Origin of the sequence: Pseudomonas oleovorans subsp. oleovorans, from assembly GCF_002197815.1 — a bacterium.
In the GTDB taxonomy this organism is placed as follows: domain Bacteria; phylum Pseudomonadota; class Gammaproteobacteria; order Pseudomonadales; family Pseudomonadaceae; genus Aquipseudomonas; species Aquipseudomonas oleovorans.
Window position 1 is genome coordinate 1 of the sequence record NZ_NIUB01000014.1, and the last position, 56187, is coordinate 56187.

Annotated in this window: 50 protein-coding genes, 3 tRNA genes and 3 pseudogenes (1 of these 56 only partly in view); 30 read left to right on the forward strand and 26 right to left on the reverse strand. The window is 62.8% G+C overall.

Annotation, left to right across the window (positions count from 1 at the left end; translation table 11 throughout):
* Positions 1-637: 637 nt before the first annotated feature.
* A complete protein-coding gene (locus PSOLE_RS10275) occupies positions 638-1096 on the reverse strand; it encodes a pilin (RefSeq protein ID WP_074856073.1) in 459 nt (152 codons plus the stop codon).
* A gap of 225 nt (positions 1097-1321) precedes the next feature.
* On the opposite strand from PSOLE_RS10275, the gene pilB reads away from it, so the two are divergent.
* From pilB to yacG, 5 genes are all read left to right on the forward strand, one after another.
* Complete coding sequence (gene pilB, locus PSOLE_RS10280; protein ID WP_074856075.1) at positions 1322-3025, forward strand: type IV-A pilus assembly ATPase PilB; 1704 nt, start codon at positions 1322-1324, stop codon at positions 3023-3025.
* A gap of 2 nt (positions 3026-3027) precedes the next feature.
* Complete coding sequence (locus PSOLE_RS10285; protein WP_074856077.1) at positions 3028-4245, forward strand: type II secretion system F family protein; 1218 nt, start codon at positions 3028-3030, stop codon at positions 4243-4245.
* A complete protein-coding gene (locus PSOLE_RS10290) occupies positions 4246-5115 on the forward strand; it encodes a prepilin peptidase (RefSeq protein ID WP_115288479.1) in 870 nt (289 codons plus the stop codon).
* A gap of 292 nt (positions 5116-5407) precedes the next feature.
* Positions 5408-6016, forward strand: coding sequence for a dephospho-CoA kinase (coaE, locus tag PSOLE_RS10295; RefSeq protein WP_074856079.1), 609 nt, complete (start codon positions 5408-5410; stop codon positions 6014-6016).
* Positions 6013-6207 carry a DNA gyrase inhibitor YacG gene (gene yacG / locus PSOLE_RS10300; protein ID WP_004425006.1) on the forward strand — a complete coding sequence of 65 codons (195 nt, stop codon included), beginning with the start codon at positions 6013-6015 and terminating at the stop codon, positions 6205-6207. The genes coaE and yacG overlap by 4 nt, the downstream gene beginning before the upstream one ends.
* Positions 6208-6370: 163 nt before the next feature.
* Here yacG and PSOLE_RS10305 read toward each other — a convergent pair whose 3' ends face one another.
* Entirely contained in the window at positions 6371-6586 is a 216-nt protein-coding gene (locus tag PSOLE_RS10305; RefSeq protein ID WP_074856081.1) for a hypothetical protein, read from the reverse strand.
* Between the two features lie 107 nt (positions 6587-6693).
* On the reverse strand, positions 6694-7383 hold the full coding sequence (locus PSOLE_RS10310) for an energy-coupling factor ABC transporter permease (protein ID WP_045734050.1): 690 nt from the start codon (positions 7381-7383) through the stop codon (positions 6694-6696).
* 198 nt (positions 7384-7581) lie between these two features.
* Between PSOLE_RS10310 and PSOLE_RS10315 the strand changes: the two genes are divergently transcribed.
* The 4 genes from PSOLE_RS10315 to PSOLE_RS10330 all read left to right on the forward strand — a co-directional run bounded on the left by PSOLE_RS10315 (position 7582) and on the right by PSOLE_RS10330 (position 10524).
* On the forward strand, positions 7582-8211 hold the full coding sequence (locus PSOLE_RS10315) for a DUF1780 domain-containing protein (protein ID WP_074856084.1): 630 nt from the start codon (positions 7582-7584) through the stop codon (positions 8209-8211).
* Positions 8208-8762 carry an MOSC domain-containing protein gene (locus PSOLE_RS10320; protein ID WP_074856086.1) on the forward strand — a complete coding sequence of 185 codons (555 nt, stop codon included), beginning with the start codon at positions 8208-8210 and terminating at the stop codon, positions 8760-8762. The genes PSOLE_RS10315 and PSOLE_RS10320 overlap by 4 nt, the downstream gene beginning before the upstream one ends.
* Before the next feature lie 223 nt (positions 8763-8985).
* On the forward strand, positions 8986-9159 hold the full coding sequence (locus PSOLE_RS10325; RefSeq protein ID WP_074856088.1) for a DUF3094 family protein: 174 nt from the start codon (positions 8986-8988) through the stop codon (positions 9157-9159).
* 63 nt (positions 9160-9222) lie between these two features.
* Positions 9223-10524 carry an NAD(P)/FAD-dependent oxidoreductase gene (locus PSOLE_RS10330; protein ID WP_055984101.1) on the forward strand — a complete coding sequence of 434 codons (1302 nt, stop codon included), beginning with the start codon at positions 9223-9225 and terminating at the stop codon, positions 10522-10524.
* A gap of 450 nt (positions 10525-10974) precedes the next feature.
* On the opposite strand, the gene PSOLE_RS10335 is transcribed toward PSOLE_RS10330, so the two are convergent.
* The 3 genes from PSOLE_RS10335 to PSOLE_RS10345 form a co-directional block, all read right to left on the reverse strand.
* Positions 10975-11050: transfer RNA gene (locus PSOLE_RS10335), tRNA-Lys, on the reverse strand.
* A 5-nt stretch (positions 11051-11055) separates the two neighbouring features.
* Positions 11056-11132: transfer RNA gene (locus PSOLE_RS10340), tRNA-Pro, on the reverse strand.
* A gap of 9 nt (positions 11133-11141) precedes the next feature.
* Positions 11142-11217: transfer RNA gene (locus tag PSOLE_RS10345), tRNA-Asn, on the reverse strand.
* A 206-nt stretch (positions 11218-11423) separates the two neighbouring features.
* Between PSOLE_RS10345 and PSOLE_RS10350 the strand changes: the two genes are divergently transcribed.
* Positions 11424-13745 (forward strand): DUF1631 domain-containing protein, encoded by a 2322-nt coding sequence (locus tag PSOLE_RS10350; RefSeq protein WP_074856090.1) that lies wholly within the window; start codon positions 11424-11426, stop codon positions 13743-13745.
* A gap of 9 nt (positions 13746-13754) precedes the next feature.
* Positions 13755-14087, forward strand: a complete 333-nt coding sequence (locus PSOLE_RS10355) for a PilZ domain-containing protein (protein WP_074856093.1) — start codon at positions 13755-13757, stop codon at positions 14085-14087.
* 566 nt (positions 14088-14653) lie between these two features.
* On the opposite strand, the gene ettA is transcribed toward PSOLE_RS10355, so the two are convergent.
* On the reverse strand, positions 14654-16318 hold the full coding sequence (gene ettA, locus PSOLE_RS10360) for an energy-dependent translational throttle protein EttA (RefSeq protein ID WP_074856095.1): 1665 nt from the start codon (positions 16316-16318) through the stop codon (positions 14654-14656).
* 451 nt (positions 16319-16769) lie between these two features.
* On the opposite strand from ettA, the gene PSOLE_RS10365 reads away from it, so the two are divergent.
* Both PSOLE_RS10365 and glyA read left to right on the forward strand, forming a co-directional pair.
* The gene (locus PSOLE_RS10365; RefSeq protein WP_373855169.1) at positions 16770-20975 is read left to right on the forward strand and encodes an EAL domain-containing protein; all 4206 of its coding nucleotides are present in this window, start codon (positions 16770-16772) and stop codon (positions 20973-20975) included.
* 135 nt (positions 20976-21110) lie between these two features.
* Entirely contained in the window at positions 21111-22364 is a 1254-nt protein-coding gene (glyA, locus tag PSOLE_RS10370) for a serine hydroxymethyltransferase (RefSeq protein WP_004425032.1), read from the forward strand.
* A gap of 62 nt (positions 22365-22426) precedes the next feature.
* On the opposite strand, the gene PSOLE_RS10375 is transcribed toward glyA, so the two are convergent.
* Positions 22427-22933 (reverse strand): DUF3015 domain-containing protein, encoded by a 507-nt coding sequence (locus PSOLE_RS10375; RefSeq protein ID WP_004425035.1) that lies wholly within the window; start codon positions 22931-22933, stop codon positions 22427-22429.
* A gap of 165 nt (positions 22934-23098) precedes the next feature.
* On the opposite strand from PSOLE_RS10375, the gene PSOLE_RS10380 reads away from it, so the two are divergent.
* A complete protein-coding gene (locus PSOLE_RS10380) occupies positions 23099-23470 on the forward strand; it encodes a PilZ domain-containing protein (protein WP_074856097.1) in 372 nt (123 codons plus the stop codon).
* A gap of 146 nt (positions 23471-23616) precedes the next feature.
* Here PSOLE_RS10380 and PSOLE_RS24250 read toward each other — a convergent pair whose 3' ends face one another.
* Together PSOLE_RS24250 and radA are read right to left on the reverse strand one after the other, a co-directional pair.
* Positions 23617-23763, reverse strand: a complete 147-nt coding sequence (locus tag PSOLE_RS24250) for a hypothetical protein (protein ID WP_017678812.1) — start codon at positions 23761-23763, stop codon at positions 23617-23619.
* A 247-nt stretch (positions 23764-24010) separates the two neighbouring features.
* Positions 24011-25369, reverse strand: coding sequence for a DNA repair protein RadA (radA, locus tag PSOLE_RS10385; RefSeq protein WP_004425041.1), 1359 nt, complete (start codon positions 25367-25369; stop codon positions 24011-24013).
* 92 nt (positions 25370-25461) lie between these two features.
* Here radA and PSOLE_RS10390 point away from each other — a divergent pair, with 92 nt between their 5' ends.
* A complete protein-coding gene (locus tag PSOLE_RS10390; protein ID WP_039965075.1) occupies positions 25462-25938 on the forward strand; it encodes a GNAT family N-acetyltransferase in 477 nt (158 codons plus the stop codon).
* Positions 25939-26199: 261 nt separating this feature from the next.
* Here PSOLE_RS10390 and PSOLE_RS10395 read toward each other — a convergent pair whose 3' ends face one another.
* Together PSOLE_RS10395 and PSOLE_RS10400 are read right to left on the reverse strand one after the other, a co-directional pair.
* Positions 26200-26478 carry a YdcH family protein gene (locus tag PSOLE_RS10395; RefSeq protein WP_004425044.1) on the reverse strand — a complete coding sequence of 93 codons (279 nt, stop codon included), beginning with the start codon at positions 26476-26478 and terminating at the stop codon, positions 26200-26202.
* Positions 26479-26546: 68 nt separating this feature from the next.
* Positions 26547-26795: a YdcH family protein gene (locus PSOLE_RS10400; protein WP_004425048.1), complete on the reverse strand. Its 249-nt coding sequence runs from the start codon at positions 26793-26795 to the stop codon at positions 26547-26549.
* 240 nt (positions 26796-27035) lie between these two features.
* On the opposite strand from PSOLE_RS10400, the gene PSOLE_RS10405 reads away from it, so the two are divergent.
* Complete coding sequence (locus tag PSOLE_RS10405; RefSeq protein ID WP_074856099.1) at positions 27036-28061, forward strand: CNNM domain-containing protein; 1026 nt, start codon at positions 27036-27038, stop codon at positions 28059-28061.
* Here PSOLE_RS10405 and PSOLE_RS10410 read toward each other — a convergent pair whose 3' ends face one another.
* The gene (locus PSOLE_RS10410) at positions 28062-28838 is read right to left on the reverse strand and encodes a ferredoxin--NADP reductase (protein WP_074856101.1); all 777 of its coding nucleotides are present in this window, start codon (positions 28836-28838) and stop codon (positions 28062-28064) included.
* A gap of 242 nt (positions 28839-29080) precedes the next feature.
* Here PSOLE_RS10410 and PSOLE_RS10415 point away from each other — a divergent pair, with 242 nt between their 5' ends.
* The 3 genes from PSOLE_RS10415 to PSOLE_RS10425 all read left to right on the forward strand — a co-directional run bounded on the left by PSOLE_RS10415 (position 29081) and on the right by PSOLE_RS10425 (position 30816).
* Positions 29081-30205 (forward strand): methyltransferase, encoded by a 1125-nt coding sequence (locus PSOLE_RS10415; RefSeq protein ID WP_074856103.1) that lies wholly within the window; start codon positions 29081-29083, stop codon positions 30203-30205.
* Positions 30206-30274: 69 nt separating this feature from the next.
* Complete coding sequence (locus PSOLE_RS10420; RefSeq protein ID WP_074856106.1) at positions 30275-30532, forward strand: type II toxin-antitoxin system Phd/YefM family antitoxin; 258 nt, start codon at positions 30275-30277, stop codon at positions 30530-30532.
* On the forward strand, positions 30520-30816 hold the full coding sequence (locus PSOLE_RS10425) for a type II toxin-antitoxin system RelE/ParE family toxin (RefSeq protein WP_074856108.1): 297 nt from the start codon (positions 30520-30522) through the stop codon (positions 30814-30816). Before PSOLE_RS10420 ends, PSOLE_RS10425 begins: the two co-directional genes overlap by 13 nt.
* A 3-nt stretch (positions 30817-30819) precedes the next feature.
* Here the strand turns inward: PSOLE_RS10425 and PSOLE_RS10430 are convergent.
* The 6 genes and pseudogenes from PSOLE_RS10430 to PSOLE_RS10450 form a co-directional block, all read right to left on the reverse strand.
* Positions 30820-32137, reverse strand: a pseudogene (locus PSOLE_RS10430) (TldD/PmbA family protein).
* Positions 32137-32505 (reverse strand): annotated as a pseudogene (locus PSOLE_RS24655) (metallopeptidase TldD-related protein); the annotation flags it as partial. The pseudogenes PSOLE_RS10430 and PSOLE_RS24655, both read right to left, overlap by 1 nt.
* The gene (locus PSOLE_RS24660) at positions 32460-32891 is read right to left on the reverse strand and encodes a hypothetical protein (RefSeq protein ID WP_244597248.1); all 432 of its coding nucleotides are present in this window, start codon (positions 32889-32891) and stop codon (positions 32460-32462) included. The pseudogene PSOLE_RS24655 and the gene PSOLE_RS24660, both read right to left, overlap by 46 nt.
* Before the next feature lie 70 nt (positions 32892-32961).
* A complete protein-coding gene (locus tag PSOLE_RS10440) occupies positions 32962-33108 on the reverse strand; it encodes a DUF2474 domain-containing protein (RefSeq protein ID WP_074856111.1) in 147 nt (48 codons plus the stop codon).
* A gap of 196 nt (positions 33109-33304) precedes the next feature.
* The gene (cydB, locus tag PSOLE_RS10445) at positions 33305-34312 is read right to left on the reverse strand and encodes a cytochrome d ubiquinol oxidase subunit II (protein WP_074856113.1); all 1008 of its coding nucleotides are present in this window, start codon (positions 34310-34312) and stop codon (positions 33305-33307) included.
* A 2-nt stretch (positions 34313-34314) separates the two neighbouring features.
* Complete coding sequence (locus PSOLE_RS10450) at positions 34315-35754, reverse strand: cytochrome ubiquinol oxidase subunit I (protein ID WP_074856115.1); 1440 nt, start codon at positions 35752-35754, stop codon at positions 34315-34317.
* Positions 35755-36221: 467 nt separating this feature from the next.
* Between PSOLE_RS10450 and PSOLE_RS10455 the strand changes: the two genes are divergently transcribed.
* The 8 genes and pseudogenes from PSOLE_RS10455 to PSOLE_RS10485 all read left to right on the forward strand — a co-directional run bounded on the left by PSOLE_RS10455 (position 36222) and on the right by PSOLE_RS10485 (position 40709).
* Positions 36222-36527, forward strand: coding sequence for a nucleotide pyrophosphohydrolase (locus PSOLE_RS10455; RefSeq protein WP_074856117.1), 306 nt, complete (start codon positions 36222-36224; stop codon positions 36525-36527).
* Positions 36524-37273, forward strand: coding sequence for a methyltransferase domain-containing protein (locus PSOLE_RS10460; protein WP_074856119.1), 750 nt, complete (start codon positions 36524-36526; stop codon positions 37271-37273). Before PSOLE_RS10455 ends, PSOLE_RS10460 begins: the two co-directional genes overlap by 4 nt.
* 87 nt (positions 37274-37360) lie before the next feature.
* Positions 37361-37942, forward strand: a complete 582-nt coding sequence (locus tag PSOLE_RS10465) for a DUF4136 domain-containing protein (protein ID WP_074856120.1) — start codon at positions 37361-37363, stop codon at positions 37940-37942.
* Positions 37943-37963: 21 nt separating this feature from the next.
* Positions 37964-38518, forward strand: coding sequence for a DUF4136 domain-containing protein (locus PSOLE_RS10470; protein ID WP_074856122.1), 555 nt, complete (start codon positions 37964-37966; stop codon positions 38516-38518).
* Between the two features lie 16 nt (positions 38519-38534).
* A pseudogene (locus PSOLE_RS25140) lies at positions 38535-38732 on the forward strand (GNAT family N-acetyltransferase); the annotation flags it as partial.
* 188 nt (positions 38733-38920) lie between these two features.
* Entirely contained in the window at positions 38921-39370 is a 450-nt protein-coding gene (locus PSOLE_RS10480) for a DMT family transporter (protein ID WP_004425087.1), read from the forward strand.
* 212 nt (positions 39371-39582) lie between these two features.
* Complete coding sequence (locus PSOLE_RS24665) at positions 39583-39882, forward strand: hypothetical protein (protein WP_244597247.1); 300 nt, start codon at positions 39583-39585, stop codon at positions 39880-39882.
* Entirely contained in the window at positions 39879-40709 is an 831-nt protein-coding gene (locus PSOLE_RS10485) for a GGDEF domain-containing protein (RefSeq protein WP_244597246.1), read from the forward strand. The genes PSOLE_RS24665 and PSOLE_RS10485 overlap by 4 nt, the downstream gene beginning before the upstream one ends.
* Positions 40710-40871: 162 nt before the next feature.
* Here PSOLE_RS10485 and pbpC read toward each other — a convergent pair whose 3' ends face one another.
* The 3 genes from pbpC to PSOLE_RS10500 all read right to left on the reverse strand — a co-directional run bounded on the left by pbpC (position 40872) and on the right by PSOLE_RS10500 (position 48705).
* Positions 40872-43193: a peptidoglycan glycosyltransferase PbpC gene (gene pbpC / locus PSOLE_RS10490; RefSeq protein WP_074856124.1), complete on the reverse strand. Its 2322-nt coding sequence runs from the start codon at positions 43191-43193 to the stop codon at positions 40872-40874.
* An 81-nt stretch (positions 43194-43274) separates the two neighbouring features.
* Positions 43275-43619, reverse strand: coding sequence for an endonuclease domain-containing protein (locus PSOLE_RS10495; RefSeq protein ID WP_004425093.1), 345 nt, complete (start codon positions 43617-43619; stop codon positions 43275-43277).
* A gap of 187 nt (positions 43620-43806) precedes the next feature.
* On the reverse strand, positions 43807-48705 hold the full coding sequence (locus PSOLE_RS10500) for an alpha-2-macroglobulin family protein (RefSeq protein WP_074856125.1): 4899 nt from the start codon (positions 48703-48705) through the stop codon (positions 43807-43809).
* A 140-nt stretch (positions 48706-48845) separates the two neighbouring features.
* On the opposite strand from PSOLE_RS10500, the gene PSOLE_RS10505 reads away from it, so the two are divergent.
* Both PSOLE_RS10505 and PSOLE_RS10510 read left to right on the forward strand, forming a co-directional pair.
* Positions 48846-50195: an MATE family efflux transporter gene (locus PSOLE_RS10505; protein ID WP_074856127.1), complete on the forward strand. Its 1350-nt coding sequence runs from the start codon at positions 48846-48848 to the stop codon at positions 50193-50195.
* 34 nt (positions 50196-50229) lie between these two features.
* Entirely contained in the window at positions 50230-50685 is a 456-nt protein-coding gene (locus PSOLE_RS10510) for a DUF2214 family protein (RefSeq protein ID WP_074856129.1), read from the forward strand.
* Positions 50686-50813: 128 nt separating this feature from the next.
* On the opposite strand, the gene speA is transcribed toward PSOLE_RS10510, so the two are convergent.
* The 4 genes from speA to PSOLE_RS10530 form a co-directional block, all read right to left on the reverse strand.
* Entirely contained in the window at positions 50814-52727 is a 1914-nt protein-coding gene (gene speA / locus PSOLE_RS10515) for an arginine decarboxylase (protein WP_074856131.1), read from the reverse strand.
* A gap of 121 nt (positions 52728-52848) precedes the next feature.
* Positions 52849-53220 carry a translation initiation factor Sui1 gene (locus PSOLE_RS10520; RefSeq protein WP_074856211.1) on the reverse strand — a complete coding sequence of 124 codons (372 nt, stop codon included), beginning with the start codon at positions 53218-53220 and terminating at the stop codon, positions 52849-52851.
* Positions 53221-53550: 330 nt separating this feature from the next.
* On the reverse strand, positions 53551-54099 hold the full coding sequence (locus tag PSOLE_RS10525; RefSeq protein ID WP_074856133.1) for an NUDIX hydrolase: 549 nt from the start codon (positions 54097-54099) through the stop codon (positions 53551-53553).
* Positions 54099-55160, reverse strand: a complete 1062-nt coding sequence (locus PSOLE_RS10530; RefSeq protein ID WP_074856135.1) for a DUF2333 family protein — start codon at positions 55158-55160, stop codon at positions 54099-54101. The genes PSOLE_RS10525 and PSOLE_RS10530 overlap by 1 nt, the downstream gene beginning before the upstream one ends.
* Before the next feature lie 257 nt (positions 55161-55417).
* Here PSOLE_RS10530 and PSOLE_RS10535 point away from each other — a divergent pair, with 257 nt between their 5' ends.
* Positions 55418-56187, forward strand: partial view of a response regulator gene (locus PSOLE_RS10535; protein ID WP_074856137.1) — the beginning only. The gene runs 835 nt beyond the window's last position; the window shows 770 of its 1605 coding nt (coding positions 1-770); the start codon lies at positions 55418-55420; its stop codon lies beyond the right edge, outside the window.

Below are 56187 nucleotides of genomic sequence, written 5' to 3' on the forward strand. Positions count from 1 at the left end.
CTCCAGAGAGCAAAACACCCCGCGCAAGGTAGGGCGTTCAGTGTTGCAATGGATATCGTGATTCGCGGTGAACGACGGATTACGCTTCGCTAATCCATCCTACGGAGTTGATCCGCCTTACCGGGTTAGACGGCCACGGAAATAGCTCAAGCCCCGGCAACATCAGGTAACCCGTAGGGCGCATTAGCCGCAGGCGTAATGCGCCGAACGAGAGCCGCACACCACAAACTCCAGAGAGCAAAACACCCCGCGCAAGGTAGGGCGTTCAGTGTTGCAATGGATATCGTGATTCGCGGTGAACGACGGATTACGCTTCGCTAATCCATCCTACGGAGTTGATCCGCCTTACCGGGTTACGGAGTTGATCCGCCTTACCGGGTTGGAGGATATGCGCGAAGCCGTAAGGCTCAGCGCCGGCTGCGCCAAACTCGAAGTCTAAGGCGGCATCAACGACAGCATCTTGCGCGTAATTGCGTAAAAAGGGAGTTGACATAAAAGCCCGATGCGGACGGTTACGCCACAAATCCCCCTTTGAAAATAAAAACACCCTACGAGAGCTAGGCTTTCGCAGGGTGTAAGGGCGGACGTTTTATATTGACAACCAATCAAAGACTGACCGCCCTCCAAGATCGCTAGGTTATGATTTGTCCGGAGCGGCGGAACTAGTGCAAGTCCCAGGCAACCAACTTGCCTTGGCTTTGGCACTAAGCAATGCAGTACAAGTCCACTCAGTTACAACACCTGAAGCTTTGAAGGCAGTGTCGGCAGGAACGACAGTTGGAGTCAATGTCAGTGTGATGCCTGCAACATCACCGGCACTCTCTACAGAAATTGCGCCTGCGGAGGATACGGAAAGAGAAGCTGCATACTTAGTTGCTTTGAAATCAGTACCGCAGCCAGCCGGACTAGTACCGAGCTGAGCATGCTCTGATACACAGGTACGTGCCGTACTGGCAGCCAGCATAACTTCACTTGTCTTAGCGCGAGCAGTGTAATCCTGATATGCCGGCAACGCGACAGCAGCAAGAATACCAATGATCGCAACCACGATCATCAATTCAATCAGGGTAAAACCCTTTTGCATTTGAGCTTTCATTCTCTAACTCTCCTAGAAATGGACAGGTCCAACGACCTGGTCACAGCAATGCATTCACCATGCCAAGTTTACACACCAGCCAAACCCGAATGCTCTGGCAGCCCCCTCACACAAAGCGACATCGCGCCTGATCACTAACTGACCTTTTTCGTCACTCCATAAAACGTGGTTTGGCACACGTCACCATCTAAGCTATAAGGCAGGCATTGAGTGTGGAGCCCCCCGATGAACGAAAGCGTATCCCTCTCCGGCCTGGCCAAGCAGATGGTGCTGGCCGAGCTGCTGGACGAAAAAGCCGCTCAACAGGCGCAACTGCAGGCCCAGCGCAACAAGCTGTCGCTGGTGACTTACCTGGTGCAGAACAAGCTGGTAAAAAGTCGTGCATTGGCAGAACTAGCCTCGGAGCAGTTCGGCGTTTCCTTTCTCGACCTCAACAGCCTCGACAAGGAAAGCCAGCCACGTGACCTGATCAGCGAGAAACTGGTACGCCAACATCGCGTGCTGCCGCTATGGCGTCGAGGTAACAAGCTGTTCGTTGCGCTTTCTGACCCGACCAATCACCAGGCCGTCACCGATGTGCAGTTCAGCACCGGCCTGACCACAGAAGCCATTTTGGTCGAGGACGACAAACTCGGCGATGCCATCGACAAGTTCTTCGACTCAGCCAACAGTGGTATGGAAGATCTGGCCGATGTCGACCTGGACGGCCTGGATGTTCAGGCAGTGGATGACGACAAGCAGATAAATGACGGCAACGCCGATGCTGACGATGCGCCCGTGGTGCGCTTCGTCAACAAGATGCTTTTGGATGCCATCAAGGGCGGCTCATCGGACCTGCACTTCGAGCCTTACGAAAAAGCCTATCGAGTGCGCTTTCGTACCGACGGTATCCTCCATGAGGTCGCTCGCCCGCCCATCCAGCTGGCGCCACGGATTTCCGCTCGCCTCAAGGTGATGGCCGCCTTGGATATTTCCGAGCGGCGCAAGCCGCAGGACGGCCGGATCAAGATGAAGATTTCCAAGACCAAGGCCATCGACTTTCGCGTCAACACCCTGCCCACCTTATGGGGCGAGAAGATCGTGATGCGGATTCTCGACCCTACTAGCGCGCAAATGGGCATCGATGCACTGGGTTATGAGGAAGAACAGAAAGAGCTGTATATGAACGCCCTGAAGCAGCCCCAGGGCATGATTCTGGTCACCGGCCCCACTGGCTCGGGAAAGACGGTATCGCTCTATACCGGCCTGAACATCCTCAACACACCAGATGTGAATATTTCCACCGCCGAAGACCCGGTGGAGATCAACCTGGAGGGCATCAACCAGGTCAACGTCAACCCCAAGCAGGGCATGGACTTTACCCAGGCGCTGCGCGCCTTTCTGCGCCAAGACCCGGACATCATCATGGTCGGGGAAATCCGCGATCTGGACACCGCCTCCATTGCCGTCAAGGCCGCACAGACCGGGCATATGGTGATGTCCACCCTGCACACCAACAGCGCTGCGGAAACCCTGACCCGCCTGCGTAATATGGGCGTACCCTCCTTCAACATCGCCACCTCGGTCAACCTGATCATCGCCCAGCGCCTGGCACGCAAGCTGTGCAATAGCTGCAAGAAGGAAGTGGACGTACCGCGCGAGACGCTACTGGCCGAAGGCTTCCCCGAGGACAAGATCGGCAGCTTCAAGATTTATGGCCCGGTGGGCTGTGAAAACTGCAAGGGCGGTTACAAAGGGCGTGTCGGTATTTATGAAGTGGTTAAAAACACGCCCAACCTGCAGCGGATTATCATGGAGGAAGGCAACTCCATCGATATTGCCGCGCAGATGCGTAAAGACGGCTTTAATGACCTACGCACCTCCGCTTTGCTCAAGGCCATGCAAGGGGTCACCAGCCTTGAGGAAGTCAACCGCGTAACCAAGGATTAACCATGGCGGAAAAAGCTCTAAAAACCAGTGTGTTCACCTGGGAAGGCAAGAACAAAAGCGGTGCCGTCGTCAAGGGGGAGCTCAGCGGGCAGAACCCGTCCTTGGTCAAGGCGCAACTGCGCAAACAGGGGATCAATCCGACCAAAGTACGCAAAAAGGGGGTGTCGCTCTTCAGCGCAGGCAAGAAGATCAAACCCATGGATATCGCCCTGTTTACCCGGCAGATGGCGACCATGATGAAAGCTGGCGTGCCACTGCTGCAGTCCTTCGACATCATCTCAGAGGGCTTCGACAACCCCAACATGCGCAAGCTGGTCGACGAGGTGAAGCAGGAGGTGGCTGCTGGTAACAGTTTTGCCGCCTCGCTGCGCAAGAAACCACAGTACTTCGATGAACTGTATTGCAACCTGGTTGAGTCTGGCGAACAGGCCGGTGCCCTGGAAAACCTGCTGGACCGAATTGCCACCTACAAAGAAAAGACCGAAGCGCTGAAGGCTAAGATCAAGAAGGCGATGAACTATCCAATCGCTGTTGTGGTGGTCGCCATCATCGTCTCAGCCATTTTGCTCATTAAAGTTGTACCGCAATTCGAGGAAGTTTTCGCCAACTTCGGCGCTGAACTACCTGCCTTTACGCTGATGGTAATAGGCATATCGCAATTTCTTCAGGAGTGGTGGTTCATTTTTCTGATTGCAATCATCGCCGCTGCCTTTGCATTCAAAGAAGCGATGAAGCGCTCGCAGAAACTGCGCGACTCGGTTGACCGTGGCGTACTGAAACTGCCAATCGTCGGCGACATTCTTTACAAATCTGCGGTAGCCCGCTTCGCACGCACACTATCAACGACTTTTGCCGCTGGCGTGCCACTGGTCGATGCGCTGGATTCGGTCTCCGGCGCCACCGGTAATGTGGTGTTTAAGAATGCGACCAACAAGATCAAAGCAGATGTATCTACCGGCATGCAGCTTAACTTCTCAATGCGCACCACCGGCACCTTCCCCTCCATGGCCGTGCAGATGACCGCTATTGGCGAAGAGTCTGGCTCGCTGGATGAGATGCTCGATAAGGTAGCGAGCTTCTATGAAGCAGAAGTGGACAACATGGTTGACGGCCTGACCAGCCTGATGGAACCCATCATCATGTCCGTACTGGGCGTACTGATCGGCGGCCTAATCATCGCCATGTACCTACCTATCTTCCAGCTGGGCGCCGTGGTTTAAATGCTTGCTATCGACTTTCTGGCCAGCCATGCGCTGGCCTTTGTTTTGTGTGCTCTGCTACTGGGCCTGCTGATTGGCAGCTTCCTCAATGTAGTGATCTATCGCCTACCGTTGATGCTGCAACGTGATTGGCAGAGTCAGGCGCGCGAGGTGCTGGAATTGCCGCCGGCACCAACCGCTCAGACCTTCAACCTGATCCTGCCCAATTCCTGCTGCCCACAATGCGGCCATGAGATCCGCCCCTGGGAGAACATCCCGGTCATTAGCTATCTGTTCCTGCGCGGCAAGTGTACGAACTGCAAAATCCCGATCAGCAAGCGTTACCCCATCGTTGAACTGGCCTGCGGGCTGCTTTCCGCTTACGTCGCCTGGCATTTCGGTTTCACCTGGCAGGCCGGAGCGATGCTGGTGCTGGCCTGGGGGCTGCTGGCGATGAGTCTGATCGATGCCGATCACCAGATTCTGCCGGATGTACTGGTGCTGCCGTTGCTGTGGCTGGGCTTGATCGTCAATTACTTCGGACTGTTCACCAGCCTTGAAGACGCCCTGTGGGGGGCGATTGCCGGTTATCTGAGCCTGTGGTCGGTGTACTGGCTGTTCAAGCTGATCACCGGCAAGGAAGGTATGGGTTACGGTGACTTCAAGCTGCTGGCGATGCTCGGGGCCTGGGGTGGCTGGCAGGTTCTGCCGCTGACCATTCTGCTGTCGTCGCTGGTCGGCGCGGTGCTAGGTGTGATTCTGCTGCGCATGCGTGGCAGCGATTCCGGCACGCCGATTCCCTTCGGCCCCTATCTGGCGATTGCCGGGTGGATCGCTCTGCTGTGGGGCGATGTGATTACCGGCAGTTATCTGAAGTTCGCTGGGTTTTGAGTCAAACAGCCATAGTTGCCCAAGTTGTAGGAGCCCCGCCCCGGGGCGAAGCTTTTGAATTTAGCGCTGCCCCTCAGCACCATTCGCCGCGGGGCGCGGCTCCTACAGGGTTTGAGCTAACCCAGCGACACTCGTCATTCCTGCGAAAGCGGGAGTCCAGGAGTTATCCTGACTCCACGAGCTGGGTCCCCGCCTTCGCGGGGATGACGGATCGCGGTACACGCGGTTCGCATCATCCAGCAATCCCCCCTACAATCGCGGCCTTGAGCAGTAACGAGACCGCATTGGCGTTATGAAACCCTGGATACTCGGCCTGACTGGTGGCATTGGCAGCGGCAAGAGCGCGGTGGCGCAAGGCTTTATCGAACGTGGCGTGCACGTGGTGGACGCCGATCATGCGGCGCGCTGGGTGGTCGAGCCAGGGCGTCCGGCGCTGGCCAGGATCGTCGAGCATTTCGGCGCGGGCGTACTGCAAGCCAATGGCGAGTTGGACCGCGCCGCACTGCGCAAGCTGATATTTGCCGACCCCGAGCAGCGCCGCTGGCTGGAAAGTCTGCTGCACCCGCTGATCGGTCAGGAGATCGTTCAGGTGCTGGCGCGCGCAGAATCGCCCTATGCCATTCTGGTGTCGCCACTACTGGTCGAGTCCGGCCAGCGGCAGATGACCCAACGCATATTGGTCGTCGACACGCCTGCCGAGTTGCAGGTGCAACGCACCATCGCGCGCGACCAGAGTTCGGAAGAACAGGTTCGCGCCATCATGCAGGCCCAGGCCAGCCGCGAAGAGCGCCTGCGCCATGCTCACGACGTGCTGGTCAATGATCGTGATATGGCCTGGCTGGACGCGGAGGTCGAGCGCCTGCACAACTTCTATCTGACCCTGCGTGGAGGCCAGCCATGACCATTACCGTTCAATGCCCAACCTGTAGCGCACCCGTCGAGTGGAAAGCCGAAAACACCTACCGCCCCTTCTGCTGCGAGCGCTGCAAGCTGATCGATCTGGGCGCCTGGGCCGCTGAAGAGCATGCGATTCCCGGCAATGACCTGGAAGACGAGATGTTCAGCGGCGACCTGCCGACACGGCCACATTGATTACAGGCCTGGAAAGAGCCGATTGGCTCGTCTCTCGCTACCACTCTTGGCGACGAGGAAAGCATCGTGACTAGCGCAGCTTGTCCGTAGGAGCCCGCTTGCGGGCGATCAAGTACAAGAGCATCGCCAGCAAGCCGGCTCCTACAGGTTGCTATGCAGCTTTCTATGGCCGCATAAAAGCGTAGTCGCGGTCATCGTCGAGGTTGTCGGCGAGAAACTGCAGTTCGTGCGCCAACTCCCGGGGATCACGCAGCGCCCTGCTCCGCTGTACGACCTCCGACAGCAGCGCACGCAGTGCCACAACAGGCTCATGACCCTGCACTTCGGCGTCATGCAAATCGTCCTGAACAGCGTTTCTTGCCCAGCTGTGAATACTCATGTTCAAGTCTCTCGGAGGCGTTTCTCACAGCATGGCGGCAGGCCCGTTTCAGATATTGACGGGGATCAATCCGCTCGCCGCCATTCAATCAGGCAATAAAGCGTCATTCACTCGCCGTGATCACCCTCCTTCCAGGGCGCCTGCAGATAGCGGCTGCGGTTGAAGGTTTCCAGCCAGTCCGGGTAGAACACCACCAACGCGGTGACGATGGTGCCGTTGATAAAGGCCTCGGGGAACGCCACCAGCCACAGGTAGCCGGCAAAGTCGTCCAGCCAGGGCGGCATGGGGAACAGCCCGTCCATCCACAACAGCGCGAGGCCACCGAGCAGCGTCATCAGCGTAGCCAGCGCTGCCGGGAAGAAACCGCAGAAGAAGATGTAGACGAACAGGTTACGCGGCTGCGCGCGCTCGACACGGATTGCGCACAGCTCGGTGACCAGCACCGGAATCAGCACCAGCAGCACGCCGTTGATGCCGAGCGAGGCCAGGTCCATGCGACCGATAGCCAGCAGACCAAGCTGCGCAGCCAGGCCCGCCAGCACGGCAAGTGGCCAGTCGAGCAGCAGGGTTACGGCGGTCATACCGATGAAGTGGTAGGAAAGCCCGGAGTCGAAATCGCGGCGCACCAGCCACAGCAGAAACAGCGCGAGCATGGTGCCGAACAGCAGATGCTGGCGGCGCAGGTCACTGAACAGTTCGACCCAGGGCGCCCGTGTTATCGCCCAGAGCAGCGCCAGCCCGTAGACCAGCCAGCCGCCCAGCAAGGTGGAGAACGCCAGCAGGTTGGAAGCGATCATGCGCGCACACCCTCTCCTTCATTTATTGCCATGCCCGGCAGTCTACACCGGTACTCGGATTTGATTTTGCCGGCAGAGCAGCTGCCCTGCCATTGATCGACAACAGCCAAAAAAACCCTGCTGGATTTCCGCGCTCACCGGAACGACCGAGGCTGCAGGCACTGGCATGCGGGTAAGCGCTGCGGCTAAGCTTCAGACATGGACGATTCCGATTATCTGCGCTTACTTACGCACCAGGCCGAACAGGCCAATGCCTTCCTCTCCAACGCGAAGAAATGGGAGCGTGAGCGTTGGGTCTGTCAACGCCTGCTGCAAGCGCTGAACGTGCGCCATCACAGCGATGACTTCACGCCCAGTGGCCAGGAGCCGCCGGACGTACTGTTTCGCGATGCCAATTTCGAAGTGTTCTTCGTTCTCGATGAGGGCCGGCGCCTCAATGACGAGTGGCGCGCCGAGCTGGAGCGTCGCCGCAGCGCCTTTTCCCTCAGCCAACTGGTCAGGCGCGAAGCGCGCCCCAAACGTATTCCAGCCAGCGAGATGCAGGCGCGTCTGGCGCCGACCTTGCGCAAGAAGGCGCATAACTATCACGAGCGTGGCATCGACCTCGGCGAACTCGATCTGGTCGCCTTCGTCAGCCTCAAGCGCGCTGTGCTCGACTGCAACAGCCACTTCCCGCCGCCCACCGAATATCTGCGCCAGGGCTGGCGCTCGCTGTCGCTGGTTGGCCCGCGCTTCGCCCGCGTGCTGTTCGCTCACCCGGATGCTCCGGATTTTCTGCGGCAGAACCTCGGGCGCAGCCTGCTGTTCGATATTGGTATCGGCCTGTGAGCCCATTGCAGGAATTGCTCGCCGACGTACCGCAAGTCGGTCAGGTGCGCTGGCTGGGTGTACGCCCCAGACCACGTGAGGCGATGCTCGAAGTCGAGGCCGTGGAAGCCCGCCGCGACGCCGGCCTGACCGGCGATCACAGCCGCCCCGGGCCACGCAATGCACGCCAGGTCACGCTGATTCAGTGGGAGCACCTGGCCGTGGTTGCCGCCTTGCTCGGCCGCGATGCGCCCATGCAGCCCAGCGAGCTGCGCCGCAATATCGCGGTCGCCGGCATCAATCTGTTCAGCCTCAAGGGCCGGCGCTTTCGCATCGGCCAGGCGCTGCTGGAAACCACCGGCTGGTGCCAACCCTGCGCCCGCCTGGAGGAACGTCTCGGTCGCGGCACCTTCCAGGCCATGCGCGGCCATGGCGGCATTACCGCTCGTGTGATCGAGGGCGGCATCATCCGCCTGGAGGACGCCGTAAGCGCGGAATCCCTCGAAACGATATCTGACCCGCTGGACAACGACGCTCGCCAAGGCTGGCGGGCACGCCTAGCAGGCCGTTGAAAAACGTAGGCGACGACTGCATGGATGCAGGAGGTAGAGCGAAGCAGGAAGCCCGAGCCGAGGCAGCCAATGCAAGGCAAAAAAAGGCGAAAAACGGTCGGAGTCGCGCTCGACTTTACGAGCTGTAAATGAGCATTTTGAGCCTGTTTTTAACGCAGCAGTGGCAACGCAGATAGTTTTTCAACAGCCTGCTAAGATAGCCGCATTCAAGCAGAGGCCCCCCATGACCAGTCGCCTGAGCCCCGAAGACCAACAGAAAGTCGACCAATACCTGAGCGCACCGCAGCATCAGGTTGAACGTCAGCCGTTTCGCGTTTGGCGTCTGCTGGCGCTGGTCGTGGTCGTGACCATTGGCCTGGGCCTGCTGAGCCGCTTGCTGAGTCGACTGGTGCTATGAGCTGCCTTGCGCTCGCCCTCTCGCACTCACACCGTCTTTTTCAAAGCCTTGTGAGCAATATCCATGTCCCATCGCATCGTGATTGTCGGCGGCGGCGCCGGCGGTTTGGAGCTGGCCACCCGCCTTGGTAGAAAACTGGGCAAGAGTGGCGCTGCCCGGATCATTCTGGTCGACGCCAACCTCACCCACATCTGGAAGCCCCTGCTGCACGAAGTGGCCGCCGGCTCGTTGAACTCCTCGGAAGACGAACTGAACTACGTGGCCCAGGCCAAGTGGAACCATTTCGAGTTCCAGCTCGGGCGCATGTCCGGCCTCGACCGTACCAGCAAGAGCATCACCCTGGCACCGACGCTGGATGACGATGGCCAGGTACTGATGCCTGAACGCCGCATCACCTACGACAGCCTGGTCATTGCCGTTGGCAGCACCACCAATGACTTCGGCACGCCTGGTGCCGCCGAGCACTGCATTTTCCTCGACACCCGCGCGCAGGCCGAGCGCTTCCATCGCCGCATGCTCAGCCACTACCTGCGTGCACATGCCAGCGAGAACGAATACGGTTCGAAGATCGATATCGCCATCGTCGGCGCCGGTGCCACCGGGGTCGAGCTGGCAGCAGAACTGCACCACGCGGCCAAGCAGTTGGTCGCCTATGGCCTAGACCGCATTCGCCCCGAAGACATGCGCATCACCCTGATCGAGGCCGGGCCGCGTGTGCTGCCTGCTCTGCCCGAGCGCATCGCACGGCCGGTGCATCAGACCCTGGAGAAGCTCGGCGTCACCGTGCTGACCGGTGCGGCTGTCAGCGAAGTGACTGCCGACGGCCTGAAAACCGCCGACGGCAACTTCATCCCGGCCAGCCTGAAAGTCTGGGCTGCCGGCATTCGCGCCCCCGGTTTTCTCAAGGATCTCGACGGCCTGGAGAGCAACCGCATCAACCAGCTGCAGGTTCGTCCGACCCTGCAAACGACGCTCGATGACGACGTATTCGCCTTCGGCGACTGCGCAGCCTGTCCGCAGCCAGGCACTGAGGGCCGCAACGTGCCGCCACGCGCCCAGGCAGCGCATCAGCAGGCATCGCTGCTGGCCAAGTCACTACGCTTGAAGATCAGCGCCCAGCCACTGCCGGAATACCGCTATCGCGATTACGGCTCGCTGATCTCGCTGTCGAGCTTCTCCGCGGTGGGTAACCTGATGGGCAACCTGACCGGCAGCGTCATGCTCGAAGGCTGGCTGGCACGGGTGTTCTACGTGTCGCTGTATCGCATGCACCAGATGGCCCTGTATGGCGTACCACGCACCTTGCTGCTGATGCTCAGCGACCGTATCGGGCGCAGCACCGAGCCACGCCTGAAGCTGCACTAGAAGCGACCCAATAGGTAACTGTAGGAGCGGCGACCCGCCGCGAACCTGGGCGGCGCGGCTGGAAAAGCTTCGCCCCGAGGCGGGGCTCCTACGAAAGGCTGTTCGCATCAGCCACCCAAGGCCTGCCGATCCCCCTCTCCCCCGGCCCCTCTCCCGCAAGCGGGAGAGGGGAGACAAGCACGCAGCGCAATTCCAGTCTTGTAGGGTGGGCCGGGCGGCGATCCGCTTCAGCCCACGTCGACCGCTGGTGGGCTAAAGCCCACCCTACGAGCTGAAGCGCCCGTAGGAAAAAATGTTGGCATTCCCCTTTGCGAGACAGCCGATCGCCCGTGGTGCGTATGACGCACCTGTGCGAACCGGCCAGCGTGGCCGGGACAATGCGAGACGGCCCAGACGCGCGTGAGGCGCAGAAACGAACAAGCCCGCACTAGGCGGGCTTGTTCGTTGTAGTGGTGGGTCGTGTAGGATTCGAACCTACGACCAATTGGTTAAAAGCCAACTGCTCTACCAACTGAGCTAACGACCCAAATATGGTCGGGGTAGGGGGATTCGAACTCCCGACATCTTGCTCCCAAAGCAAGCGCGCTACCGGACTGCGCTATACCCCGATTGGAAGTTGGCTCCGCGACCTGGACTCGAACCAGGGACCCAATGATTAACAGTCATTTGCTCTACCGACTGAGCTATCGCGGAACTTCGGTCTTCCAGCTCTGCTGCGCTTTGGCTTTCGCTTTACCGCTTCAGAGGCGCGCCATTTTACGTAGCAAAATTTCCCTGTCAACCCCTGCAAACTGCTTTTACGACAATGCTTTGCAGACAAGCCATGGACTACTATATGTTTCATCGAACTGTGGCACGACGCAGGACGCGCCAGCCGAAGACGCCAGCCAGGACAGTCCATGAGCAACCAGGACAAGCCCCCCATTCATCCCAAGGTGGTTAGCCTCGCCAGCCGCGGTATACAGCCGCGTTTCAGCGATCTGGTACAAGCCTGCCGTAAGCTGGTGATGAATCGCCTGGCGGAGCATTTGAGCGGTGTATTCGGCCAAGTCGATGACACCCTGTTCGAGTGCGCCGAGAAAGCCGAGAACAACAAGGTGCAGACGTTGTTCTTCGACAACATGCGCGAGATCCGCCGCCAGCGTCCACAGATCGAGCGCAGCTACCACCAGGCCATCGCCAACAATTTTTCCGATTTCCTCGACGGCAAGCTGCAGGATCAGACACCGGCCGAAATGGACCCCGAGCAATTGGCCCTGGTGCAGAACGAGGATTACGAAGAAACCCTACAAGTCACCAATATGGTCAGCCGGGTCAAGGCACGCTGCACCCAGCCGCTATTCGCTCTGGAGCAACGCCTGGCGCTGCTCAACAATGGTCAGAAGCTCGGCGAGGACAGCAACCCCTTCGGCCCACAGGCCATTGCCCAGGCGTTTCGCGATGCGCTGGCGCCCTGCCCCTTCCCACTGCAGATCAAGACCATCCTCTACATGCTCTTCGATCGCCATGTGATGCAGAGCCTCGATTCACTCTATGGCGCACTCAACCAGCGCCTGATCGATGCCGGCGTGCTGCCCAACCTCAAGTACAGCGCACAGATCAATCAAAGCGTCAGCCGCCCCGATGCGCCAGCGCCAGAAGCCCCGACGCCCCAACAAGCAGCGGGCAGACCGGGCACGACGCCAGCGCCCGTAGAACCGGCGCTGTTCGATCTGGATCTCAGCGCACCGCCGCCGAGCGATCCGGGCGCGCTGTTCAGCGGCCTGTCCAGCCTGCTCGGCGAGCACCGCCAGAGCCACCCGGACGCCCCGCTGCTGGGCGGTACACGGAGCATCGTCAGCTTCTCTCCGCGCGAGGCCAGCCGCACCTACAGCGCCAGCGAGTTACTCGCTGCGCTCAACCGCATGCAACAGCAGTCAGCCCACGAACTGACCCAGCGCCTGCATCAACCGCAGGCCGTTGAAGGCCTCAAGGCCGACCTGCAGCAGCAACTGGAATCGCACAGCAGCCTGCCGGGCGACAGCAAGGTGTCCGATCAGGAAGCCGACGTGATCGACCTGGTTGGCATGCTGTTCGACTTCATCCTCGATGACGAGAACCTGCCGGACGCCTGCAAGACAGCGCTGTCGCACCTGCATACGCCCTATCTGAAAATCGCGCTGCAGGACAAGGCGCTGTTCACCCAGCACCACCATCCGGCGCGGCGCCTGCTCAACACCATGGCCCAGGCCGGTGTGCTGTACGGCAACGAGGGCGACGAACGCGGCCTGCTGGCCAAGATGCAGTGGGTGGTCGAACGGGTGATTCACGGTTTCAGCGGTGATCTGGGGCTGTTCGACAGCCTGATCGAGGAGTTCAACGAATACGTCGAAACCCTGCGCCACAAGGTCGAGCTGCGCGAACGCCGCGCAGTCGAGGCAGCCAAGGGCCGTGATCGCCTACTGGGGGCTCGCGAGCAGGCACTCGAGGTGATTCAGCGATGCATCGGGCAGCGCAATCTACCGACAATCATCCGCAACTTCCTCGAGCTGACCTGGGCCGATGTACTGGTTTTCGTCCTGCTGCGCCATGGCGAGCAAAGCTCGGAATGGAAGCGCTCCTGCGAAGTGGCCGAGCAGCTGGCCTGGAGCGGCACGCCGCTGAACGAGGCCGAGGCGTTGCAATTGCAGGAGCAGCGCGTGCCGATGCTCAGCGACCTGCGCAAGGGCCTGGAATTGCTCGGCGGCTATCACGAAGACGGCATCCGTCGCCTGCTGCAGGACCTAGTGGCCTGCCAGCATGCGGTGCAAGCCAAACAACCACAGTTGGCCGCACAGCTCAAACCCACCCTGCCAGAAAGCCCCTTGGGCGCAATGCTCGGCGAGGATGCCGATCTGGCTCGCCAGGCACCTTCGCGCAGCAAGCTATCGGCACGCGCACAAGCCCTGGCCAAGGAGTTGGCCAGCGTCGAGTTCGGCACCTGGTTCGAGTTCGTCGAGGGCGGCAAGAGCCGCGCGCTCAAGCTTTCCTGGTTCAGCCCGACCACGCACAACTACATGTTCGTCGACCACAGTGGCCAGCGCGTGGCGATCAAGCCGCTGACCCTGCTGGCCAGCGAGATGGAAAAGGGCCTGGCCCGCATCGTGACACCCGAACGCGCGGCGCCCCTGGTGGATCGCGCGCTGACTGCCATTTACCGTGTGCTGCAGCGTTTCACCGGGCGCACGGCCGAACCCCGCTGAGGACTTTCCATGGAAGAGCGTCGCCTACACAGCCGCCATGGCACCGAAATGCAGCTGGAGGTCTTCGACCTCAACAGCGGCCAGCGCCTGGGCCGGATAGTCGACCTGTCTGCCGATGGCTTCATGCTGTTCAGCGACACCCCCCATACCGCCGACGCGGTGCTGGAATGCCGCCTGGTGTGCACCTCAGGTAGCGATGCGGTACAGGAAGTGCGTCTGGGCGCCGATTGCCTGTGGAGCCGCCCCGGCGCCGACGGCCAGCATTGTTGGGCCGGCTTTCACATCATCGATCTGGCCGAGGATCAGGCCAAAGCGCTGGAGAGCCTGCTGGCCAGGCTTTGAGGGCACCAAACCTACACCAACGAAAAAGCTGATGCCAATCAGATAAGCACTATAAGGCGGTCTTGCGTGGGAGCCCCGCCCCGGGGCGAAGCTTGTGGATTTGTGCTGAACGCATGATCGATTCGCCGCGAGGCGCGGCGCCTACAGATACGTAGTGCTCTTTCGAGCGACACACACGCCGAACGGATAGGCGTTCCGCCCCGGGGCGAAGCTTTTCGTGTCCCCCGGTTCGCGGCGGGGCGCCGCTCCTACAGAGAGCCTGTACCCGCAACGAAAAACGGAGCCCGCAGGCTAATGCTGATCAGATAAGTTCGTCACCATCCCCTCCTACTTGCAGTAGAGGGGGCGCTTTTCGTAGGAGCCAGCTTGCTGGCGATGCTTTTTATGGCGGATCGCCGGCAAGCCGGCTCCTACAAAAATCGAGTGCAACGGCTTAACTGACTGGCATTAGCCCGCAGGCTCCGTTTTTTCATCCCGGCGTAACACCGGGATATCGCATGGTGGGTTACGCGGCGCACTCTGCTCGTGCAACCAGCCAATTACGTGCCTGGCGCCGCTAACCCACCCTACGCCAGCTTCTTGTAACGCACGCGGTGCGGCTGCGCGGCGGCATCGCCCAGGCGTTTCTTGCGGTCGGCTTCGAACTCGGTGTAGTTGCCTTCGAAGAAGTTGACCTTGCCATCGTCCTCGTAGGAGAGAATGTGCGTGGCGATACGGTCGAGGAACCAGCGATCGTGGGAAATCACCACGGCGGCGCCCGGGAAATCCAGCAGCGCCTCTTCCAGCGCACGCAGGGTTTCCACGTCGAGGTCGTTGGACGGTTCGTCGAGCAGCAGCACGTTGCCGCCCTGCTTCAGGGTCAACGCCATGTGCAGACGCCCACGCTCACCGCCGGAGAGGTCCTTGACGAACTTCTGCTGGTCGGCGCCCTTGAAGTTGAAGCGCCCGACATAACCACGCGACGGCACCTCGTAGTTGCCGACCTTGATCATGTCGAAGCCATCGGAAATCTGCTCCCACACGGTCTTGTTGCCGTCGAGCATGTCGCGGCTTTGCTCGACGCTGGCGATCTGTACGGTTTCGCCGATCTCGATGGTGCCGGAATCCGGCTGCTCCTTGCCGGTGATCATGCGCAGCAGGGTCGATTTACCCGCACCGTTACCGCCGATCACGCCGACGATGGCGCCTTTGGGGATGCTGAAGGACAGGTCGTCGATCAGCACGCGGTCGCCGAAGGACTTCGACACGTTGTGGAAGTCGATGACCTTGTCGCCCAGGCGCGGGCCGGCCGGGATGTAGATCTCGTTGGTCTCGCTGCGCTTCTGGAATTCCTGCGACTGCATCTCCTCGAAGCGCTGCAGACGTGCCTTGGACTTGGACTGGCGTGCCTTGGCACCCTGGCGTACCCACTCCAGTTCGGCCTTCATCGCCTTGGCGTGCGATGCCTCGGCCTTGGCTTCCTGAGCCAGACGGTTGGCCTTCGACTCCAGCCAGCCGGAGTAGTTGCCCTCGTAGGGGATACCGTGGCCGCGGTCGAGTTCGAGAATCCAGCCGGCGACGTTATCGAGGAAGTAACGGTCGTGAGTAATCGCTACCACTGTGCCGGGGAAATCGTGCAGGAAGCGCTCCAGCCAGGCCACCGAGTCGGCGTCCAGGTGGTTGGTCGGTTCGTCCAGCAGCAGCATGTCGGGCGCCGACAGCAGCAGGCGGCACAGCGCCACGCGGCGCTTCTCGCCACCGGACAGGTGTTCGATCTTGGCATCCCATGGCGGCAGGCGCAGGGCGTCGGCGGCCACTTCCAGCTGGCGCTCGAGGTTGTGGCCGTCGGAGGCTTGCAGGATGGCTTCGAGCTTGGCCTGCTCGGCAGCCAGGGCGTCGAAGTCGGCATCCGGCTCGGCGTAAGCGGCGTAGACCTCGTCAAGACGGGCCTGGGCCTGCTTGATCTCGCCTACCGCCTCTTCGACGATGTCGCGCACCGTCTTGCTCGGGTCGAGCTGCGGCTCCTGCGGCAGGTAGCCGACCTTGATCCCCGGCATCGGACGGGCCTCGCCGTCGATCTCGGTGTCGACGCCGGCCATGATGCGCAGCAGCGTGGACTTACCGGCACCGTTGAGGCCCAACACGCCGATCTTGGCGCCTGGGAAGAATGACAGGGAGATGTCCTTGAGAATTTCACGCTTCGGCGGGACAACCTTGCTGACCCGATGCATGCTGTAGACGTACTGAGCCATGGAGAACCTGACTGGTGAGAATTGGGAGCTGGAAACGGCGCGCCATGCAGGTCGCGTGAAAACATGATGAATGCGTTGAGGGGCTATGTTCGCGTTAGCTGTTGTACACCCTGTAGGAGCGGATTTATCCGCGAAATTCGCGGCTGAAGCCGCTCCTACCGAAAAGCCAGGGTCGTTAACGTGCGCTAGCCATCAGTTTTCACACCACTTACGTGTACGCAATGTGCAGAGACCTTAGCCCCTGCGGTGGCGAACGCCAAGTACCGCGCGGACAGTTCACGCGCGCGGCGCAAAACTACCGGAATGTGCGTGACAGGGCAAACCTACGTTCGTCGGCGCAGCTGGCACTTGGCCACGTTTGCAGGCATTCTAGCCGGCTCGCGCGAGCGCAGGCATGCCCGCGCGTCTCAACGCTTAAAATAGCCCAGCACTGGCTGCAGGTTCACAGAACGTGTCGACTCCCTCATCCCTGCCTTCCTCCTCCCCGGGCGAGTCGCGCGCAGCATTGCGCCGTGCACTGGTGGTGCTGGTGCTGGCGATGCTGGGATTGCTGGCCTGGCAGCTGACCCAGGAATACCGCCAGTTGCTCGATAGTCAGAAGCAACTGAGCCAGGGTTACAGCGCCCAACTGGCCAAGCACCTGAGTCTGAACATGCGCCTCAAGGCGCAGGCGGGCCAGGCGATGCTGCAAAGCAGCCCTGCGCGCGCTGGCGACGGCAGCGAATTGGTCACGGCATTGCGCAGCATCTTCCCGACCGTCAACAGTGTGGCCTGGCTCGATGCCAACGGGCAGTTGCTGGCCGACAGCGCCAGCGAGTCGCGCGACCTCAGCTTCATTCGCAACCAGCAGCAACGCAGCGGCGCGGCGCCCTATCACTTCGCCTTCAGCGCACTGGACGGCGGCGCGCTCTACCTGCTGCTGCGTCAGCCTGACGACAGTCACCGAGTATTGCGCATGCGCACCAGTGCGTTGCGCGGCTGGCTGCGCGAGCAGCACCAGAGCGAGCACGACTGGTTGCTCGAAGATCTGCTCAGTCACCGCGTGATAGCACGTGCCGATGACCTGCAACAGGCTGGCGGTATCATCGCGCCGGTTACTGCGGCAGAACAGGCACAAAGCCTGGAACTGATCGCCCTGCCCGGCAGCGACTGGCAACTGCGCGCCCTGTTCGATGCAGAACGCGCCGGCAACGAGCTGATGCCGACCCTGGCCGGCAAGTTCCTGCTGTTCGCGCTGTGCAGCCTGCTTACCCTGCTGGCCCTGTACGGCCTGCAACGCGAGCAGCGCAGCCTGCAGCGCCTGAATAGCGAAACACGCCGCTCGCTGCGCCAGGCCGCCAGCGCGCTCGGTGCCGTCGAAGAACGCATTCTGGTGACCCAGGCCGATGGCAAGGTGCGCTACCTGAACCCGCAGGCCGAAGCGCTGTTCGGGGTTCCCAGCAACGTGGCCGGGGAACTCCATCTGCTTGATCTGCTGCCCGATCTCGACCCGCTGCTGCTCAACAGTCCACAACTGAGCAGCGATCTGGGACCGGAGCTGATCAGAGTCGAAAGCGAGGGGCGCGAGCGACTGTTCGCCGTGACCCGTAGCGATATCAGCGAGGTCGGGCGCCATGCCGGTTACGTCTGGGTGCTGCGCGATGTGACCGATGAACAGCAGGCCATGCGCGTACTGCAGGAAACCCGCAGGCGCTATCAGGATATCTTCGAGGGCACCGGCGTGGCCCTGTGCGTCCTCGATCTCTCCGGCATGCGCAGCCTGCTGCTGCAGCACAAGCTGCGTGACGAAGCCGGCCTGCAGCGCTGGCTGCGTGCCGATAGCGCACACCAGGAGCAGCTGATCGAGCACCTGCACCTCACCGAAGCCAATCAGGTGGCGCTCAACCTGCTCGGGGTGAAGAGTACCGAGCAGGCCTGGCAGCAACTGATCGACAACGGCCCGGTGCAGCTCGACGATCTGCGTTACCGCCTGGCCGTGGCCGTGCTCGAAGGCCCCAACCTGATGGAGCTGGAAACCCAGCTGGTCACCGCACAAGGCTTGCAGCGCCACGTCTGGCTGGTGCTACGCCTGCCGGAAATGCTCCAGGACTATCAGGCCGTCACCCTGAGCATCAGCGACATCACCAGCCGCAAGCGCATCGAGCTGTCGCTGATCGAGCGTGAGCGCTTCTGGTCCGAGGTGGTTCGCTCGGTCCCCGACCTGCTCTACGTGCATGACATGCAGAACCGGCAGGTGCTGTTCAGCAACCACAGCCTCGGATTGCAGCTGGGCTATAGCGTCAGCGAGCTCAAGGCGATGGCCGGCGACTTCTGGGAGCAGGTACTGCACCCGGACGACAGCGAATACTACTGGCGCATTCGCAACCTGCAGAAAGTGGTCGGCAACGGCCTGCTGCTGGAATCGGTGCTGCGCTGGCGTCACCGCGACGGTCAGTGGCGCTGGTTCAGCATCCGTGAGCAGGCGCTGGCGCGCGATGATCGCGGGCGCGTCAGCCGCCTGATCGGCTTGGCCAAGGACATTACCGAGCAAATCGAGCGCAACCAATCGCTGCGTGACAGCGAGCAACGCTACCGTCTGCTGGCGGAAAGCATCAGCGACGTGATCGTCTCCACCGATGACAGCCTGAACCTGAACTACGTCAGCCCGTCGGTGGAAGCCATGCTCGGTTACGACGCCGAATGGGTGACAACCAACGGCCTGCAAGGCCTCGCGGCCAACCCGCAGCAGCTCGCCAGCCTCTACCAGCTGCTCGAGCGGATTCGCGATTCGCTCGGCGAGCGTGACCGCCTCGAGCGTCTGCGCGAGGAGCTGCCAGATCAGCTGTTCGTCTTCGACTGCCTGCGCGCCGACGGCCACAAGATCCCGGTGGAGCTGCGCCTGGTGCTGATGTGGGACGAGAACGGTCGCTTCGGAGGCATCCTCGGCGTTGGCCGCGACATCAGCCAGCAACGCCGCGCGGAAAAAGACCTGCGCATGGCCGCCACGGTATTCGAGCACTCCACCGCAGCGATTCTGGTGACCGACCCGGCCGGTTACATCGTTCAGGTCAACAAGGCCTTCAGCCGCGTCAGTGGTTATTCCGCCGGCCAGGTGCTCGACCAGCTTCCCGGCATGCTCACCGCCGACCGCCAGCAGGCGGCGCACCTGCAGTACATCCTCGGCCAGCTCAATCAGCGCGGCAGCTGGGAGGGCGAGGTGTGGCTCAAACGCAAGGGTGGCGAAAACTTCCCGGCCTGGGTCGGCATCACCGCGGTGCATGACGAGGAAGGCGACCTGGTCAGCTACGTGTGCTTCTTCAGCGACATCAGCGAACGCAAGGCCAGCGAACAGCGCATCCATCGCCTGGCTTACTACGACGCCCTGACCCATCTGCCCAACCGCACCCTGTTCCAGGATCGTCTGCACAGCGCCCTGCAGCATGCCGAACGGCATGACGAATGGGTGGTGCTGATGTTCCTCGACCTCGACCGCTTCAAGCCGATCAACGACTCCCTCGGTCACGCCGCCGGCGACCGCATGCTCAAGGACGTGGCCGTGCGCCTGTCGGCCTGCGTCGACGGCGACGACACCGTGGCACGCATGGGCGGCGACGAGTTCACCCTGCTGTTGCAGCCGCGTGCCACCCGTGAGGGCGCGTTGAATCGCGCCATTCATGTCGCCGAGCAGATTCTCTCCAGCCTGGCGCGCCCTTTTGTCCTCGAAGGACGCGAATTCTTCGTCACCGCCAGTATCGGTATCGCCCTCGCCCCGCAGGACGGTAACGAGCTGAGCCAACTGATGAAGAACGCCGACACTGCGATGTATCACGCCAAGGAACGCGGCAAGAACAACTTCCAGTTCTACCAGGCCGACATGAACGCCAGCGCCCTGGAACGCCTGGAACTGGAAAGCGACCTGCGCCACGCCCAGGAGCAGGGCCAGTTCGTGCTGTACTACCAGCCGCAATTTTCCGGCGACGGCTGCCGCCTGACCGGCGTCGAGGCACTGCTGCGCTGGAGTCACCCGATACGCGGCCTGGTACCGCCGGATGAATTCATCCCGGTGCTGGAGGAGCTCGGTCTGGTGGTGCAGGTCGGTGAGTGGGTACTGGAGGAAGCATGCCGGCAGCTCAAGGCCTGGCATGAGGAAAAGATCCGCATCCCCAAGATCTCGGTCAACCTGTCGGCCCGGCAGTTCGCCGAAGGCGATCTGACGACGCGCATCGCCGCCATTCTGACCAGAACCGAGGTGCCTCCGGCCTGCCTGGAAGTGGAGCTGACCGAAAGCATCCTGATGCGCGACGTGGACAGCGCAATGCAGACCCTCAGCGAACTCAAGCACCTGGGCCTGTGCATCGCCGTGGATGATTTCGGCACCGGTTACTCGTCGCTGAACTACCTCAAGCAGTTCCCTATCGACGTCTTGAAGATCGACCGCAGCTTCGTCGACGGTCTGCCGGACGGCGAACAGGATGCGCAGATCGCCCGCGCCATCATCGCCATGGCACACAGCCTGAACATGATGGTGATCGCCGAAGGCGTGGAAAGCCATGCGCAGCTGGACTTCCTGCGCGAACACGGCTGTGACGAGGTACAGGGCTACCTACTGGGCAGGCCCATGCCTGCACGTCAGCTCACGGCCCAGTTCAGCGGCGCAGCGCTGTTCATCCTCAGTTGACGGGCGAGCCCTGGGCCCAACTCAGCATGAAGGCCATTTGTCAGGCCCATGACCGACCTTCATATGCCTGAATGCGACCTTTGCGGTAGAATCCGCCCCCTCTTTCTACCGCCCAGCTGATTTCAGGGGACCGCCATGTTCAGCCGTGATTTGACCCTCGCTCGTTATGACGCCGAACTCTTTGCCGCGATGGAGCAGGAAGCCCAGCGCCAGGAAGAGCACATCGAGCTGATCGCCTCGGAAAACTACACCAGCCCGGCGGTGATGGAAGCCCAGGGTAGCGTGCTGACCAACAAGTACGCCGAAGGCTATCCGGGCAAGCGTTACTACGGTGGTTGCGAGTACGTCGACGTGGTCGAGCAACTCGCCATCGACCGCGCCAAGGAGCTGTTCGGCGCCGACTACGCCAACGTCCAGCCGCATTCCGGCAGCCAGGCCAACAGCGCCGTGTACATGGCCCTGCTCAACGCCGGCGACACCGTGCTGGGCATGAGCCTGGCCCACGGCGGCCACCTGACCCACGGTGCCAGCGTCAGCTTCTCCGGCAAGATCTACAACGCCGTGCAGTACGGCATCAACGACCAGGGCCTGATCGACTACGACGAAGTCGAGCGCCTGGCCGTCGAGCACAAACCGAAGATGATCATCGCCGGCTTCAGCGCCTACTCGCAGGTACTGGACTTCCCGCGTTTCCGCGCCATCGCCGACAAGGTCGGTGCCTACCTGTTCGTCGACATGGCCCACGTGGCCGGCCTGGTCGCTGCGGGTCTGTACCCGAACCCGGTGCCGTTCGCCGACGTGGTTACCACCACCACGCACAAGACCCTGCGCGGCCCGCGCGGCGGTCTGATCCTGGCGCGCAAGAACGAAGAGCTGGAGAAGAAGTTCAACTCCGCGGTATTCCCGGGCGGCCAGGGCGGCCCGTTGGAGCACGTCATCGCCGCCAAGGCGGTGTGCTTCAAGGAAGCGCTGCAACCTGAGTTCAAGGCTTACCAGGCACAGGTGATCAAGAACGCCCAGACCATGGCCCAGGTGTTCATCGACAACGGCTACGACGTGGTCTCCGGCGGCACCGAGAACCACCTGTTCCTGCTCTCGCTGATCAAGCAGGACATTACCGGCAAGGATGCTGACGCTGCCCTGGGCCGCGCCTTCATCACCGTCAACAAGAACAGCGTACCGAACGATCCGCGTTCGCCGTTCGTCACCTCCGGCCTGCGTATCGGCACCCCCGCCGTCACCACTCGCGGCTTCAAGGAAGACGAGTGCCGTCAACTGGCAGGCTGGATCTGCGACGTACTGGCCAACATCGGCAATGATGAAGTCGAAGGCCGCGTGCGTGAGCAGGTCAAGGCGCTGTGCGCGAAGTTCCCGGTATACGGCAACTGATACGCTGTCTGAAATGAACAAGCCCGCCAAATTGGCGGGCTTGTTTTTGCCGGGGATTAATCTCAGGCCGGCTGTTTCACGTAGCGCGCCAGTTGCGCGTCACGGCTCATCACCTCGAGCGTGGCTGCCAGCACCTGCTCACTGGTGGCGTCGGCTTTGCTGAAGATGCTGCCGAAGTTGTCGTGAGTGACCTTGGCGAAGTGCGCACGATCCTGAGCCTCCACGCCCAGCAAGGTAGCGTAGGCGTCCAGCGCTTCGCCCTGGCCCATGGCCATGTCTTCGGCAATCGAATCGAGCATGCCATTCATTGCCAGCATGGAGCGACCGTTGTAACCCAGCGCGCCGCTGGTATCGCAGCCGTTGGTACCGGAAGTCATGCCGAAGGTGGCATTACCCGAGGTGCCGTTGGTAGTGGTGGCCAGGAAGTGCGGGGCCATGCCGCGCTGCCCTTCGAACAGCATGTTGCCCCAGCCGCAGCCATTACCGCCCGCAGCATCGGCAAACGCACCAACACTGGCCATGCTCAACAGACCGAAGACCAAACCTTTACCCAGCAGTCGCTTGCTCATATGTGTCGCTCCGCAATATTGAGTAATAAAAACTACACAAGGAGCTTTGGCGAAACTTGGCCACCTGTCAAACTGGTGTGTCTCAGCTGTGCGCTGCGACACAGCGGCAAAGCACGGGGCCGTCAGCCTTGGCTATAGTGATGTAAATCCTTCAGGAGTATGGGCATGAGTGAATCAGCCAACGAGCGTCGGCGCTTTCAGCGCATCGCCTTCGACGCCCCCACCGTCATCGCTCAGGGTGAGCGACAATGGTCGGCAGCTCTGCACGATATCTCTCTCAAGGGCCTGCTGATCAAGACCCCGCGCGACTGGAACGGGGACCCGAACCAGCCCTTCGAAGCCCTTATCGAACTGGGGGACGAAGCCAAGGTGAAGATGGAAGTGGTACTGACGCGCACCCAGCCGCAGTCGCTCGGCTTCGTCTGTCGGCATATCGACCTGGAATCGATCAGCCACCTGCGCCGCCTGATCGAGCTCAATCTTGGTGATGAGCAACTGCTGGAACGTGAACTGGCGGCATTGGGCGAAGACGACTAGGTTCTATACGAAAAGTCGTCGAGCGAAGGTCAGGCGAGGCAAAAACCGGTGAGGAAGCGCAGTTTACGAGTGGTAAATGAGCATTCCGAACCGGTTTTTAACGAAGCATCACCGAGCGCAGGCACTTTTCGTACAGAGCCTAGCAGTCAGTGGCGCAAGCAGGCAGCCTCTGCCTGTTCACGACGCTGGCGACGCGCCTGAATACGCTGCGCCTGACGACGCGCATCGCGCGACTCAATGGCCTTGGCGTCGAAGTTGAAAGCCCGGGAAAAGAAATCGAAGAACAGGAACATGATGGCGTCTCCTTCAGTGGATACGCCTTCATGCTGCGCGTCGATAGCCTGCTACTTATTGACCTCGGTCAATTTTCGACCCGCCCCACTCGCGGCAGAACGCCGCAGCCGATACAAAGACGTAGCTCGGATGGACCTGTAGGAGCCGGCTTGCCGGCGATGCTTTTATCGATGATCGCCCGCAAGCGGGCTCCTACAGTTGGTACATGTGCAGGTACAGCAGGAAGGGTTTTAGCCGCGACTTTAGTTACTCGAAAAGCGCATCCAGCGCCTGTTCCAGGCGCGTGACGGCTACTATCTGCAAACCCGGCGGTGCTTCCTTGGGGGCATTGCCCTTGGGCACGATGGCGCGCTTGAAACCATGCTTGGCCGCCTCCTTCAGACGCTCCTGACCGCTCGGCACCGGACGAATCTCGCCGGACAGACCAATCTCGCCGAACACCAGCAGGTCATGTTGCAGCGGCCGGTTGCGCAGGCTGGAGATCACCGCCGCCATCAGTGCCAGGTCGGACGCCGTTTCCAGCACCTTGACCCCGCCAACCACGTTGAGGAACACGTCCTGGTCATAGGTCGGAATGCCGCCGTGGCGGTGCAGTACCGCCAGCAGCATGGCCAGGCGGTTCTGATCCAGGCCCAGGGTGACGCGGCGCGGATTGCCCAGATGACTGGTGTCGACCAGCGCCTGCACCTCCACCAGCATCGGTCGCGAGCCTTCCCAGGTAGCCATCACCACGCTGCCGGGCACGGCCTCCTGCGCGCGGGTGAGGAAGATCGCCGAGGGATTGGAGACTTCCTTCAGGCCCTTGTCGGTCATGCCGAACACACCCAGTTCGTTGACCGCGCCGAAACGGTTCTTCACCGCCCGTAGCAGGCGCAGGCGACCGTCGGACTCACCCTCGAAATACAGCACGGTGTCGACCATGTGCTCCAGCACGCGCGGGCCGGCCAACGCGCCCTCCTTGGTGACGTGGCCGACGAGAAAGATCGCCGTGCCGCTCTGCTTGGCGAAGCGCACCAGCAGCGCCGCACTCTCGCGCACCTGGGCCACGCCGCCTGGCGCCGACTGCAGTTGCTCGGTGAAGATGGTCTGGATCGAGTCGATGACCATGACCTTGGGTTTTTCCTGGCGGGCGGTGGCGATGATCGATTCGATGCAGGTTTCGGTCATCACCTTGAGCTTGTCCTGCGGCAGATCCAGCCGCCGCGCACGCATGGCCACCTGCTGCTGCGATTCCTCACCGGTGACGTAAAGGGCGGGAAAACGCGTGGCGATATTGCACAGGGTCTGCAGCAGGATGGTCGACTTGCCGATGCCTGGATCGCCACCGATCAGCACCACCGAGCCATCCACCAGGCCGCCACCGAGCACCCGATCCAGTTCACCGGAAGCGGTGGAAAAACGCGGAATTTCCTCGACACTGACCTCAGCCAGGGTCTTGATATTGGCCTTGTCGCCGGCCCAGCCAGTGCGCCCACTGGGCGTGGCGCCCTCGACCACGGTTTCGACCAAGGTATTCCAGGCGCCACACTCCACACACTGCCCTGCCCATTTGGGGAAGTTGGCGCCGCACTCGGTGCAGCCGTACATGCGTTTTGCCTTGGCCATTGCGATCAATCCTGCCGCTGAACGAAGGCTGGAACGATACCGAACAACTGGATAAATTTACAGATCACAGCCACTCTGCCCGGAATGCCCATATGCAGATCCAACTGCTCCCCACCAGCGCCGAACAGCTGCCGCTACTGGCCAACCTCTACCAGTTCTACGCCTACGAAAGCTCGGACTGGGAGCAGGAAGACGTGGAGACGGACGGTCGCTTCTACATCCACCACCCCCACCTGCAGCGCTATTGGCAGGAGCCGGGCTGGAGCGCGCAACTGATACTGGTCGACGCCTTCATTGCCGGTTTCCTGCTGATCGAACAGAGCGAGTTACCCGGTCTTGATGTGCCGGAGTTCGCCGATCTGTTCATCCTGAAAAAGTATCGTCGCCAAGGCATCGGTCGCGCCCTGGTACAGCAGGTAATGGGCGATGGCAGGCCCTGGCTGCTGCGTTTCTACCGCCAGGATGAGTTGGCCTGCGCGTTCTGGCAGCAGCTGTTGAGCGAATGGCCCAGACCGGCGCGCGAAGTGTGGACGGAAGAAGAGGCGGACGGGCTAATGCTGATCAGATAAGTTCGTCACCACCCCCTCCTACTTGCAGTAGAGGGGCGTTTTTCGTAGGAGCCAGCTTGCTGGCGATGCTTTTTATGGCGGATCGCCGGCAAGCCGGCTCCTACAAAGATCGAGTGCAACGGCTTAACTGACTGGCATTAGGCGGACGGGCTGCTCACTTATCTGATCAACCCGCCCGTACATTGAAAACGTCTGATCGCAGGGGCCCACTTGTGGGCGATCAGCCTTTCACCAACACGCCGGCAAACCGGCTTCTACGACTCAGCCCTTGCAGCCATTGCCACAACCGCAGCACTGCCCCGCAGCGCGTTTGAGCTGGCGCGCCAGCTCGTCCTTCATTGCCACGCGGTTGAGTTTCAACGCGCTGAGGGCGACGTCATCGAGCAACTCGATACCGTCCTCGATACGGCAGATGCGCTTGTCCAGTGCTTCGTATTCTTCGGCCAGGCGCGAGAACTGTTCATCGCTCTGGCGCAGGCGCTGCAGTTCGTTGCGCAGTTCGGGGAAATCATGAACCAGCGGATGATGGTCGACGTGCATGGTGGAGCCTCTGACAGGAAAGATGGCTCCAGCCTAGCGTCACAGACACCCCGCTCACTTGATCAGGATCAAGCACTGCCCGCCTTGCGCAACAGTTCGGCGATCTCGTCCTTGAGCGCCACCCGCTGCAACTTCAGGCCCTGCAGGATCAGATCATCCGCAGCCTCACGCCCCGCCTCGATGGCGTAGATACGCCTGTCCAGTGCTTCATAGTCACTGGCCAAACGTGGAAAGTGCGGGTCGCTGTGCAGCAACGTGCGCAAGGCATCGTGCTGCTGCGGAAACTCTCGACTAAGCGGATGATGTTCGAGCGGCATGGAGGATTCTCCGGAAAGGGTTTCCTTAGGGTCTGTTGCCGTTTCGACGCGAGCCGCGTTGCTGCGCGAAACGGCAACAGACCCTAGCCTAGTCGAAGCTGCGCCGAATGCTGCAGCGCAAGGAGTTACAAGCCCTTGCGTACCTGCGCAGCCCTCTGAAACAAAATGTTGCAGCCTTGCTGCAATATCACCTGTCCTTTTGCGTTAATTTTATCGGCCGTTCGTCACTAGCCCACCTACATGACACTCCTGATAGCGTTCGCTGTCCTCTCCATCCTGGTTTCGTTCATCTGCTCCATCCTCGAAGCCGCCCTGCTTTCCCTCACGCCCAGTTACATCGCACAGCAGAAGGCCGACAAACCGCAGCTGTACGAAAGGCTGAAAGAGCTCAAAGACAAGATCGACCAGCCGCTGGCGGCCATCCTGACCCTCAACACCGTGGCACACACCGTTGGCGCGACCGGCGTTGGTGCGCAGGTGGCAATCGTCTTCGGCGACGGTTACCTGGGTATCGCCTCGGCGGTCATGACCCTGCTGATCCTGGTGCTTTCGGAAATTCTGCCGAAGACCATCGGTGCCCGTTACTGGCGCGTCCTGGCGCCCGTTCTGCCGGGCATGCTGCGGGCGATGATCCTGCTGCTCAAGCCGTTCATCGTGCTCTCCGATCTGATCATGCGCCTGTTCGGCGGCAAGGAGCCGGAACATGATATTCGCCAGGAAATCAAGGCACTGACCCTGCTCGGCCGCGAAGTGGGCAAGCTCGACGAAGACGAACATCGAGTGATCAGCAACATCCTCGACCTGCACGAGATTCGCCTGCGCGACATCATGACGCCGCGCATCGTCTGTGAGTCCGCCGCGCCGGATGAGTCCATAGCCGCGTTCAAGGCCCGCGCCCGCGAAAGCCAATTCTCTCGCTACCCGGTGATCGGCGAGGACGAGTCGCCGCTGGGCGTGGTGTTCCGCTATGACGCCCTGGCGGCCGAGAACGATGCCGAGCCAATCACCCGCATCATGAAGCCGCTCAAGGTCGTGCCGGAAAGCATGAACGTGGAGAACCTGATGACCCTGATGATGCAGGAACATCAGCATATGTGCCTGGTGTACGACGAGTTCGGTAGCTGGCGCGGCCTGGTGACCCTGGAGGACATCATGGAAACCATCATCGGCAAACCAATTCTCGACGAGACCGACGACATTCCCAATATGCGCCGCTTCGCCAAGCGCCGCTGGGAGCACCGCATCAAGGCCATCCGCGAGGACTGATCACCAGTAGTTCTCCACCGCCACCTGGCCCGGCCTGCGGGTCAGGCTCAGGTTGAGGCCGCGCGCTTTCAGACGCTGGCGAATGTCATCGATCATCTGCGGGTTGCCGCAGATCATCACCCGAGAATGCTCGGGCGTCAGTTCCAGCCCGGCAGCGCGCTCCAGCTCGCCGCTGTCGAGCAGGTCGGTGATCCGCGCATGCAGGCAGCCCGGCGCCTGTTCACGGGTAACCACCGGCAAATAGGTGAGCTTGTGCGCGAACTCGGCCAAATGCTCCAGTTCAGCGAAGCTTCTGATCAGCGGCTGATAGGCCAGCTCGGCGCTGGTGCGCGCGCTGTACACCAGCACGATGCGCGCGAAGCGCTGCCACACCTCGAAGTCCTGCAGGATCGACAAAAATGGCGCGATGCCAGTGCCGCTGCCCAACAGCCACAGATCGCGGCCATCGACGAAGCGATCCAGGGTCAGGTAGCCGGTGGCCATCTTCTCCACCAGCAGGCTGTCGCCAACCCGCAGGCGGCTCAACTCGCTGGTAAATTCGCCGCCCGGCACCACGATGGAGAAGAACTCGAGAAACTCGTCATGTGGCGCGGACACCAGCGAATAGGCGCGCCAAACCACAGTGCCATCGGTTTTCTCCACGCCCAGGCGCACGAACTGCCCGGCGCGGAAACGAAAGCCCGGGTCACGGGTAGTGCGCAGGGTGAACAGACTCTGCGTCAAGCTGCGTACCTCGAGCAGCGTCTGACGGGTGAACTTGTCTTCGCTGACGGTCATAATCGCCCCTTCAGGCACCTCCAAACACTATCTGCGTTGTCATGACTGCGTTAAAAACAAGCTCGTGCGCGAGTCCGATCAAAATGCTCATTTACAGCTCGTAAAGTCGAGCGCGACTCCGACCGTTTTTAGCTTGTTTTTGCCTTGTGCTGACTGTCTCGCCTACGTGTTTAGAGGCACCTCTTCATTGAATACCTGTCCAGTCTGGCGCAATCGGCCAGCGACAAACACCGAAGGTTTGCATGCCTACTCTCGAAACTCCCTTCGCCAGCCTAGAACTGCAGCGTCAACCGCACCAGGCGAACGAGCCGCTCCAAGCCTTCGACGCCGCCGACGAATACCTGCTCCATCATCTTCATGAGCATGGCATCGCACCAAGCAGCCGGGGGCTGCTGCTCAACGACAGCTTCGGCGCCCTCGCCTGCTCGCTGGCCGGACGCTGCCATGTGACCAGCAGCGGTGACTCGCACCTAGGCTTTCTCGCCTTGCAGAAGAACCTCGCCAGCAATGGCCTGAGTGGCGATACGGTGACCTTTCTGCCGAGCTGCGAAACGCCGCAAGGGCCGTTCGACTGGATACTGATCCGCGTGCCGAAGACCCTGGCGTTGCTCGAGGAACAACTGATCCGTCTGCACGGCCAGTTGGCACCGAATGCTCGTGTGGTGGCTGGGGCAATGATCAAACACCTGCCGCGCGCCGCCGGTGATCTGCTGGAGCAATACATAGGCCCGGTGCAAGCCTCGCTAGCCGTGAAGAAAGCCCGGCTGCTCGTAGCCACGCCTGAAACCAAGGCGGCGCCGCACTCGCCCTACCCCACTCGCTACCACCTGGATAAACCGGCGCTGGAGTTGATCAACCACGCCAATGTGTTCTGCCGCGACGGCCTGGATATCGGTACACGCGCCTTTCTTCCGCATCTGCCGCGCCACCTCGGCCGCGTCCGCGTCGCCGATCTAGGCTGTGGTAACGGCGTACTCGGCATCGCCTATGCCCTGGGCAGCCCACAAGCGGAACTGACGCTGGTGGACGAGTCGTACATGGCCGTGCAATCGGCGCAGGAAAACTGGCGCGCGGCACTCGGTGAGCGACCGGTGACCATACGCGCTGGCGATGGCCTGGCCGAACAACCGGCCGATTCGCTGGATCTGGTGCTGTGCAACCCGCCCTTCCACCAGCAGCAGGTGGTCGGTGATTTTCTCGCCTGGCGCATGTTCCAGCAAGCCCGCGCGGCGCTGGTCGCTGGCGGTGAACTGTGGATCGTCGGCAACCGCCACCTGGGCTACCACGCCAAGCTGGGGCGCCTGTTCCGTGGCGTCGAGCAGGTGGCGGCCAATCCGAAATTCGTGGTGCTCAAGGCGAGAAAGTGACCCGTTGATTGTAACGGCCGAAAAGTATCACTAAAGTGGCACTTTCATCTGCGCAGCGGGCTGCCGTCCATGAAAGTCGAGTTGGTCACCAACCTGAAGCGACAGGCCACCAAGATTCTGGCCGACCTTCACGAGTCCAAAGAACCTGTACTGATCACCGAGCATGGAATGCCTTCGGCTTATCTGGTGGATGTCGATGACTACCAGTTCATGCAGAGGCGTCTTGCCCTTCTGGATGCCCTGGCTCGCGGAGAACGTGCCGTAATCGAGGGCAACACCCAGAACCATGAGCAGGCCAAGGAACGGCTGAGCAAATGGCTGAAATAGTCTGGACGAACACCGCCCTCGAGCAGCTCGACGATCTCGCGCACTACATCGCCCTCGACAAACCGGACGCCGCGCGAGCGCTGGTCAGGAGGGCCGTTGAAACGGTTTCACGGTTAGCAGACTTTCCCCTGTCGGGCCGCGTTCCGGATGAGCTTCCACACTCGGTGTACCGCGAAATCGTCATCCCACCCTGCCGAATTTTCTACCGCTATACAGACACAACGGTTTTCATCATCCACATCATGCGAGAGGAGCGCGTGCTGCGCGCCCACATGCTCGAATGAGCGTCATAACGTCAGGGTAAAGCGCGACAGCAATGCGCCCGGCAAGGCCATCGAGCCCGTCTGCCTGGCCGCCGTAGGTGCCGCCTGGCAGCAGCTCGGGTTCGCGGGTCAGAGCCTCGAGTTGCGGGCCGAGAAAATCGAACAGCGAATCATCGAAACGCATGGTATTGACCGGTGCCTGGATCTGCCCGTCCTCGACCCAGAAGGTGGCGAAGCGGGTCATGCCGGTCAGGCGTGCCGCGGGCAGGTCGGAGAAATTGCCGTACCACAGGTTGCCGATATACAGCCCGGTGCCGAGCCGTTGCAGCACATGCTGCTCATCCAGTTCACCGCCATGCATGTGCAAGGACAACGGGTATTCGCCGCTGCACGCGCCATTGGCGATCAGTCCATATTCCGCGGCACTGCGTGAGCTGACCAGGCGCTCACCAGCTCGCCCCTGGCTGATCAGGCGCAACGGCTGGCGTGGCCCTTCGGAGGTGAAAGCCGGCGCCAGGCCACCCTCGATGCGTTCGTCGATCGTCACCAACGGGCTGAGTTCGGCCTTGCCATTGAACAGACGCTGCAAGGGACTACCGCCCGACGCCAGCGCCTGGGCGCCGAAGCCCCAGCAACACAGGCTGATCAGCTCTTCCAGCGCCGCAGGCGCCAGATAGGCGCGATAGGCCCCTGGCTGCAGCGCCTTGGCCGGGCGCCCGAGAAACCCCAGTTGCTGTCGCGCGCCATCGAGCTTGCGAGCGAACGCCTGGGCGTCCCATCGCTCGCCGGCATAGGCGCTTTTCACGGCCTGGCCGTTGCCGTGAAAGAGGCTGAATTCGAAGTTGAAACTGCTCGCGGCATACCAGCCGAAGGCGCCCCAGGAACTGGCGAAGCCCTGATACTGCGGCCCCACGGCCAGAAAGCCGACCAGATCCAGGCCCGTGGCCGCCGCAACGATCTGCTGCGCCATGGCCGCGCTATCCAGCCGCACCGCTTCGCCCGCCAACTCGCTGCGCCAGGCGTCGCGGTTCACGCGCAGATAAGGGTCATCACTCAAGGTTGGCAGCACGCCACGCAGGCGCTGCACTATCTGCTGCAGGCGCAGCAAATCCTCATCGAGCACGCCACTGAGCGCCAGTTTGCTTTCGGCATGGCGCTGGCCCTGGTACAGCGACAGGGTGACGTAGACCTGCTGCACATCGCCTGCCTGGCGCACCTGGCCCTGGTTGAAACGGATAAAGCTGGACACCTCGGCGCCGTAGGCCAGGGTGAAACCCTCCTCGCCCACGACCTGTGCCTGCAGGTGCTCCAGCAACGCGCTGAAATGTTGACGTGCATCCATCAGGCGGCCCCTCCAAAAACGTCGATATCGGCGAATACACAGGCCGGCGAGGCATGCCCGACGCGGATCACCTGATTGGGTTCGCCCTTGCCGCAATAGGGCGTGCCCATCACCTCGAAGGTGCTGGCATCGCCGACCGCCTTGAGGTTGCGCCAGAAGCCCGAGCTGATGCCGCGATAATTGGGATTCTTCACCACGCCCTTGAGTTCGCCGTTTTCGATCAACTGGCCCCACTCGCAGCCGAACTGAAATTTGTTGCGCGCATCGTCGATTGACCAGGAGCGGTTGTTGCTCATCAGGATGCCGCGCTCGATGCCGCCGATCAGCTCGGCCTGGCTCTTGTCACCCGGTTCCAGATTGAGATCAGCGCCGACTCCGCCATCAGCAGCTCGAACCAGTGGGCGGCGCCCGCCAGCTGCTGCTGGTAACCCGGCATCACATCGTCGCTTTGCTCAGTCGGGTACGACAGGCTGGCGAGATCCAGCAGGTTATGCCCGACCAGAGCACGGGCCATCAGCTCGGCACGCTCCAGCGCGGCCTGCAAACCGCCCTGACTGAGCCGCATAGGCTTCGACACCGGCGATACGCACGGTGAGCATGGCGCCGGCATCGTCGACGAAGGACGGCGCCTGCGCCACACGCCGGCGTACCAGTAGGATTCCCGGCTTTCCTGCACATGGCGCAGCGACCAGAAGTCAGCTGTGGTTTTCAGTGCGGCGAAGCGGCGCTGCAGGGTATCGCTGTGGGCGAACATCGGGCCTCCTTGGCTAGCGACGAAAGGAGGCCAGCATGGGAACAAGCACGCGCCGGGATCAACCGCGGCCTCAGCCCGGCGTCCCCAAACCCGCCGCGCTCATGAACTGGCGCAACAGCCAGGCCACGATGCCCAGCGCTGTGACGCTGCAGGCCCAGATCAGCACCAGCCAACCCAGACGCTGCCACAGCGGTTTCTTCCCTTCGGTTTCGGTCATGACCGTCTCCTAAGAACCTGATTCAAAGCCTCGCGAGCTAGAGCCATGCAAGGCGCAACGTTGGTAACAGCCTCCGGCTGGTCAAAGCAGGCGAGAACCGGTCGGAGTCGCGTTCGACTGTACAAGTGGTACATGAGCAGGCCGAGCCTGCTTTTAACGCCGCAGGGCCGACGCGCAGCAGGCTTTGGACAGGTTCTCAGTGATAGCCGTCATCCACCGTCACCTTGCCTCTAAACACGTAATAGCTCCAGGCGGTGTACATGAGAATGAAGGGGATGATGAACAGCGCGCCCACCAGCATGAAGCCCTGGCTCTGCGGCGGCGCGGCGGAGTCCCAGATGCTGATCGACGGCGGGATGACGTTCGGCCACAGGCTGATGCCCAGGCCGCTGTAACCGAGGAAGATCAACGCCAGGGTGAGCAGGAACGGCGAGTAGTTACGGTTGTTGGCCACCGAACGCAGCAGTGCGTATGTGCACAGCAGCACCAGCACGGGCACCGGCATGAACCAGAACAGGTTCGGCAGGCTGAACCAACGCTCGGCGATCGCCGGGTGCTCGAACGGCGTCCACAGACTGACGATGCCGGTCACCGCCAGCACCACGAACACCAGCGGGCGCGCCATGTCATGCATCTGCTGTTGCAGGCGACCTTCGGTTTTCATGATCAGCCAGGTGCAGCCAAGCAGCGCATAGGCAACGATCAGCGCCAGGCCGCAGAACACCGAGAACGGTGTCAGCCAGTCGAACGCACCGCCGGCGAAACTGCGATTGACCACCTCGAAACCGTCGATATAGGCACCTAGTGCCACGCCTTGGAAGAAGGTGGCAGTCAGCGAGCCGCCGATGAAGGCCTTATCCCACAGATGGCGCTTGGCGGCCTTGGCCTTGAAGCGGAACTCGAAAGCCACCCCCCGGAAGATCAGCCCCAGCAGCATCAGGATCAGCGGCAGGTACAGCGCATCCAGCACCACCGCGTAGGCCAGCGGGAAGGCGCCGAACAGCGCCGCTCCGCCGAGTACCAGCCAGGTTTCGTTGCCGTCCCAGACCGGCGCCACGGTATTCATCATCACATCGCGCTCGCCGTCGTCACGGACGAAGGGAAAGAGGATGCCGATGCCCAGATCGAAACCATCCATCACCACATACATCATCACACCGAAGGCGATGATCACCGCCCAGATCAGCGGAAGGTCGATACCCATGTTCAGTTCCTCTGCGGCAAGGTGTCGGTTTCGCCATCGTCCAGGCCTTCTTCGGCAGCCGACAACGGCCGTGCCGGCGTACGCGGCTGACCAGGGCCACCGGACGACACTTCCTTGCCCTCATCGAGCTTCGGCCCCTTGCGCACCAGACGCAGCATGTAGCCGATGCCCGCACCGAACAGGACGAAATAGACCACCACGAACAGCACCAGGGTGATGCCCAACTGCGTCGCGCTGTGCCCGGACGAAGCATCGGCGGTGCGCATCAGGCCATGGATGATCCACGGCTGGCGGCCGATCTCGGTGGTGTACCAGCCGGCGAGGATGGCGATGATCCCGCTCGGCCCCATCCACACCGCCAGGTGCAGGAACGGCCGACAGGTGTACAGGCGGTCGCCGCGGCGCAGCCAGGTGCCCCACAGGCCGACGAAGATCATCATCAGGCCCATGGCAACCATGATGCGGAAAGTCCAGAAGACGATGGTGGAGTTAGCGCGGTCTTCCGGCGGGAAGTCCTTCAGCGCCGGCACCTGCTTGTCCAGGCTGTGGGTCAGGATCAGGCTGCCGAGCGCGGGGATTTCCACCTTGAAGCGGGTTTCCTCGCGCTCCATATCCGGCCAGCCGAAGAGGATCAGCGGGGTCGGCTCGTCGCCGACGTTCTCCCAGTGGCCCTCGATGGCGGCAATCTTCGCCGGCTGATACTTGAGCGTGTTGAGGCCGTGCAGGTCACCGATGAAGGCCTGCACCGGCGCCACCAGCAGGGCCATCCACAGTGCCATCGAGAGCATCTTGCGGATCGCCGGGTTGTCACGCCCGCGCAGCAGGTGCCAGGCCGCCGAGGCGCCAACGAAGAAGGCGGTGGCGAGGAACGCCGCCGTAGCCATATGCGCCAGGCGATAGGGGAACGACGGGTTGAACACCACGGCGAACCAGTCCACCGGAATCACCCGCCCGTCGATGATCTCGAACCCCTGCGGCGTGTGCATCCAGCTATTGGAGGCGAGAATCCAGAAAGTCGAGATCAGCGTGCCGATGGCCACCATCACCGTGGAGAAGAAGTGCAGGCCCGGCCCGACGCGATTCCAGCCGAACAGCATGACGCCGAGGAAGCCCGCTTCGAGGAAGAACGCGGTGAGCACCTCGTAGGTCAGCAGCGGCCCGGTGACCGCCCCGGCAAAATCGGAGAATGCGCTCCAGTTGGTGCCGAACTGGTAGGCCATGACCAGACCGGAGACCACGCCCATGCCGAAGTTGACCGCGAAGATCTTCGACCAGAAGTGGTAGAGATCGCGGTATAGCGTATTGCCGGTCTTCAGCCACAGACCTTCGAGCACCGCCAGATAACTGGCCAGGCCAATGGTGATGGCCGGGAAGACGATGTGGAAGGAAATGGTGAAGGCAAACTGGATTCGGGCGAGATCAAGCGCCTCTAGACCGAACATGTGGTGTCCTCATTCAGGGTTATCTTGGCCCCGGCACGCAAAGCCGAGCCACAGACTCCAGGTGTTGGAGTCACACGAGCTGAAATTGTTCTTATGACATACAGTGCAGCCGAACGTCTGCCAGATGAAGCCCGACGTGCAGTATTGATTTGAATCAATTTTGCAATGAAAGACTAGCGGCTAAAGGCGCAACAGGCGCTGTGGTGATTTGCCGCGCGACAGGCCACCACCGCACGGCTCCGACGAGCAATTGCTGAAGAGGCGTTGCAGCAGACGCCGCCTGCTCAGGCATGCCGGTCATTTGAGCCTCGGTGAGCGAGCGCATGGGCGACATGTCGTCGCTCGGATCAGGCATGGCGTCTGTTGTCATTCGTCAACGACGCCCATCCGAAGGACAGGCCAATCAGCTCCTGCTTGCAGCGCACAACGTTCGCGCCGAAGCTATGCGGCTCGAACGGAGCCACACCATGAACCTCGCTGAACTCACCGCCCGCATGCACGCCATTCGCGATCACAACGATTGGCGCCGTTACCAGAGCCCGAAGAACCTGGCCATGGCCGCCAGCGTGGAAATGGCCGAGCTGGTGGAGATCTTCCAGTGGCTGAGCGAAGAGCAGTCGCGCCAGCTGTCTGCCGACCAGCTCGCCCACGCTGGGCAGGAAGTAGCCGACGTGGTGCTCTATCTGCTGCAACTGTGCAATGAACTGGGCCTCGACATGAACCAGGCGGTGCTAGACAAGCTCGCCGACAACGAACGGCGCTTCCTCAAATGAGCGACCGCCACTTCGACGAACTCGCCACCCGTTTCGCCGAAAAGATCTATGGCGGCGCCAAGGGTGCCATCCGCCTCGCCGCGCTGCAGGCCGACCTCGCTGAAGCGCTGCCGGACCGCCCACTGCGCGTGCTGGATGTCGGTGCAGGGCTTGGCCACATGAGCCTGTGGCTGGCCCAGCGTGGTCACCAGGTCACCCTGGCCGAGCCGGCCGAGCCCATGCTCGAAGGTGCGCGCCAGCGCTTCGCCGAAGCCGGCCAGAGTGCCACGTTCATCCAGGCGCCCTGGCAGGAACTGCTCGGCCAGCTGCAAGAGCCCTTCGATCTGGTGCTGTGCCACGCCGTGCTGGAGTGGCTGGCCGAGCCGGCGGCCATCCTGCCAGTGCTGCACCAGCTGACGGCCAAGAACGGTTGGTTGTCGCTGGCCTTCTACAACAAGGACGCGCTGATCTACCGCAACCTGCTCAAGGGGCATTTTCGCAAACTGCGCAAGGAACACTTCGCCGGCGAGAAACAGAGCCTGACGCCACAGCAACCGGTCGACCCGCGCGAGCTGGCCACGCAACTCGCCGCCGACTGGCAGGTCGAAAGCCGTAGCGGCGTACGCGTTTTCCACGATTACATGCCGCAGCAATTCCAGGCCAAGGCCAAGCTGATCGACCTGCTGGAAATGGAACTGGCGCACCGCCGCCACCCCAGCTTCGAGGGGCTCGGCCGCTACCTGCACTGGATCTGCCGACCACGCTGAAGTCGCGGCGCACGTGTTGGACGAAGCCGACAGTCCGGCGTAGCCTGAAAGCCATCGGGGATGTCGCGCGCGACCACGGAGACAACCATGCGCACCGCCATAGCCATACTCATCCTGCCGCTGCTGGCCGCCTGCCAGAGCCAGAACCCGTACCAGGCCGAATCACTGCCGATGCCGCCGGCACCGCCTGGTGCAGCGACGACCTTCGATCGCAGCGCCTATCCAGCGGCGCCACGTGATTACGGCCGCTACCGCAGCTGGAGCTGGCTGGATGACCGTGTGCCTGGCGGCGATCAGCTGGCCGACAGCGTCAGCGCCGGCCTCGACCAGTACGGCCTGCGTCCGGCACTCAATGGTCCCGGCGACGTGCTGGTCAACGCCCGTATCAGCCAGGAAACCCGACTACGCCAGTATCAGGACAATGTCGGTGGCTACTACGGCACCGGCAGCCACTGGGACCGCCGCTACGGTGCCTACGGTAACGTCCCTATCGTGCGCACCTATGAACAGAAAGTAGCGGTAGTGCGCATCGAACTGATCGACCCAAGCGACCGCCAGGTGGTCTGGTCAGGCAGCGGCGAAGCCCTGGCCGGCAAGGACCAGGCGGCGCAGGCCGACGCCATACGCGCAGCCATCCGCAGCGCGCTGGACGGCTATCCCCCTTATTGATCGACTGCCCAGGAAAGCATCATGCGTAACCTGTCCTACCTGATCCTGGCCCTGCTGCTGAGTGGCTGCGCCAGCGTCAGCCTGGAGCGCGACTTCGACCCCAGCCGCGACTTCGGCGCCTACCGCAGTTGGAGCTGGATGGACGCCAGACTCACCTACCAGCCCGACGACGCCCGCCTGAAAAGCGACATCACCGAGGCGCGCATCAGCCAGGCCGTCGCCGAGCAGCTCGAGCAACGCGGCCTGCGCCAAGCAGCTGACGGCAAGGGCGACCTGAAAGTGCAGAGCGTGCTGATCGTCGACGAGCGTCAGGATCAGATCACCACCCAGTACGGTGGTGGCTGGGGTGGTTATTGGGGTGGCTACTGGGGCGGCCCGGCCTTCACCGAAACTCGCCGCGTGGACTACCAGGTCGCGACCCTGCAGATCGACCTGTACGACGCCAAGGACGGCAAACTGGTATGGCGCGGCAGCGGTGAGCAGGTGATGCGCAGCCAACCGCCGACACCGGCCGAACGCGAACGAGCGATCCGCGAAACCGTCACCCAGGTGCTCTCGCAGTATCCACCGCGCTGAACAAGGATCACCCGGCTTGAACGCATACCTGCAACACCGCCCGGCCACGGCCACCGACCTCGGCGACGTGGTCGGCTTCCCGCAGAACATCGATGAACTGTTCTTCTGCTACCCTAAGGCCATCTGGCCGCTCAACGTCGGCCAGCTCGCCGCCGCCATCGCCGAGCGGCACGAAAGCACCGTGGTGGAACTGGATGGGAAAGTCGCCGGTTTCGCAATTTCTACCAATAGCAACACGGCGAGTAACGCTGGCGGCCTGCTGCTCTACACCCGTCTCGACTAGCAGACCGTCGGCATCGTCGAACGCCGTGCCCCGGACGGCAGCCGCGTGGTACTGGTGCAACTGGAAAAAGCCCTGCCGTAACGCCTGGCCCCATACTCCCTTCCTTACTGGAGTTACCCATGAACCATATCAGTGGCTGGCTACTGGCCCTGCCCTTTCTCGCCGGCGCGGTGCTGCCACTGCAGGCCGGCATCAACGGCCAACTCGCCCGCCAGCTGTCCAGCGTCTTCGCCGCGGCACTGATCTCCTTCGCCGTCGGCAGCCTGGCGTTGTTACTGATGACCCTGAGCCAGCGCGAGATGCCCGGGCTTGGTGCACTCAAGGCGCTGACCTGGTGGCACTGGAGCGGTGGCCTGCTCGGCGCCTTCTTCATCGCCACCGCCGCCTTCGCCGGGCCACGCGTGGGTGCACTGCTGTTCATGGTGCTGGTGATCGCCGGGCAGTTGGTCATGGCCATCACCCTCGATCATTTCGGCTGGGCAGGCTTTCGTGAATCGCCGATCACCTTCAGCAAGTTGGCAGGCCTGCTGTTGATCATCGCCGGTATCTGGATGATTCGGCGCGGCTGACGGGTGGCGGCAAGTACTGGCAAATCGACATCCTCGCGTTCACGAAAAGGCGCTATGCTCTGGCAAGCAGTTTCTGTGATCACAAAGCTCCTGGAGAAGGTTCTGACGTCGCCTGCGACGGCCCGGAGGTGGCTGCCAGCGGTGGCAGGCCGAAAGAGATGACCGACGCCGAAGTGCCGCGCCAACCCAATACCTTCGCCCTGTGACGTGAAGTGGATGACACCCGCATCCGCACGCGCCTGGGAGGTTTCTTCTACGCCCTCGCCTGGCTGCTGACCTGGGTATTCAGTGCGGCACCGGGCAGCCTGATGGTCAGCGGCGTGCTGGGCTGTACGGTGTTCGTCGTACTCCTGGCTGCGCGCCTGCTGCACCGCCCCGATGGCCTCGACAGCCCTGAACAGTTGCAGTGCTGGCTGGATCGTCACTGGGGTCTGATCCTCCTGACTTCGTTGTGCTGGGGCCAGGCCCATGCGCTGGGGTATACAGCGACGCCTACAATGACTCGGAAATGATCGCCACCCTGGCCACGGTGGCCTTCGCCACGGCAATGACCTTCAACTTCGCCATGCGCCGTGGCCGCGCCCTGCTGGCACTGGCCCTGCTGGCACTGGCCCTGCTCTATCTGCCGGGCCTGGCGGTGATGGCGCTGAATTGGCAGCAGAAGCATGCGATGCTGATCACCCTGACCTTCTACCTCGGCTATCTGATTCTGGTGCTGGGGCGCAATCACCTTGAATACCGCGCCACTCTCGATCTGGAGCTGAAGCTGAAGCTGCTGGAGCAGCAGAGTCAGCTCGATCTGCCCAGCCGCACCGACAGCCTGACCCAACTGGGCAACCGCTATCAGTTCAACAACCTGCTCCCCAGCCAGGTGGCCAATGCGGTACGCCAGGGCGAGCCGCTGTCACTGGTGCTGATGGATATCGACTTCTTCAAGAAGGTCAACGACGAACACGGCCACGCCGGTGGCGATGCCTGCCTGAGCGCCTTCGCCGAACGCATGCGCAAGGTGTTTCGCCGTGATGGCGACGCACTGCTACGCCTGGGTGGCGAGGCGTTCGGCGTACTGCTGCCGGGCACCACCCTGGCCCAGGCGTGTGATCTGGCCGAGCACTTTCGCCAGGAACTGGCAACGGAAGGCCTGCTGCTGGCCGGCCAGCGCCTGGAACTGACCACCAGCCTGGGCGTCGGCTGTTTCAGCAGCAGTCATGACGGCGACGCCGATGCCTTCTTCAAGCGCGTCGACGGTGCGCTCTACCGAGCCAAACGCGAGAGCCAACTGCCACTGAATACTGCGTTGCCAGAGGCGCATGGAGGCTTCTCCCGGTTGTTATTTTGAGCCCAACGAGAAACTGGATACAAAAATGTACACAAATTGCAAATCGGTTACCGTCAGATTTCATATCGGCGGCTCACGACCAGGCTTCATTCACTACAGGCGGCATTATTTTCAGGGCTCAGGCCAGAGCGGTCGGCGCCCGCACACCGCCAGCGCGTCGCGTCACGGCCCGATGCTGAATTCCAGACGAGCGATCTGGCCACCCTCGTCGAGTACGCTCAGTTGATGCCTGCCGCTGTCGAAGGCATGGTTGAAGGGCGCACCCAGCGCAGTGTCACCCAGCGGTCGGCCATCGAGGAACCACCAGCGCCGGCCACTTCCCCCCAGCGCCGAAAGGCTGAGCCGCAGTGGCTCATGATTGCCTTGCGGGCGACGCAGACGATCACCATCGCGCACGCCGACGATGGACAGCGGCGCCACCTGGCTGCTGCGCGGTGGCGGGCAACTCGGATCGACGCTCGGTAAACGTGCCGTGCGCTGCTCACGGCGTGGCAGCCAGGGTTCCAATGGCGCCGGCCACAAGGCCAGTTCACGCGCCTCGGCCCCGGCACAACCTGGGCCAACGCGACGCCCATCGGCATTGAGCCAATAACGCTCGCGCAGACCACTACCCAATGGCTGATCGGCTGCCAGCAACGTGGGGGGCGTGGTGCCTTCCAGCGTCCAGGCGAAGCGCAGGCGCCGACAGTTGGGATCGTCCTTGCTCATCGGCTGCCCCAACGGCCAGCAGATGGCGGCCACGCCGACCTCGGCCGGCTGCCGGTCGGCCGGCGCAGCGATGCCGCGCTGGCTGTCGCGATTGACCAGCAGATCATGCACTTGCAGCAACAGCGGCGCGGCCGAGGCCAGACCGAACTGGCCCGGCACCGGGGTGCCGTCCGGGCGGCCGATCCAGATACCGATCAGATGACGCGGGCCAACGCCGATAGCCCAGGCATCGCGAAAGCCGTAGCTGGTGCCGGTCTTCCAGGCCAGGGTCGGGCGCTGCGCCAGGTAGGCGCGCGGGTCACGATCAGGACGCGCCTGACCGCTGAGAATACGGCGGATGATCCAGGCCGAACCGGGCGACAGCAGACGCCGCTCGCGCAATTCATCGCCTGGTTGCAGACGCGGCTTGGCCGCCATGCCACCGCGCGCGAAGGCGCTGTAGCCGGTCACCAGCGACTCCAGGCGCGAGCCGCCGCCCCCCAGAATCAGCGCCAGGTTCGGCTCGGCCAGCGCAGGAAGACGAATCGGCACGCCGGCACTGCGCAGCTCGCCGGCAAAGCGTTTCGGCCCGTAGGCTTCGAGCAACTGCACGGCGGGCAGGTTGAGCGAGGTGGCCAGCGCTTCGCTGGCCGACACCGGGCCGATGAAGCCGGCGGCGAAGTTGCCGGGGCGGTAGTCGCCGTAATGCCGCGGCACGTCCTGCAGCAGCGATTCGGAATGGATCAAGCCAGCATCCAGGGCCATGCCGTAGAGGAAGGGTTTCAGCGTCGAACCGGGCGAGCGCAGGGCGCGGACCATGTCGACATGGCCGAAGCGCGAGGTGTCAGCGATATCCACCGAGCCGAGGTAGGCGCGCACGGCCATGCTTTCGTGCTCCACCACCAGGATCGCTGCCGAGGTGCGCTCCGGCAGGCGCGCGCGCCAGCCCAGCAGCAGATCCTCCAGGCGCAGCTGCAAGCCGGCATCGAGGGTGGTGCGGATTAGCGGCGGGCTGCCGGCACGGTTCAGGCGACGCGCCAGCAAGGGCGCCAGGCTTGGCTCACGGCGCGGCGCGAGAAACACCGGTTCTTCCAGCGCTTCATCCACCTGGGCCTGCGGCCATACCTTAAATTCGCCCAGGCGCCGCAGCACCTTGTCACGTGCGGCCTGGGCGCGCTCGGGATGGCGGTCCGGACGCAAGCGGCTGGGCGCCTGCGGCAGTACCGCGAGCAACGCGGCGTCGGCACGGGACAGTTGGCTTGGAGGTTTGCCCAGGTAACTCCAGCTCGCCGCCGCGACACCCTCCAGGGTGCCGCCGAAGGGCGCGCGATTCAGATACAGGGTGAGGATTTCATCCTTGGACAGGTGCCACTCCAGCTGCGCGGTGCGCCACAGCTGCTTGAGCTTGCCCGGCAGATTGCGCCCGTGCGGATCGAGCAGCCGCGCCACCTGCATCGACAGCGTACTGCCGCCGGACACCACGCGCCCGCCAGTGAGGTTCTGCCAGGCCGCACGGCCCAGCGCCAGCGGGTTGATGCCGGGGTGCTGGCGGAACCAGCGGTCCTCGTAGGTCAGCAGGGCTTCGAGGTAATAGGGTGAAACTGCGTCCGGCGTCACCGGATAACGCCATACACCGTCGTGGTCGGCAAAACGCCACAGCGGCGTACCGTCCTCGGCCAGCACCACGCGCGCCAGATCGTCCTCGGGCAGGGGCAGTGGGAAGAGGTGGTCGGCCAGCCAGAGCAGGGCCAGGGGGAGCAGGAGGATATGGAGCCAGAGGCGAGTTAGGCGGGGCATGCAAAACCCTCTCCCCCAACCCCTCTCCCATAAATGGGAGAGGGGAGCAGATCAACGTTATGCCAAGGCTCGCGGCGATGCTCATAGGCCATCTTGCTCGCCGATTTCAAGACGAATCTGTTCAAGTACCGCCTTCGTTTCAGCCAGTACCTGATGATTCCAGAAGCGCAGCACACGATAGCCTCGAGTCTCCAGATAACGCTCACGTTGTTGATCGTATTCCGTCTGCAACTGATGCTGCCCACCGTCCAGCTCGATGACGAGCCAACGTTCAGTGCAGATGAAATCGACGATATAGGGGCCAATGGGTTTCTGCCGTTTGAACTTCAGGCCTAGGAAGCGGTGAGCACGCAGGTAATACCAGAGCCGTTGCTCGGCATCAGTCATCTCATGACGAAGGCGCTTGGCGTTGTCGAGTAGTGTCATGGTTCCTCCTTGAACCTTTTTTGCCCTCTCCCCCAGCCCCTCTCCCGCAAGCGGGAGAGGGGAGCGATATGAGGTAACCCTGATACCGAGTGCAGCCTGACTTGCAAGCCGTGTGACGCACATCTGACAGCTGACACGCTCGGCCCCCTCTCCCATTCATGGGAGAGGGTTGGGGAGAGGGTCGCTTTTAGCGCCCCCTCACCACCAGACTCTCCGGCGCACTACCCAGCGCCTGCCAGCTCGGCCGGTACATGGACTCCACCTGCGGTGGCGGTACCCGATAGCTGCCCGGCGTCACCGCACGGGCCAGGTAGAGCAGATGGCTGGCGCCGTACTCCTCCACGTCCACCGCTGCCACGTAGCGGTCGCCACGATATTCCTGGTGCTTGATCCGCGCGTTCTGCATCGACTGACGCCATTCCTTGACGTTGCTGCCGGCGTCATCGAGGCTCGCCGCGCTCTGCGCCAGGTTCTGGTTCTCCAGCTCCAGGCCAGCCGGCAGCAGGTCGACGACCAGCGCATCCGGTACGCGCTGCTTGGCGCGCACAGCCAGGTGCACCAGCACCAGCTCGCCGCTGTCCAGGCGCTGCAGATCGAGCGGACGGCCGTCCATGCCCAGGTATTCGCGCTCGATGCTGAGGTTCTCGCCACCGGCGCGCGGGGCCTGACTCGGGTAACCGGACAGGGTCAGCTGCTGATACAGCGTGGTGCTGCCGGCATTGCTCACGCTCAGCGGTTCGGCCAGCTCCGCACGCTCCAGCTTGATGCCGGGCTGCTGGTTGCTCAGTTCGAACTGGAAGGCGCCGCTGGCAAGCGCAGCGCTCCACGCCTGTTCCGGCTTGCCGAGAATGCCGCGACCGGCGAGGAACAGCGAGTTGCGCTCCTGGGTCGACAACCAGCGCTGACCGGCCAGCTCATCGGCCAGGTTGAACAGCCGCTGCTCGCGCTGGCCGGCAGCCAGGTCGTGCTCTTCCAGCAAGGCGAGAATCAGCGCCTGGTCGCGCAGCGGGCTGCCGTAATCGGCCATCCAGCGCTCGCCATCGCGCTGCTGGACCAGCCCCTGATTCAACGCCTGCTCGGCACGCGGTGCATCGCCCATCAGCTTCAATGCGGCGGCCAGTTGCACCAGCGGCAGACCGGAGCGGGCGTCGTTACGACGGTCGAACAGGCTGCGTAGCGCGCCCAGCGGCGCCTGCTGGCTACGCGCCAACACGTAGCCGGCGTAGGCCTGCACGGCGAAGCGGGTGTGGGCGAAGTCCTGGCTGTAGCTGGCCTCGATCAGGCTGCTCTGCTGCAGGTAGCGCAGCAGGCGATCACTGGCCTTCTTCAGTGCTTCCGGCGGTACGCCGAAGCCCTGCTCGCGAGCACGCAGAAGGAAATCGGTGACGTAGGCGGTGAGCCAGTATTCCTCTTCGCTCTCGGCACTCCACATGCCGAAGCCGCCGCTATGCCGCTGCATACCAAGCAGACGCTCGATGCCCAGCTCGATGCTTTTGCGTCGCTGCTCGTCAGGTTCACCCTCAAGGCCAAGGCGCTTGAGACTCGCGGCATCGGCGTAGAGCGACGGATAGAGGCCACTGGTGGTCTGCTCCAGGCAGCCGTAGGGGTAGGCCTTGAGCGCACGAATCTGCTCGCCGAGGTTAAGCGGCGGGCGGCTCGACAGCGCCAACACGGCCTCCAGCCCGGCCGGTTCGAACTGATTGAGGGTGCCCGCCGGCATGCTCCAGGGCTTGCCCTCACCCAGTACCGCGCGGAAGTGTTGCAACTGCGCCGGGTAGGCCGGTCGGATGCCCAGTGTCCACTCGCGGCTGAAGTCGCCCAGGGTCTCGTTCGGCAGCGCCAGGCCCTGCACCTCGACATGGATGCGGCCCTGGCCCAGGCCACCCTCGGCGCGTACCGGAATGCGCAGGGTGGTGCGCTCGCCATCCTTCAGACTGATCGGCGACTCACCCTTGCCGAGCAGGCGCAGCTGGCCCTCGACACCCAGTTGCACATCGAGCTTCTGCTCGCTGCCGGACAGGTTGGTCAGATCCAGCGCCAGGGTGGTTTCGTCACCACCGGCAAGGAAGCGCGGCATCGACAGTTCGGCGATCAGCGGCGCGGCCACCACCGTCTTGGCCTCGGCCATGCCGAAGCGCTCGTCGGCCCATGCCTGCGCCATCAGGCGCAGCTCACCGTTGAAGTCGGGGATATCCAGGCTGACTTCGCCCTCGCCCTTGTCGTTCAGCTTCAGCGCATCGCTCTGCAGCGCGACGATCAACACACTGGTATCCGGACGTTTGCCACCGGCGGCGAGGCCGGCGTCACCGCCGAAGGCCAGGCTGGCGACACGCCCCTGCGCTTCGATCAGCTGACCGTAAATATCCAGCTGGTCAGCGCCATAGGCCTTGCGCCCGAAGAAGTTGGCGAAAGGATCGGGCGTGGCGTAGCTGGTGATGTTGAGGATGCCCACGTCCACCGCAGCGACCAGCACATGCACGGTATCGGGAATGCTGCCGTCGGCGTTACGTGCACTGACCTTGACCTGCAGCGGTTGCTTGGGACGCATCTTTTCCGGCGCTTCCAGACTCAGCGCCAGCTTGCGCGGGGCACGTTCCAGCGGCAGGTGCAGCAGGCCGACCGCGCGTTTCGGCGTGACTTGCGCCTTGCGCTCACCCGGGCGAACCACCAGGGCGCTGAGGTAGAGGTCGTGACGCGCCCATTTCTCGTCGATGGGCAGTTCGAAGGTCTTGCCTTCGGCCGGCACGCTGATCTCCTGCCACCACAGCGGACCGTCGCTGGACTCGACCAGCAGGTAGCCGTTGCCGGCAGCCGGCGGGGTGACGGTGATCTTGGCCACGTCGCCCGCGGCGTAGGCAGGCTTGTCCAGCGCCAGCTTGACTTGGTCGGGACGCACCGCACCACCGTCGACATTGTCCTGCCAGCGGTAGCCGGCCCAGAAGCGCAGGCTGCTGACCAGGCCGGTCTGGTTGTCCACCACCTCGACCCGGTACGGGCCCCACTCCACCGGGAAGCTGACCTTGGCGGTGTCGCCCGCGGCGACCTTGAGCGGCTCGTCGCTGAGGGTAAGGAACTTCTCGTTGTAGTTGTGACGCCAGCCTTCGCCGTCGGAGAAGCTCCAGAAGTAGTCGCGGCGCTCACGCACCAGACGCACGTTGAGGTTGTCAGCCGCCAGCTTGTTGCCGGCGGCGTCGGCCACCAGAACCTCGAATTCGGCCAGGCTGTCAGCATCGACCTCCTCGCCGTCGAACAGCCCGCGCACACCCGGCAGACGCTCGGCGGGCCATACCGGCTGCACGATACGCCGGGTGATCGGCCGGCCGCCGGACTCCTGCAGACTGGCCTGGAGGATCAGACGCAGCGGCGATTTGGCGTCGCCCCAGCGGTTTTCCGGGCGCAGCACGGCGCGGCCCTGGTCGTCGAGACTGACCTCGTCGAGCTCCTGATCCTGGCTCAGATCAGCCTCGGTGATATCGCCGAACTGGTACCCCGGCAGGCTCGCCACCGCCTCACGCAGCAGCCGCACATAAAGCTGTCCGGTCAGGCGATTGCCAGCGGTCGGCGCGCCGTAGAGGTAACGTCCGGACACCGCGAACTCAGCGCTGTCGCCGGGCGCGTAGGGCTGCTCCTGGCCCTTGAGTTCCAGGGCCATGCGCTCGGGCAGGAAATCCTCGACGAGAAATTCATAGAGCTGTGGGCTGCCGTCACCTAGGTCGAGCAATAACTGCCAGCGCCCGGTCGGCGCCTCTTCGGCCAGCGGCAGCTGATACTGATAAAGGCCGTCATCGCCGGCATTCCAGACGAACTTGCGGCTGATCTGCTCATCCGGGCGGCGTACCTCGACACTGACCGGCTGCGCCTTGACCGGGCGACCATCGGCATCACGCAGCAGACCATTGAGCAGCACGGTCTCGCCGGGGCGATACAGATCACGCGGGCCGAATACGAAGAACTGCAGGGCGTGTGCTTTCGGGCCGGTGATGTCGAATTCGGCCAGGTCCAGCGCCGGTGCGTTCAGGCGCAGCAGGCTGGTCTGCTCGTCCTGCCTGGCCACCAGCACCTGGGCCTTGGCCGGCAGCGGCAACTGCGCATGGCCCGCCGAGTCGGTCTTGCCCTCGGCAAGCAGCGCACCGTCGCCGTCGAGCAGTTCCAGCTGCACCCCGGACTGCGCCTTACCGCCTTCCAGCGCCTGGGTGAACACATCCAGGCGGTCACGATAGCGATGGGCGGAGAGGCCGATATCACTCAGGGAAAACAGCGTCGCTGGCTGCGAGTAGCTATAGCTGCCAGCCTCACGCATCACCGCCAGGTACACGCCCGGCTGCTTGAACGGGTCCAGGCCGGCGATGGGCAGCAGCAGGGTTTCACGGGTATTGCGCGCAGGGTTGAGGTCGAAGCGCCCGCCGTAGACCAGATCGGCCATCGGCAGCAGTTCGCGGGCTTCCCAGGTATCCAGGTTGCTGGCCCGGCCCCAGCGCGACAGGAAGCGCGGCAGCGCCTCGGGCTTGATGCGGAAGAACTCGACATTGACCTTGTCGACGTTCAGCGCGATCACCGGCAGGCCTTCGGCCAGACGGGTCGGCAGCAGCGAACCGCGGCTGGCGAAACCGACGCTGGCCTGCAGGTCGCGGGTTTCGAAACGGCTGACATGCTCTTTGGCCAGCTTGCCGCCATTGATCGACGTCAGGCCGGCATCGATGGTCAGCACCAGTTTGCGCTGCGGCTCCAGGTGGCGCAGGCGCAACTCGCTGAGGTTGTCGGTCAGCTCCCAGGCGCCGTCGACCTTGCCAGCGGTGCTGTCGACCAGGTGCAGGCGCTCGGCGAAGGGCTGGTCGGGGTCCAGCGGGATGAAGAAGGTCACCGACAGCGCACTGGCGCCGTCGAGTTGCACCTCGGAAACGTCGACCACCTCCAGCTCGCGCCCGGCGTAGCGCTTGGCCAGCGCGTCGCGGTCGACCGCTGGCTTGGGCGCCTGCGGCTGTTGCGCAGCAGGCGCGCCAGGGGTCACCGTGGCAGGGGGCTGGGAAGAATCACAGGCGCTGAGCAGGCTCAGCAGCATGGCCAGAAGCAGTCCTTTGTTCGGCATTGCGGGCTCCGGAGAGTAGGGGCGCGAAGGCCATCACTATAGCCGAGCGGCCAATGCGCCGACGAGGCAAGGCGACGAAATCCGCCAAGCTGCGCACACTCCGCAGGGCGCCTATAATCGGCGTTTTTCTGGAGCCGTCCATGTCCGCTCTGCTCGATGCCTGGCGCCACACCCCGACCCAGCGCAAGGTCTGGGCGCTGGCGGCACCGATGATTCTCTCCAACCTCTCGGTGCCCATGGTGGCCTTGGTCGACACCGCCGTGGTCGGCCATCTGCCACATGCCCACCAGCTCGCTGCGGTGGCAGTCGGCAGCAGCCTGTATACCCTGCTGACCTGGGCCATGGGCTTTCTGCGCATGGGCAGCACCGGTTTCGCCGCCCAGGCTGCAGGGCGCGAGGATGGCGGCGCGTTGCGCCAGGTGCTGGTGCAGGGGCTCGGTCTGGGCGTGTTCATGGCCCTGCTTCTGGGTCTGCTGGCCCTGCCATTCAGCAGTGCCGCACTGAGCCTGATGCAACCCTCCGCCGAGCTGGATCAGTTGGCGCGCCAGTATTTCCAGATCCGTCTGCTCGGCCTGCCCGCCAGCTTGGCGACCTACGCCCTGATCGGCTGGCTGCTGGGCACGCAGAGCGCCCGTGGTCCGCTGGCCATTCTGCTGACAGCCAACCTGATCAACGTAGCGCTCGACCTGCTGTTCGTGCTCGGCCTGGAATGGGGTGTGGCCGGTGCGGCCTGGGCCTCGGTGATCGCCGAGTGGAGTGGCGCCCTGCTCGGCCTGTGGCTGGCCCGCGGTGCACTCGCACACTATCCCGGCCGCCTCGACAGCAGCGCGCTGAAACGCTGGAGCAACTGGCGCCCACTGCTGGCAGTCAACCGCGATATCTTCATCCGCACCCTGGCGCTGCAGTTGGTGTTCTTCCTGATCACCGTGAAAGGCACGCGCCTCGGCGATGCCACGGTGGCGGCCAACGCGCTGCTGCTCAATGGCCTGACGCTGACCGCCTACGCCCTCGACGGCCTGGCCCATGCCGTCGAGGCCCTATGCGGCCACGCGCTGGGCGCGCGTGATCGCGCTGCGCTGCGCCGTTCGCTGCTGGTAGCCGGTGCCTGGTCGCTGCTGGCCAGCGCCGGCTTCGCCCTGTTCTTCCTGTTCGGCGGGCACTGGTTCGTCGGCCTGCTGACCGATATCGCCGAAGTCCGCGAACTGGCGCTGACCTTCCTGCCCTACCTGGCCCTGCTGCCGCTGCTGGCTGTGTGGAGCTACCTGCTCGACGGCCTGTTCATCGGCGCCACCCGGGCCCGCGAGATGCGCGACGCCATGCTCATCGCCCTGGCTTTGGCACTGCCACTGGCCTGGTGGCTGCAAGGCCTGGGCAATCACGGGTTGTGGTTGGCATTTCTGGCCTTCATGGGGCTGCGCAGCCTGGTACTGGCTGGCTATGCTTGGCAGCTGTCGCGGCGCGACCTGTGGTTCGCCCGAGCCGGCCGCTAATCCGCCTTCAGCCCGTCTGCCGCAAGGAGCTCCCATGGCCGCCGCACTCGTCGCCTATCTGCATTTTCTGGCGATCTTCGCCCTGTTCGCCCTGCTTAGCGTCGAGCATGTACTGTTCAAGGCGCCGCTTGACCTTGCCCGCGCGCGCAGCCTGATGATCACCGACCTGGTCTACGGCATCTGTGCCGGCCTGGTGCTGGCCACCGGTGTCGCCCGCGTGCTGTGGTTCGGCAAGGGCGCCGCCTACTACATGGGCAACAGCCTGTTCCATGCGAAGTTAGGGCTGCTCATCCTGGTCGGCTTGCTGTCGATCGTGCCCACGGTGGTGTTCATCAAATGGCGCAAAACCCTGAAGACAGGCCAGGTGCCCGCGCCCAGCGCTCGGCAGGTACGTCTGGTGACCTGGAGCATTCGCATCGAGCTGCTGCTGTTGCTGGTGATCCCGCTGCTGGCGACGCTAATGGCGCGCGGTCATGGCGTCATTGGCTGAACCGAGAGACACAAAGCATCGCCGCGAAAGCGCCGCCCACAGAGCAGCACCGTAGCCCGTATGCAATCCGGGAACGATGTCTGACGTTGCACCATCCCCGGATTGCATCCGGAGTTGCCGCAGGCGGTTTACGACGCCAGGTAGGACGAACGGGTCAGGCCCAGACGCAGAGCGTCGAGGAACTGGGTACGCTCACGGGCGCTGATCTTGGCGCTGGCCACCTTGTCGCGGTAGTGGGTCATCAGCTCCTCGGGCGACAGGTGCACATAGCGCAGCATGTCCTCGATGGTGTCGTGGGTCTCGATGCCGGCGTGCACCACGCTGCCATCGGCGCCCTGATAGATGTTCACCGAGTCGGTATCGCCGAACAGGTTGTGCATGTCGCCAAGGATTTCCTGATAGGCGCCGACCAGGAAGATGCCCAGCACATAGTCCTCACCCTCGCGAATCTCGTGTACCGGCAGGCTGGTCTCGATCGACTGCTCGTCTACATACTGACGGATCTTGCCGTCGGAGTCGCAGGTCAGGTCCTGCAGCACGGCGCGGCGCAGCGGCTCTTCGTCCAGACGTGACAGCGGCAGGATCGGCAGAATCTGGCCGATGGCCCAGGTGTCCGGCAGGCTCTGGAATACCGAGAAGTTGCAGATGTACTTGTCGGCCAACTTGTCGTTGAGCTCGTCGAGCACCGCGCGGTGCGAGCGCTGGCGCGCCTTGAGCTGGTTGTGCAGGCGACGGCAGATGGCGAAGTAACACTGCTCGGCCAGCGCCTTCTGCGCCAGGCTGAGCTTGCCAGCCGAATACTGCGCGGCCACTTCCTCGATGTAGTGGGTGGCGCGCCAGTAGGTCTCGGCGACCATTTCCGGGTCGCTGTCTTCCAGTAGTTCGATCAGCACCTGCAACACTTCCGGCTGCTCGACGCTGGCATCGATCTCCGGCACCTTGTCGTTGTGGCGCTCGACATCGGTGACCTGCACCAGCAGCACGGCATGGTGCGCGGTCATCGCCCGGCCGCTCTCGGAGAAGATGTGCGGATGGGGGATTTCCTGGCGGTCGCAGAACTCCTTGAGCATGTCGACCACGGCATCGGCGTAGTCCTGCATGTCGTAGTTGATCGAGCTGGCATTGCGCGAATGGGTACCGTCGTAGTCCACACCGAGACCGCCGCCGACGTCGATGTGATCGACCGGCAGACCCATGGCGCGCAATTCGCCGTAATAGCGGATGGCCTCGCGGAAGCCCTTGCGGTAGTCGGCGATGTTGGCGATCTGCGAGCCCATGTGAAAGTGCAGCAGGCGGATGCCCTGATCCAGCCCGGCAGCGCGGAAGCGCTCGACCACCGAGAGAATCTGCGCGGCGGACAGACCGAACTTGGACTTCTCGCCACCGGTGTCGGCCCACTTGGAGGATGCCAGCGAGGACAGGCGCACGCGCAGGCCGATCTGCGGCGCGACCTTGAGGTCAGCGGCCTCCTCGATCACCAGGGCGACTTCCGACTCTTTCTCGATGACGATGAACACGTTGTGGCCGAGCTTCTGCCCCATCAGCGCCAGGCGGATGAACTCGCGGTCCTTGTAACCGTTGCAGACGATGGTGCCGCCCTTCGGCGCCAGCGCCAGCACGGCCAACAGCTCGGGCTTGGAGCCGGCCTCGAGGCCGATGGAGACGTTCTGCGTGGCGATGATGTTCTCGATCACCGCCTCCTGCTGGTTGACCTTGATCGGGTACAGCGCGGTGTAGCGGTTCTGGTATTCCAGGCGCTCGATGCTGGCGTCGAAGGCACCGGTCAGGCGGCGCACGCGGTCCTGCAGAATGTCCGGGAAGCGCACCAGTAGCGGCAGGGACAGGCCGCTCTGACGCAGTTCGTCGACCTGCTGATAGAGATCGATGGGTTGGCTGTCCGGCCCGTTGGGACGCACCTCGATACGCCCGGCGTCGTTGATCGAGAAATAGCCGGCGCCCCAGTGGCGAATGCCGTAGACACTGCGGCTATCGGCTACGGTCCATTGGCTGCCGTCGTCTTTGCGGGTGCGTCGTGCGGACATCGGGTTCTCCCATGAGAAAAGCCTGACCTTACTGGCGGCCAGTTTAAAAATTAAGGAAGCAAGATGACGTTTGCTCGGCGGTTGACCGTACGAGCGTCATCGAAGTTTAGAAAAGGGCGCTTCAGCCGCCGGACTTCTTCGCGGTAAAACCGCGTTTGCTCAGCTCGGCCAACAACAGATCGACATGGTCGCCCTGGATCTCGATCACGCCATCCTTGAGCGCACCACCGGTGCCGCAGCGCTTCTTCAGCGCACTGGCCAGCTCCTTGAGCGGCTCCTCGGCCAGCGGCACGCCGCTGACGGTGGTGACGGTCTTGCCGCCACGGCCCTTGGTCTCACGGCGCACACGGGCAATACCGTCGCCATCGAGAATGCGTGTCTGTTTGCAGATGCAGGCATCCACCGCCTGGTTGCAATCCGGGCAATGGCGACCGCCATCGGTGGAATAGACGAGACCGCTCAGGGCGGCAAATGAAGAGGCTTTCTTGACCACCGGCTTGTCCTCGTAGGGGTCAGGATAGGCGAAGCCCTTCTGCCAGGGGCAGCGCAAGCGGACAGACGTCCGCCGAAAAGGCCGCGCAGTGTAACGGCAAAGGCCAGACTTGCTAAGACCAAATTTGCGTCATTGTGCGGCACTTTGGCGACGCCGTTCGCCATCGCGCACGGCGCGCTCGGATTCCGCGACGCCGTAGGGTGCGCTGTGTGTACCAGGCCCCGCATCCGAGGTAAGGGCGGTGCGCACAGCGCACCCTATGCGCAGGAGCTAACACAACCACCCTCTCCCGCCCTTCGGGCACCCTCTCCCGCAAGCGGGAGAGGGTCATCAGCCGGCCGCAAGCGACCTGTTTATGTAGCGCTCCAGCGCCGCCAGCGAATCGGGGCAATAGGGCAGACGACGGGTTTCTTCCAGCGCCTGCTCGACGCTGATAAAGCGCGCTTCCAGTACTTCTTCCGGCTGCAACACCAGCGGCGCATCGGATACCGCCGAATAGGTCATGCACCACAGGCGACTTTCCGGAGCGTCATAGAGAAAGTGCGCATGCTCGACCAGGTCGGCATCGACGATGCCCAGTTCCTCGGCCAACTCTCGCTCGGCCGAAAGGCGGTAGTCCTCGCCTTCGAGCACCATGCCGCCGGCCGCCACGTCCCAGTAACCGGGATATAGCGCCTTGCTCAGGGTGCGCCGATGCACACACAGCAGACCGGCCGTATTGAATAGAAGAATGTATGTGCCGCGCCCGATCAGCCGGCGCTCGCGCATTTCGGCCCGGGAAACGCCACCCAGTAGCCGATCACGCTCGTCAACCCAGGCCACCTGCTCGCGGTCGGAGGCAGCACGATGCGCAGCCTCCGCTGCCGAAATGGCGACCATCAACCCTGGCTCAGCAACTGACGCAGATCGATCAGACCCGCATTGGCGCGCGAGATGTAGTTGGCCATCACCAACGAGTGGTTGGCCAGAACACCGTAACCGCTGCCGTTGAGGATCATCGGGCTCCACAGGGTGGCCTGCGCGGCCTCCAGCTCACGAATGATCTGGCGCACACTGACGGTGGCGTTCTTTTTCGCCAGCACGTCGGCGAAGTCCACCTCGATGGCGCGTAGCAGATGAGCCAGCGCCCAGGCCTGGCCGCGAGCCTCGTAGAACACGTTATCGATCTGCAGCCAGGGCGTCTCGTAAACGCCGCCTTCACCAATCACCCCGGACTCTTCGGCATCGCTGCCCACCTGCAGCTTCTCGTTCAGGCGCACCTGACCAACGCTGGCGGACAGCCGCTGGGACAGCGAGCCAAGACGTGTGCCGGCATCACCCAGCCAGTTATTGAGATTGTCGGCACGCGCATAGAACTGCGCGTTTCTCTGCGCCGGGTCGGCCAGACGAGCGAGGTAGCGATCCAGCGACTTGATGCCCTCGCGGTACTCGGACTCGGACGCCGGCAACGCCCAGCTCTTGTTGTCGAAGTGAAAACGCGGCTCGGCCTTGGCCAGGTCCGGGTCCTCGGTGGACTGCGACTGCGAACGGGCGAAGTCCTTGCGCAGCGCACGCGAGAAATCGCGTACCTGCACCAGCACGCCGTATTCCCAGCTCGGCATGTTGTCCAGCCACAGACCGGGTGGCGCAAGATCGTTGGACAGATAGCCGCCCGGCTTGTCGAGCAGCGTGCTGGCGACCTGCTTGAGGGTTTCCACCGAGGTGTAACCGGTGACCATCTGCCGCTGCGCCTGCTGCGCCGAATTCTGCGCATGCTGCTGGACCTGGAAGGCAGACGGTTCCTGACTCCAGTACCAGCCGACCACCAGGGCGATCAGCAGATAGACACCGATCAGGCCGCCCAGAGCTCGGGCAATCAGGCTGCCGCCACTGCGACCGCCCCCTGAGGTCTTGGCGGCGCCGTCTGGCGAGTTCGTCGCACGATTCTTCCAATCCAGCATGGCAGTGTCCTTTTCAAGCGAATTCGAGTGTTCGACCACAACCCGACCAACGGGTTGCGACCTGCTACGCACTATAAGGCAAGCCCACAGCAAAACGCAGGGCAGAGGGGCAAACTTACCGCTGGTAAGAGAAAACTACATTTCTGTCGCTTATTCGACAGAAATACCGACGCCAATTGATCGACGGCAATGTCAGCGCCTCCAGCAGCTGATAGCATAAAGCCACCACTGACTTAACCACCTATAGAAGTCGGCCCATGACCGAGCACCCAGATCCCAGTCGCGATCGCCTCAAGCATCACTTCGCCCAGCGCGTGATTCACCAGGCGCGCCAGGTGCTGGAAGTCTGGCAGCGCCTGCAGCGCAGCGAATGGAACGATGCCGGCATGGCCGAGCTGACCGAGGCCAACCTGCGCCTGCTGCGTTACGCCGAGCGCTTCGAGCAGATCGAGCACGCGCAACTGGCGCAAAGCATTGGCACCAGCCTCGATGAGGTCGTGGAAAATCGCGGCCGTCTCAACAGTACGCTGATCGCTCGCCTCAATCAGGCCATGCAACGCCTTTCACGTACCGGCCTGCGCCATAGCGACGCCTTCGAGCAAACCTTCCTGCCACCGCTGCGCAAACCGGTGTATCTCGCCCTGCAGGACGCCCAACGCGCCGAGCGCCTGGCCCAGCAACTGGAGTTCTTCGGCCTGGCCGCGCAGGCACTGAGCGATGAACGTGCTTTCCGAGCCGCCATCACCGAACGCCACCCCGCCGCCATCGTCATGGACGTCGACTTCGCCGGCGCCGGGCTGGAGCTGGCAGGCTCGGTGCAGGAAGGCCTGGAGCAGAAGATTCCTCTGCTGTTCTTCAGCCATTGCGACACCGACACCCCGACACGCCTGGCCGCCGTACGCGCCGGCGGCCAGGAGTTTTTCACCGGCTCGCTGGATGCATCGAGCCTGCTCGAACGCATCGAAGTGCTGACTCACGTCTCGCAATACGACCCGTACAAGGTGCTGATCGTCGACGACTCCAAAGC

Excerpts from the sequence above, each read along its gene's own strand:
- yacG (WP_004425006.1), top strand. The coding sequence starts at position 6,013 with ATGACCATTACCGTTCAATGCCCAACCTGTAGCGCACCCGTCGAGTGG.
- PSOLE_RS10505 (WP_074856127.1), top strand. The coding sequence starts at position 48,846 with ATGTCCGCTCTGCTCGATGCCTGGCGCCACACCCCGACCCAGCGCAAG.
- PSOLE_RS10395 (WP_004425044.1), bottom strand. The coding sequence starts at position 26,478 with ATGCACGTCGACCATCATCCGCTGGTTCATGATTTCCCCGAACTGCGC.
- cydB (WP_074856113.1), bottom strand. The coding sequence starts at position 34,312 with ATGGGTATCGACCTTCCGCTGATCTGGGCGGTGATCATCGCCTTCGGT.
- PSOLE_RS10275 (WP_074856073.1), bottom strand. The coding sequence starts at position 1,096 with ATGAAAGCTCAAATGCAAAAGGGTTTTACCCTGATTGAATTGATGATC.
- PSOLE_RS10415 (WP_074856103.1), top strand. The coding sequence starts at position 29,081 with ATGCCTACTCTCGAAACTCCCTTCGCCAGCCTAGAACTGCAGCGTCAA.
- glyA (WP_004425032.1), top strand. The coding sequence starts at position 21,111 with ATGTTCAGCCGTGATTTGACCCTCGCTCGTTATGACGCCGAACTCTTT.
- PSOLE_RS10500 (WP_074856125.1), bottom strand. The coding sequence starts at position 48,705 with ATGCCGAACAAAGGACTGCTTCTGGCCATGCTGCTGAGCCTGCTCAGC.
- PSOLE_RS10495 (WP_004425093.1), bottom strand. The coding sequence starts at position 43,619 with ATGACACTACTCGACAACGCCAAGCGCCTTCGTCATGAGATGACTGAT.
- PSOLE_RS10350 (WP_074856090.1), top strand. The coding sequence starts at position 11,424 with ATGAGCAACCAGGACAAGCCCCCCATTCATCCCAAGGTGGTTAGCCTC.
- pbpC (WP_074856124.1), bottom strand. The coding sequence starts at position 43,193 with ATGCCCCGCCTAACTCGCCTCTGGCTCCATATCCTCCTGCTCCCCCTG.
- PSOLE_RS10375 (WP_004425035.1), bottom strand. The coding sequence starts at position 22,933 with ATGAGCAAGCGACTGCTGGGTAAAGGTTTGGTCTTCGGTCTGTTGAGC.
- pilB (WP_074856075.1), top strand. The coding sequence starts at position 1,322 with ATGAACGAAAGCGTATCCCTCTCCGGCCTGGCCAAGCAGATGGTGCTG.
- PSOLE_RS10285 (WP_074856077.1), top strand. The coding sequence starts at position 3,028 with ATGGCGGAAAAAGCTCTAAAAACCAGTGTGTTCACCTGGGAAGGCAAG.
- PSOLE_RS10305 (WP_074856081.1), bottom strand. The coding sequence starts at position 6,586 with ATGAGTATTCACAGCTGGGCAAGAAACGCTGTTCAGGACGATTTGCAT.
- PSOLE_RS10325 (WP_074856088.1), top strand. The coding sequence starts at position 8,986 with ATGACCAGTCGCCTGAGCCCCGAAGACCAACAGAAAGTCGACCAATAC.
- PSOLE_RS10460 (WP_074856119.1), top strand. The coding sequence starts at position 36,524 with ATGAGCGACCGCCACTTCGACGAACTCGCCACCCGTTTCGCCGAAAAG.
- PSOLE_RS10525 (WP_074856133.1), bottom strand. The coding sequence starts at position 54,099 with ATGGTCGCCATTTCGGCAGCGGAGGCTGCGCATCGTGCTGCCTCCGAC.
- speA (WP_074856131.1), bottom strand. The coding sequence starts at position 52,727 with ATGTCCGCACGACGCACCCGCAAAGACGACGGCAGCCAATGGACCGTA.
- PSOLE_RS10390 (WP_039965075.1), top strand. The coding sequence starts at position 25,462 with ATGCAGATCCAACTGCTCCCCACCAGCGCCGAACAGCTGCCGCTACTG.
- PSOLE_RS10510 (WP_074856129.1), top strand. The coding sequence starts at position 50,230 with ATGGCCGCCGCACTCGTCGCCTATCTGCATTTTCTGGCGATCTTCGCC.
- PSOLE_RS24660 (WP_244597248.1), bottom strand. The coding sequence starts at position 32,891 with ATGTTCGCCCACAGCGATACCCTGCAGCGCCGCTTCGCCGCACTGAAA.
- PSOLE_RS10405 (WP_074856099.1), top strand. The coding sequence starts at position 27,036 with ATGACACTCCTGATAGCGTTCGCTGTCCTCTCCATCCTGGTTTCGTTC.
- PSOLE_RS10480 (WP_004425087.1), top strand. The coding sequence starts at position 38,921 with ATGAACCATATCAGTGGCTGGCTACTGGCCCTGCCCTTTCTCGCCGGC.
- coaE (WP_074856079.1), top strand. The coding sequence starts at position 5,408 with ATGAAACCCTGGATACTCGGCCTGACTGGTGGCATTGGCAGCGGCAAG.
- PSOLE_RS10455 (WP_074856117.1), top strand. The coding sequence starts at position 36,222 with ATGAACCTCGCTGAACTCACCGCCCGCATGCACGCCATTCGCGATCAC.
- PSOLE_RS24250 (WP_017678812.1), bottom strand. The coding sequence starts at position 23,763 with ATGTTCCTGTTCTTCGATTTCTTTTCCCGGGCTTTCAACTTCGACGCC.
- PSOLE_RS10465 (WP_074856120.1), top strand. The coding sequence starts at position 37,361 with ATGCGCACCGCCATAGCCATACTCATCCTGCCGCTGCTGGCCGCCTGC.
- radA (WP_004425041.1), bottom strand. The coding sequence starts at position 25,369 with ATGGCCAAGGCAAAACGCATGTACGGCTGCACCGAGTGCGGCGCCAAC.
- PSOLE_RS10400 (WP_004425048.1), bottom strand. The coding sequence starts at position 26,795 with ATGCCGCTCGAACATCATCCGCTTAGTCGAGAGTTTCCGCAGCAGCAC.
- PSOLE_RS10450 (WP_074856115.1), bottom strand. The coding sequence starts at position 35,754 with ATGTTCGGTCTAGAGGCGCTTGATCTCGCCCGAATCCAGTTTGCCTTC.
- PSOLE_RS10485 (WP_244597246.1), top strand. The coding sequence starts at position 39,879 with ATGATCGCCACCCTGGCCACGGTGGCCTTCGCCACGGCAATGACCTTC.
- PSOLE_RS10420 (WP_074856106.1), top strand. The coding sequence starts at position 30,275 with ATGAAAGTCGAGTTGGTCACCAACCTGAAGCGACAGGCCACCAAGATT.
- PSOLE_RS10310 (WP_045734050.1), bottom strand. The coding sequence starts at position 7,383 with ATGATCGCTTCCAACCTGCTGGCGTTCTCCACCTTGCTGGGCGGCTGG.
- PSOLE_RS10440 (WP_074856111.1), bottom strand. The coding sequence starts at position 33,108 with ATGACCGAAACCGAAGGGAAGAAACCGCTGTGGCAGCGTCTGGGTTGG.
- PSOLE_RS10410 (WP_074856101.1), bottom strand. The coding sequence starts at position 28,838 with ATGACCGTCAGCGAAGACAAGTTCACCCGTCAGACGCTGCTCGAGGTA.
- PSOLE_RS10470 (WP_074856122.1), top strand. The coding sequence starts at position 37,964 with ATGCGTAACCTGTCCTACCTGATCCTGGCCCTGCTGCTGAGTGGCTGC.
- PSOLE_RS10425 (WP_074856108.1), top strand. The coding sequence starts at position 30,520 with ATGGCTGAAATAGTCTGGACGAACACCGCCCTCGAGCAGCTCGACGAT.
- PSOLE_RS10530 (WP_074856135.1), bottom strand. The coding sequence starts at position 55,160 with ATGCTGGATTGGAAGAATCGTGCGACGAACTCGCCAGACGGCGCCGCC.
- PSOLE_RS10290 (WP_115288479.1), top strand. The coding sequence starts at position 4,246 with ATGCTTGCTATCGACTTTCTGGCCAGCCATGCGCTGGCCTTTGTTTTG.
- ettA (WP_074856095.1), bottom strand. The coding sequence starts at position 16,318 with ATGGCTCAGTACGTCTACAGCATGCATCGGGTCAGCAAGGTTGTCCCG.
- PSOLE_RS10380 (WP_074856097.1), top strand. The coding sequence starts at position 23,099 with ATGAGTGAATCAGCCAACGAGCGTCGGCGCTTTCAGCGCATCGCCTTC.
- PSOLE_RS10315 (WP_074856084.1), top strand. The coding sequence starts at position 7,582 with ATGGACGATTCCGATTATCTGCGCTTACTTACGCACCAGGCCGAACAG.
- PSOLE_RS10355 (WP_074856093.1), top strand. The coding sequence starts at position 13,755 with ATGGAAGAGCGTCGCCTACACAGCCGCCATGGCACCGAAATGCAGCTG.
- PSOLE_RS10330 (WP_055984101.1), top strand. The coding sequence starts at position 9,223 with ATGTCCCATCGCATCGTGATTGTCGGCGGCGGCGCCGGCGGTTTGGAG.